We start from the raw sequence: 56,346 nt of genomic DNA, 5'->3' as shown, positions 1-56,346 counted from the left end.
GCAGGTGCTCCAGCGTGGCGATGTTCTCTTCCGTGAGCCCGCTGCGCAGCATCTGCTCGTGTGCGCGGGCGGCGACGGCGAGGCGGCGGAACAGCTCCTCGCCGCGCTCGGTCAGCGTGACCTGGTGCATGCGCCGGTTCGCCGGGTCGCGCTTGCGGGTGATCAGGCCGTCGGCCTCCATCGCGTTGAGATGGTGCGTGAGCGTCGCCCCGCGGATGCCCACCGCCGCGGCCAGTTCGCGCTGGCTGCCCAGGGACTGGGTACGCATCGAGATCATGATCAACCAGGTCGGCAGGGAACCGCCCTCCGCCACCAGCGCCTCGTCGAAGGTGCGGCTGACGGTCTTGGCCGTGTAGGAGAGCCGGAGGCCGACTGGGGGGCCGGGAGTGGGGGGCATGACAGAATTCTAGCATTGTTAGACATCGAATCGTTTGAAGTCTATCGATTGACGCGCTAACGTTGTCCTTGTCAGCACGGCCCTCGCGGCACGGCTGCACCCGACGATTGAGGGGGATCACGCATGGGCCGCACGGTGCAGGAGCTGAGCCAGGAGTGGGCCGCCGCCGAGCAGCGTGGCGACGCCGGCGCCGTGGCCGCCCTGCTGACGGACGACTTCACCGCCGTCGGACCGGCCGGGTTCGTGCTGACCAGGGAGCAGTGGCTCGCACGCTTCGAGTCGGGCGACCTCAAGTTCGAGAAGCTGTCCTGGGAGGACGTGCAGTTCCGGATTCACGGCGACACGGCCGTGGGCATCGGCATCCAGGACCAGCAGGGCACCTTCCAGGACCGCCGGGTGGACGGCCGCTTCCGCGGCACGCAGATCTACCACCGCCAGGACGGCGTCTGGAAGATCCTCGGCATGCAGCTCAGCCCCGTCCGGGGCCCCGGCTGATCGCACCACCGGGCGTACCGCCCAGATGAGCCACCGCCCCGGCCGTCTCCTCCCCCCGTGGGAGACGGCCGGGGCGGTCATCTGCGACCGGCCCCGGCGCGCCCCCGCGGGCGGCGGACCGCCGCGCACCTGCTTCCGCGCGCCAGCTTCTGCTTCCGCGCGCCTACTTCGTCTCCAGGTCCCGGCGCCGGAACCCTGCCAGGCCCAGCGCCACCAGCCCGGCCGCGAGCGCGGTGAGGACGAGCGCCGGGGTCCACTCCATGCTCTCCGCGGGCAGCTTGGCCACATGGCCGAACGGGGACAGGTTGTCCAGCCAGTCCGGGAAGTCCAGGATCTGCCCGAGGTAGCCGACCACGAAGCCGTACACCGGCACGAGCCAGGCGGCCACCGTGAGCCGGGGCACCCAGCCGAACAGCGTGATCGTGACCCCCGCCGTCACCCACAGCGCGGGGGCGTACGCGAGCGGCGCGAGGAGCAGGTCGAGGAAGAGGCCGCCGTCCCCGGTGGCCGCCGCCCCCGCGGCGCCGAAGCCGAGACCGGTCAGGGCCAGCACGGCCACCCCGCCCGTCATGGCGACGACGAGGTGTCCGCCGACCCAGCGGACCCGGGACAGGCCGGTCGCCAGCAGCGGCTCGGCGCGGCCCGCCGTCTCCTCCGACTGCGGGCGCAGCGTCGCCATCACCACGTACACCGCCGCCACGACCGCGATCACGATCATCACCGTCGAGGCGAACGACTCGGTGATGCTCGCGCCGCCGACCTTCTCCAGCGCCTCCCGCAGCTCGTCGATCTCCTCGGCCATCTCCTCCGCGTCGCCCAGGATCGAGCCGTACATGATCCCGAGCAGCAGCAGTCCGGCGGCAAACCCGGCCAGCGTGCCCCGGTGCAGCCGCAGCGCGAAGCCGACCGGGCGGGTCAGGGCGTCCGAGGCGACGGGGCTGCCCAGCCGGGTGGCGCGCAGGCTGCCGCCGACGTCGCGCAGGGTGCTGAGCCGGTACGCGGCGCCGGTGGCCAGGGCGGCCAGCGCGAGCGCGGGCAGCAGCGGCCACCAGCGGTCGTCCACGTACGGGTAGGTGCGCTGGACCCAGCCGATCGGGGAGAACCAGGAGAGCACGCCGCTGCCGACGTCGCCCGCGGCGCGCAGCGCGTAGGCGGCGCCGATCACCGCGAGCGCCAGGCCGGTGGCACCGCGCGGGTACTGGCTGATCTGCACCGTGATCGCGGCGACGGCGGCGAAGACCAGCCCGACGGCGACGTGCACGGCCCCGTACAGCAGCGAGCCGCCCCAGCCGACGCCCTCGGTGCCCTGCCCGCCCAGGCCGACGGCGAGCAGCAGGCCCAGTGCGAGGTTGGCGAGTACGGCGGTGGCGAGCGCGGCGGTCAGGTGCGCGTGCCGCCCGACGACGGTGGCGCGGACCAGCTCGGCACGGCCGGTCTCCTCCTCGGTACGGGTGTGCCGGGCGACGATCAGCACGCTCATCAGCCCGACCATGACGGCGACGAAGCCGAGCATCTGATGGCTCATCATCGAGCCGTAGTTGTAGTCGTCCAGATAGTGCCGCGGGCCCGTCATGGCCAGTCCGGCCGGGCTGTCGAGGGTCGAGGCGGCGGAGTCGCGGTCCGCCGCCTCCGGGTACTGGGACACGGAGCTGGAGAGCGTGCCGAGGGTGCTCAGGAAGAGCGCGCCGATCCAGACCGGGATGCGGACGCGGTCGCGGCGGAGGTTGAAGCGCAGCAGGGTCGCGGTCCCCGCGAGGGGGCGGCTGCCGGTGCGGGACGGGGCGGCGGGCTCGGTGGGCCTGGCGGCCCTGGTGGCGGCGGTCATCGCGGCGCGTCCGGTGTGGTCGGCGCTGCCGCCGGCGCCGGGCCGTCCGTCGCGTCCGCCCCGTGCCCGCCCAGTACGTCGCCGTAGTGGCGCAGCATCAGCTCCTCCAGCGTGGGCGGATGGCTGAGCAGGCTGCGTACGCCGCCCTCCAGGAGCTTGCGCACGGCGCCGTCCAGGTGCGCGCCGTCGACGGCGAAGCGGATGCGCCCGTCCTCCCGCCGTACGTCGTGCACGCCCGGGAGCGCCTCCAGTCCGACGACGGGCCGCTCGGTCTCCGCCTCGATCGCCGTACGGGTCAGGTGCCGCATCTCGCTCAGCGTGCCGGACTGGACGACCTTGCCGAGCCGCACGATGCTCACCCGGTCGCAGAGCTTCTCCACCTGGGCCAGGATGTGACTGGAGAGCAGCACGGTCTTCCCCGCCTCCCTGGCCTGGAGGATGACGTCCTGGAAGATCACCTCCATCAGCGGGTCGAGGCCCGCGGTGGGCTCGTCGAGCAGCAGCAGCTCCGCGTCCGAGGCGAGGGCGGCGACGATGGCCACCTTCTGCCGGTTGCCCTTGGAGTAGGTGCGGCCCTTCTTGGTGGGGTCGAGGTCGAAGCGCTCGATCAGCTCGTCGCGGCGCTTCCGCTCCAGGCCCCCACGCAGCCGTGAGAGCAGGTCGATGGCTTCGCCGCCGGTGAGGTTGGGCCAGAGTTCGACGTCGCCGGGCACGTAGGCGAGACGGCGGTGCAGTTCGACCGCGTCGTGCCAGGGGTCGCCGTCGAGGACCCTCGCCTGCCCCGAGTCGGCGCGCAGCAGACCGAGCAGGACACGGATGGTGGTGGACTTCCCGGCGCCGTTCGGCCCGAGGAACCCGTGCACCTCTCCCTTCTCGACGTGCAGGTCGAGGCCGTCGAGCGCGCGGGTCCTGCCGAAGGACTTGACGAGTCCGGCTATGGAGATCGCTGTGGTTGCCGTGGTCATGATTTCGAAACTACGCTAACTTCAGGAGTTTGTGAACTTAAGGAAACGTTAGGATTGGCAGGACGGTTTCAGCTGGGGAGATGCACGACAGTGGCCGACGAGCGGCAGGGACAGCACGCAGACAGCACGGGGAGCGAGCCGGCCGAGGCCGCCCCGCACCTCCCGCACGCCCCGGCGGGCAGCGCGGAGTACGCCCGGCGCGTCTCACCCTTCGTCGAACGCCTCGCCGCCGACCTCACCGAGGCGGGCATGCAGCGCATGGCCTCCCGCGTCTTCGCCTGCCTGCTCGCCTCCCGGCAGGGCGCGCTCAGCTCCGCCGAACTGGCCGAGCGGCTTCGGTGCAGCCCGGCCGCCATCTCCGGCGCCGTGCGCTACCTGGCGAACGTCCACTTGATCAGCCGGGAGCGCGAGCCGGGCTCCCGGCGCGAGCGGTACCGCCTGCACGAGGACATCTGGTACGAGACGTTCACCGTCCGGGACCAGCTGCTCAGCCACTGGACGGCCACCCTCCGGGCGGGCGCCGAGACGCTCGGCCTGGACACGCCGGAGGGCCGCCGGGTCCGCGAGACCGGCGAGTTCTTCGAGTTCCTCCAGACCGAGATGAACGGAATGCTGGAGCGTTGGCGCCAGCGCCGTGCGGAGCTGGGCGTCCAGAACGCCCAGCCGGCGCCGAACGCCTGAGCGCACCCGGCCCGCCCGGCCGGTCCGGGGCTCAGGCCAGCGTGGTGACGCAGAACGGATGCCCGGCCGGGTCCAGCAGGACCCGCCACCGCTCCGGGTCCGGCTGGGGTGAGGCCACGACGGCGCCCAGGGCCAGCAGCCTGGCCTGGGCCGCGTCCAGATCGTCGACGCCCAGTTCGAGATGGGCCTGCTTCTCCTGCTCCGTGCCGGGCCACCCGGGACGGCGGTAGCCGGGCAGCCGGTTGAAGCCCAGCCCGGCCGCGCCCTCCTGGCCGAGCAGGACGAAGTCCTCAGCGGCGTAGACGACGGGCAGGCCCAGGGCCTCCCCGTAGAAGCGGGCAAGCTCGGCCGGGTCCGGGCAGTCGAAGGTGACGGCCGCGTAGCGGATCGTCGGCAGAGCTGCGGGGGTGGATGCGGGTGTCGCTGCGGTTCCGGTGTTCATGCCGAGGACGCTATGACGGGACCAGGACAGTTCCGGTCCTGGTCGCCGTCCCGACGTTCTGCGGGAGAATGCGCAAGGTGATCAGCACCTCCGCCCGCCTGCTGCGCCTGGTCTCCCTGCTGTCCGCGCGCCCGTCCTGGACCTGCGGCGAGCTGGCCGGGCGGATGGAGGTCACCGAGCGCACCGTCCGGCGGGACATCGCCCGGCTGCGGGAGCTGGGCTACGGCGTGGAGTCCGACCCCGGACCGTGGGGCGGCTACCGCCTCGGCGGCGGCAGCCGGGTGCCGCCGCTGGTCCTGGACGACGAGGAGGCGCTCGCGGTGGCCGTCGCGCTGCGCGAAGCCGCGCTCAGCGGTGTCCTCGGCAGCGACCAGGCGGCGGTCTCGGCCCTGCTGAAGCTGCGGCAGGTCCTGCCGCCCCGGATCGCGCACCGGCTCGGCGAGATGGACGCCGCGTTCGTCCACACCCCCCGGCCCGAGGACCGGCAGATCACCTCCGGCATGCTGCTGGAACTGGCCACCGTCTGCCGTCGTGGCGAGCGCGCCCGGCTGTCCTACCGCGACCGGCACGGCAGCGACACCGACCGGGACGTGGACCCGTACCGCCTCGTGCACACGGGGCGCCGCTGGTACTTCGTCGCCCGGGACGCCGAGCGCGACGAGTGGCGCACCTTCCGCGCCGACCGGGTGGTGCGGGTGCACTCCACCGGGCGGCCGGTGGCACTCGCCGACCCGCCCGACCCGGCCCTCCTGGTCTCCCGCTCCATCGCCCGGGGCCCGTACGCGCTGTACGCGACCGCCCGCCTCCCGCTGCCGATGGACCAGGCGCTGCGGCTGGTCCCCCCGACCGTGGGCAGCCACCGCCCGGACGGCCCCGGCGCCACCGTCGTCGAGGTCGGCGGCCCCGACGCGGACGGCCTCGCCCGCTACCTGCTCAGCCTGGGCACGCCCCTGCGGGTCCTCGCGCCCGAGGCCGTACGCGAGGCGCTGCTGCGGCGCACCCGCGCGCTGTCCGAGGCCAACGGAGCCCACGTGGGCGGCGGGGCGGACGAAGGCTGAGCCCTCCTGCCCCGCCGCTCGCCGACCGCCGACCCCTGCACCGCCGCGCGGGGCCGCGTCAGCGCTGACCCGGCAGGGTCAGGCTCCAGGCCGACTCCAACGCCGTCCAGGTGCGGGCGCGCACCGGCCCGCCCACCACCGCGTCCGCGCGGTAGCGGAAGTCCGGCCCGGAGACGGTGACCGTACGGGCCCGCGCCCGCACCGGCGTGCTCGACGAGCGCTGCCGTACGACGACCTCCGCGAAGCCGCCGGCGCCCGGGGCGAGGGACACCTGCGTGACGGGCCGGTCCAGGTCGGCCAGGAGCGCGCCGTCCGCCTCCACCCGCAGGCGCTGCGGCCCGCCGCCCGCCGGACCGCCCCGGCCGCCGCCGGGTACGGCCAGCGCGGCGAGCAGCGGCAGCGGACGGGTCAGGGGGCCCGTCAGCGTCCGCACCAGCGAGCGGCAGCCGCGCAGGGGCGGTGCCCACCGGGAGGGGGTGGCACCGGGGCCGCCGGGGCCGCCGCCCCGCTCCCCGCCGTCCGGGCCGTGCGGACCGTACGGGCCGGGGACGTCCGGCCCGCCGCGCCCGGCCTCGGCTCCGTACCCGGGACCGCCGCGCGGCTCGCCCGCCCGGCCCGCCTCGCCGTCCGCCCCCTCCCGCCCGTCTGCCCACTCCCCACGCTCCTCCCGGTCGCGCTCCTCCCCCGCCGCCCAGGCCCCGCCCGCGCCGCCGCCGTCCGCGCCGCCGTCCGGCCCGTCCACCCCGGCGACGCCCGGCCGCCCGCGCTCCGGCCCGCCCTTCCGCCCGTACCCGCGCGCGCCGCGCCCCCCGCGACCGCCGCGCGCCCCGTCGTCACCCTGTGCACCGGCCGGGACCCGCAGGGCGCCCAGCACCACCCCGCCGCTGTCGTCCACCAGCAGGTCCATCGGGCAGTCCGTGCCGCTGAGCACCGCGCGCGAGGCGTCCACCGCCGTGGGCGGGACACCCAGCGCGCAGGCCAGCGCGATCGCCCCCGGCGGCCCCACGGGCACCACCGCCAGCGTGCATCCGGCCAGCTCCCGCTCCCGGTGCAGCAACTGGACCGTACGCAGCAGCGCCCGGTCGTCCCCCACCACCACGAGGCGTCTGCTGCCCCGGCGGGCGAGGACGCGGGCCGCGTCGGCACTCTCGTCGAGCAGGCAGACCTTCGTGCCCGGGGCTCCCGCGCACAGCACGTCACGCGCGATTCTCACGGACTCCCCGTCCGTCCGACGGGCAACGGGGTCGATGACCACGAGCAGGTCTGGAGCCGACACCTTGTTCCTCTCTCAGGACTGCGAATCTCCCCGGTTCCACCAGGGTCCCGTTACCCCAGACGCATCGCGGCAGAGGGTCTCCTGTTCGCACCCCGGCAAACAGTTCCGGTAATCTCTCGGTGCAAGAGCCCCTGTCGCTGTTGCGCCAGGGGCTTCAACTATCTGGGGCACCGGTTTCACGGATCTCGCGATGGCACAAGCGCCACGCACGTGGGACATGCCCCGCCCGGAAGGGGTGTACGCCTGTGCCCGCACTTGTGCTGCTCGGTGCTCAGTGGGGTGACGAGGGCAAGGGAAAGGCCACCGACCTGCTCGGCGGCTCGGTGGACTATGTGGTGCGCTACCAGGGCGGCAACAACGCCGGTCACACGGTCGTCGTCGGCGACCAGACGTACGCGCTGCATCTGCTCCCCTCCGGGATTCTCTCGCCGGGGTGCGTGCCGGTCATCGGCAACGGCGTCGTCGTCGACCCGTCGGTCCTGCTCTCCGAGCTGAGCGGACTGAACGCGCGCGGCATCGACACCTCCAAACTCCTGATCAGCGGGAACGCGCACCTGATCACGCCGTACCACGAGACCCTCGACAAGGTGACGGAACGCTTCCTCGGGAAGCGGAAGATCGGCACCACCGGGCGCGGCATCGGCCCGACGTACGCCGACAAGATCAACCGTGTCGGCATCCGGGTCCAGGACCTCTTCGACGAGTCGATCCTGCTCCAGAAGGTCGAGGCGGCGCTCGACTTCAAGAACCAGGTGCTGGCCAAGCTCTACAACCGCCGCGCGATCGCCCCGGAGGCGGTCGTCGAGGAACTCCTCGGGTACGCGGACCAGTTGCGCGGCTATGTCGCCGACACCACCTTGCTCCTGAACAACGCCGTCGACGACGGCAAGGTCGTCCTCTTCGAGGGTGGTCAGGGCACCCTGCTGGACGTGGACCACGGGACGTACCCGTTCGTCACCTCCTCCAACCCCACCGCGGGTGGGGCGTGTACCGGATCGGGCGTCGGGCCGACGAAGATCACGCGCGTGATCGGCATCCTCAAGGCGTACACCACCCGCGTCGGCGCGGGCCCCTTCCCGACCGAGCTGCTCGACGCGGACGGCGAGGCGCTGCGCCGCATCGGCGGCGAGCGCGGCGTCACCACCGGGCGCGACCGGCGCTGCGGCTGGTTCGACGCGGTGATCGCGCGGTACGCCACGCGCGTCAACGGGCTGACCGACTTCTTCCTCACCAAGCTGGACGTCCTCACCGGCTGGGAGCGCATCCCGGTCTGCGTGGCGTACGAGGTCGACGGCAGGCGCGTCGAGGAACTCCCCTACAGCCAGACCGACTTCCACCACGCGAAGCCGGTCTACGAGTACCTGCCGGGCTGGACCGAGGACATCACGAAGGCGAAGACCTTCGAGGACCTGCCGAAGAACGCGCAGGGGTACGTGAAGGCGCTGGAGGAGATGTCGGGCGCGCCGATCTCCGCGATCGGCGTCGGCCCGGGCCGCACGGAGACGATCCAGATCCGCTCCTTCCTCTAGCCCCGCGTCGGCCCACGCGGACCCCGCCCGGCCCGGCCACCGGGCGGGGCGGGGCGGGGCCGCGCACCCGCCGACACCGTCCCGGAAGGTGGCCGACGTGACGGCTCCGGACGACCGCACCCGGCGCGCCTTCGAGGAACTCGTCGTTCCCGAAGGCATGCGGGCGCAGCTGATCAGAGGCGAGATCCTGCTCACCCCCGGCTCTGACCGGGTTCACCACTTCATCGTCGAGTCCGTGATGGACCAGATCCCCCGTGACCAGTGGCATCGCATGCAGACACAGGACCTCGCGATCCCCGCGGAGTCGAGCGAACCGCAGCCGGACCTCGTCGTCTTCGAACGGGGTGCGGTGCAGGGGTCCGGGCGGCTGATCCCCGCTGCGGCGGTGACCCTGGTGGTCGAGGTGGTCTCCAGGACCAGCGTCGACCGCGGCTACAAGACGAAGCGCCAGGTGTACGCCTCGGGTGGCGTCCCCGCGTATCTGATCATCGACCCCCTGCGAGGCCAGTGCGTGCTACTCACCGAGCCCTCCGCGAGCAGCCGGGACTACCGGAACGAACGCACCAGCGCGTTCGGTGAGCCGGTCCCGGTGACCGAACTGGGCGTCACCCTGGAGACCGGCGAGTTCCAGACCCTGACCCCGTGAGCGCGCCCGCCGACCGGGACGCACGGACCTCGCCGTAGAGACGGCCCACGTCGGTACGGCGCTCCGCCGTCTCACGCTTGACGTCTCCCCACCGAACCGCGTTCATGCCCGCTCCCGTGCATCGAGGACCGACGGAGTTCAGCGGGTGATTCCTGGGAGACGCTGGGTATACTTTCAGGAGACACAGCAAGAGACGAAGCCAGAGCCCTCCGAAGGGCTGCCGGGAGTTCGGCCGGAACCAGGGAACTGGATCCCTCCACCCTTGAGGTGGTTGTGGCCCCCGGGAGTCCCTCAGAGGGCTTTCAGCTGTCATAAGCGCTGCCAGTCCGGCCACCAGGCACGATCCGTCACGAAGGACGGATCACCGATCACCTTCACGCCGTAGCCGAGCAAGGCTCCTGCCCTGGACCGCCGAAGCTGATGACGCACAAGGAGCAGGTTGCGGGCGCACTCGGTGTCAGACGGTTTGCCGCTCAGCGCCGCGTTGAGGAGACCGGCATGTATGTCGGCCAGTTGGATGCCGTCACGGTGAGTGCTCTGCCACGTCGGCGGCCATTTGATCAATGCCCATGGCACGTCGTATGTGGTGCCGTTGCCGTTCCGCACCCAGTCCAAGTGGCTTTCCGATGCCGAGTGATCCATGTGCTTGACGGCGCCGAGGCGCACGATCGCCAGCCGGCGCCCGCCCGGCCAGGCCCGAGCGGCGAGGGCGACACGCTCCAGCAGAAGGCGAACGGTGTAGTTGTAGAACACTTCCTTGCTCTGACGCATGCCTGAGTCCTCGCGCACTGTGTCCTTGTGGGCGAGGACGTGGATCACCGTGACGTCCTGCATCCGGGCCAGCGTCCGGGCGGCCCAGGTCCGTCGCTCAGGCCGCTTGGCCTTGAAGTGGTCCACCCAGTGAATGGGTTTGAGCGCATCCTGCGGGCTGCCGCTGTGAACGAGTGCCCGCAGACCTCCTGCCGCAACCTTGACCGCCCACTCCTCCTCTTGCGGAACCAGAAGGGCACTCATGGCGAAGAAGGGTGACTGCGCACGGGACTTGTCGCTGAATCCGCGATCCCCGGTCTCATCAACATAGACATGCAGCTTGGGCAGCGCTCCGACGCGAGCAGCCGTCTCGGGCCGTATCACGCCTACCGCCGGGCCGAGTTGAGTCGACCAGACGGCCGGGGAGGGCAGTTCTTCGCCACAGCGGGCCGACTCCTCTGGTTCTGCCCGCGCGGAAGGCGCGGTTGTCCTGCTCCGCTGCCGACCAGATTTGTCCGGGCACTTTGGGTGCTAAGACGGTACACCCAGTGCGATCACCGTATGGACTCCTCGCGGCCTGGCTCGCGGGTACCTTGGGCGCGGAACGGCCGGGGGACGGTGCCTCTGGCGGGTTACGGGACGGCGACCGTGCCCTGTGCTGCGGCGCACAGGGTCTCGACGCCCTGCTCGTCCACGGCCAGCAGGTCGCAGCGGCACACCACACGGGAGCGGCCCGCCCGCACCACCCGCGCGCGGGCGCGCAGCAGCACGCCCCACGCGGGGCGCAGGTAGTCGATGGTGAACCCGGCCGTCAGCAGCTGGGTGCCGGCCACCGTGCCGGCCGCGAAAGTCAGCGTGTTGTCCGCCGCGTAGGCGAGTACGCCGCCGTGCAGGTGGCCGTTCTGCTGGCGCAGGTCGTCGCGGATGTCCAGCTCCAGCGTCGCCTCGCCGTCGCCGAAGGCGACCAGCCGGGCGCCGAGCAGACCGCTGAAGGGCTGCGCCGCCAGCACCTGCCGCGCCAGCGCCAGATCCGGAACGTTCCGCACACCACACCTCGCTCCTCGCGCCGCGACGTGGCATTCACGATAGGCGCCCACGCCTCAGGACCATGACCGAGCCCTCCAAGGCCGCCACCATGGGGAAGGGAAACCGGTCCAGCTCAAGGCAGAGGGCCACGTCGTCAGGGTGGACTCCTTGGCGCACCCCCTGCGCCAGTTCGGCGGCGGCGCGCGACTCGGCAGCGCGGCGGAGGTACCCGGCGGCATCCGTCTCGGCCCCGGTGGCTCTCCGCGCGATGTACTGGGCGCACGCCAGGTCTTCGTCAGCCTGTCCGTCCTCGCCGGTGACCACGAACGTCACACTTTCGCTCGCGCGTGCCCGCAGGAACCCGGCCGTCGCCTCAGCCACGGCGAAGCTGGCGCACAGCACGAGCGACGCCTCCCTGACCGCGAGGGCGCCGACCGTCCCCGCCGTGGTCTTCTGCACGACGGTCCGTCCGCCGAGGTCGGCGGACCGCAGCAGGCCCGGCGAGTTGACCAGGTCGAACCCGGGCGCGGGCGGCCCGTCCTTGAGCGCCAGCCGGTCCGGGTGACGGGCCTTGAGCGCCAGCGCGTCGTCCAGCGACTCGGCGAGAACGATCTTCTCCGCCCCCCGGCCGAAGGCCCAGGCAGCCACGGTGAAGGCACGCATGACGTCGACGACGACCGCCACGGAGGGGGCCTCGTCCAGCTCAGGGATGCCGACGAAACGGGTGTCCATACCGACCATGATGGCCCACCGCCGAGGGCAGCTACGGAGCGCGCAAGTCCGTGCACACCGCGTTCGCTCCGGCGAAGGGAACCAGGATGGCACTGCACGAGTCGGGCCAAGACCCGGACAGCCGTGAGGGCGAGTCCCCGACGGTGTACGACGACGACCAGTCCGGGAACTGCGTACTCCAGGGTTGGATGCTCACCGACCCGGGCCGCCTCGCTCCGCTGGAGATCCCTTCTGGCTCTTCGGCGAGAAACTCGTCGTGTTTCACCGATTCGACCGCGCGGGCCCCCGCTGGCACGCCTTCGCGTGGACGGGGCAGGAGCGGCCCCCGGGCGCCGTGTGCCTCCAGGCGCAACGCCGTTGTCCCTCCAGGCGCATCTGGGCGCCGCATGGGGTGCGTGGGAGCGCGGGGCGGATGCGTACGTCGGGTACTACACGGCGGCGGCGCGTCATCTCCTCCGCGCGCTGCCGGTCTGTCCGCGCGCCGGGGAGTGGAGCCCTGGCGCGCCGGGCGCGCGGTGTGGCGGGGGTGACCCGCCCCTGCCGTCGCCGGGCGGGTGCGCGGTACATTGCCGGGCAGCGCGAGCGGGGGCAGCGGCAGGAGGTGACCCCATGACGTGCGAGAGGTGCGGCGGGCGGATGACCAGGACGCAGGACGGCTGGTACATCTGCTACCCATGCGGCACCAGCAAGCCGGCGCCGTGATCGCCTGCCCCCGGTGCGGGTCCGGACTCAACCCGCAGCCGTCCTCGTGGCACACCTGCTCCGCGCACGAGTGCGCGTACCAGATGCCCGAGGACGCGTGCCTGCTCTACGGCGAGATGCTGCGCCAGTTCGAGCACGACCCGGCCGCCTTCTTCGTCCGGGTACGCCAACTCCGGGACGAGCTGCGTGGGTTGGAGCCGGTCTGGCAGCGCGCCCGCTGAGGGCCGCCGAAGCGCGCGGTGTCTGGACCGGGCCCGCACGCCGCCGGACCCGCTCCCGAGGTCCTACGGCTTGCGTGCCACCGCGCCGTACGCGGCGACGTCCGGGGCGAGTTCGGGATCGCTCTCGGGGTGCCAGTACGTGACGCGGACGAGGCCGGGCTCGACGAGTTCGAGGCCCTCGTAGAAGGCGAGGAGCTGCTCGGGGGTGCGCAGGACGTAGGGGACGGCGCCGGAGTCGTTGTAGTCCTCCTGGGCCGCGCTGTTGACCGGGTTCTCGTCCACGCCGTCGCTGTGCGAAAGGTAGCTCCCCGGCGGGAGTCCGGCCATCAGTCTCCGGACGGTGTCGCGCGCCTGCGCGCCGTCGGCGACGTGGCCCAGCACGCCGTTGAGGATGAGGGCGACCGGCTGGGAGAGGTCGAGCGTCCGGCCGGCGCCGTCGAGGATGGCCTGGGGGTCATGGAGGTCGGCGCTGATGTAGTGGGTCGCGCCGTCGGGGTGGCTGGTCAGCAGGGCGTTGGCGTGTACGAGGACCAGCGGGTCGTTGTCCACGTAGACGACGTGGGAGGTGGGAGCGACGCGCTGGGCCACCTCGTGGGTGTTGTCGGCGGTGGGCAGCCCGGTGCCGACGTCGAGGAACTGGCGGATGCCGGCCTCGCCCGCCAGGTGGCGGATGGTGCGCGCGAGGAAGTGCCGGGTGGTGCGGGCGAGGTCCTCGATGCCGGGGAAGGCCGCCGTGTAGGCGTCACCCGCCGCGCGGTCCGCCTCGAAGTTGTCCTTGCCGCCCAGCCAGTAGTTCCAGATCCGGGCCGAGTGCGGGACGGAGGCGTCGATGCTGCCGGGCAGTCCGTCGGTGTGCGCGTCGGTCACGGTCGCTCCAGTCCTCAGGGCTCAGGGCTCGCCGACGGCCGTGCGCGGGCCCGTACGCGGAGCCCGCACGCGCGGGCGCGCGACGGGGGCGCACGCGGGTCGGTTGTGCCCACACCGTAACCGGCCGTGCTCGCCGGGCACCAGCCTTGACGCGCTCACTCCGCCACGGGAGCGCCCGGCTCTCAGAGGCTGCCGGGAGGGCCGGGAGGACCAGGCGTGCCGGGAGCCCCGATCGTCAGGTTCGAGAAGTCGCGGCCCTGCACGAACGATCCCCACGCCTCGCCGTTCATCGTGTTGTGCACGGCCCCGCGCCCGTCCGCCCCGTCCGCCGCCGCGGGCGGCGCCAGTTCGTCCAGCAGGGCGCGCAGCTCGGCCACCGCGCCGGGGTCGGCCGCCAGCACGCGGCGCAGCCTGGTCCGCCACTCGGCCTCGGCGTCCGCGAGGACCGGCTGGTCGCCGGAGGCCACGGCGTCGGCCAGCTCGGCCCGTACGACCTCCAGGTCGGCTTCGGCGGCGGTGCCCGCGTCGGCGTCGCCGCGGGAGAGGAAGCCGACGACGCGCGCCCGCGCGCTCGCCCAGGCGTCCGTGACCATCAGGCCGACCAGCGTCGCCGCCGCTGTCGACGTCAGTGCTGCCAGTTCCGGCTCCACCTTCGCCCTCCCCACTCCAGCCCGCTCCGGTGCTCAATGGTAGGCAAATCAGCACCACTTGGGCAGTACGCCTGGCCCGCACCCCGGTGGCTGCGGAGAGTCACGGACCCGCGCGGGCGCGGCCCGCGTGCGCGGGGCCCGCATCGGGGCGATCATCGGGGAATGGACATCACCGTGCGGCTCGCGCAGGAGCCGGAGGCGGACGAGCTGCTGGGGCGCGATCCGCTGGCGACGATGATCGGCATGCTGCTGGACCAGCAGGTGCCGATGGAGTGGGCGTTCACGGGGCCGTACACGATCGCGCGGCGCATGGGCCGGGACACCCTGGACGCGCGGGAGATCGCCGCGTACGCGCCGGAGGAGTTCGCCGCACTGCTCTCCGCGAAGCCCGCCGTGCACCGCTATCCGGGGTCGATGGCCAAGCGGGTGCAGCAGCTGTGCCAGTACCTGGTGGAGCACTACGCCGGGGACCCGCGCGCGGTGTGGCAGGACGCGGCCGACGGCGCCGACCTGGTGCGGCGGCTGCACGAGCTGCCCGGGTTCGGCGCGCAGAAGGCGCGGATCTTCACGGCGCTGCTGGGCAAGCAGTTCGGCGTACGGCCCGAGGGCTGGCGGGAGGCGGCCGGGCCGTACGGGGAGGCGGACGCGCACCGTTCGGTCGCCGACATCACCGGGCCGGAGTCGCTGGAGCGGGTGCGCGCCCACAAGCGCGAGGCCAAGCAGGCGGCGAAGACGGCGGCGGCGAAGACGGGCGGGAAGACGGGCGGGAAGACGGGCGGCAAGGCGAGCGGCAAGCGCTGACGGCCGTACGGGCGCCGGGCCACGGCGGGAGGCCCACGGGCACGACGCGGCGGCCCCGCGCCCCTGGCCTCCGGCCCGCACATCCGCGACCCGCCACCCGCGACCCGCCACCGCCCCCGCTGATCCATCGGGGCGGGCGGGACAGCACTCAGGCGGTGCCGGGCACCTGGATGATCTGGAGGTAGTTGCCGACCGGGTCCACCACGGTGGAGAAGATCCAGCCTTCGCCCACCTCCTCGACCGGCCGCGCCCAGGTCACCCCGAGGGTGTTCAGATGCTCCTCGGCCGCCCGGATGTCGCGCACGGTGAGGTTGACCAGATGCCTGCCGGGCTCGGCGGACTGGTCCGCGACGTCATCACGGCGGTCGAAGCCGATGATCGCCCCCGGCCCGATGACCAGCAGGTGCTCCTCCCAGCGGGCACCCAGCGGCTCCAGCGCGGCGCGGTACCACGCGATGAGCCGCTCGGGGTCCGTGCTGCCGAGGATGACGCCGAATCCGGTGATGTTGCTCGGGGCTGCCATGGGGTGTGCCTCCTCGTTGCGTGTCCGTGCGCCAGATACGCGCCTGCACGTCTTGACCGCCGGCGGCGAAGGAAATCATCGGTCCCGCATCGCCGGGACCCCGCACAGCCCGCACATCACCCCCCGGAGGGGCCGGGCCAGGATGGCGGTATGAGGAATCCTCGAAGAAGAGCCGAGATATTCGCCTCGCCGGAAGACGACGCCAGGTTCAGCCGTCCGGCCAACGGGGACGAGCGCGGGCTGCTCGTCGACTTCCTGAGCGACCAGCGCGCGACGCTGCGGCTCAAGTGCTCAGGTCTGGAGGCGGAGTTGTCGCAGCGCTCCGTGGCCCCCTCCACGCTCTCGCTGCTCGGCCTGCTGCGCCATCTCGCCGACGTGGAACGCCGCTGGTTCCGGCGGGTGCTGGGCGGGCTGGACGCGCCACTGCTCTTCTCCTCGGCCACGGACCCCGACGGCGACTTCACCGGGGCGGTGCCGGACCCGGCCGTCGTCGCCGAGGCCTGGGAGGCATGGCACGCGGAGGTGGCGTTCGCGGAACGGTTCGTGACCGAGGCGCCGAACCTGGACGTCGAGGGGGTCGACGCGTGGCGGGGGACCGTGTCGCTGCGTTGGGTGCTGGTCCACATGGTCGAGGAGTACGGGCGGCACAACGGCCACGCCGACCTGCTCCGCGAGCGGATCGACGGCGCGCGGGGCCTGTGACGTCGGGGCCTGCCACGTCGCGGAGCCGGTGCCGCGCCGCGCCGTGCCGTGCCGTGCCGCGCCGTGCCGTGCCCGGCCGACCGTCGGCGGGTCGGCCGGGCACGCGGGGACGTCGGCCGCTACGGCCGCTGCCCCGCCTCGTCCACGATCGCGCGCTCCAGGATCGCGCTGCTGCCGATCGGGTCCCCCTTCTTCACCCCGCCCTCCCAGTCCTGGAGCGAGACGACGCGCTCGCCCCGGTACTCCTTGGTCTTCTTGTCGAAGATCAGCTCCGTGCGTTCGCCGTGGCTCTCCAGCACGACGGCGACGCCGTGCCGGCCCGCCGCGTCCACGACGTCCCGGTCCACCTCGACGCCGGGAATCCGGCCCGCGGCGCGGAAGAGCGCGGCGCCGACCTCGGGCGGCAGCAGCGACTCGGCCGCCAGGTCACCCACGAGGGTGAAGGTGGCCTGGTCCTCGCTCTGTCCGCCCTGGCTCTCCCGGTGCAGCCACTCGAGCATCTTCCCGGGGTCGGTCGGCAGTGCCTGGAGGCGCCGGTAGGTGGCGGAGGGGTCCTCGCCCGAATCCTCGGCCTCCAGCTTCGTCCTGCCGTTCGCGTTGTCCTCGATCAGCAGGCCGTCGCGGGTGCCGTCCACCGAAAGCCACACCTCGCGCAGGTGGATGGGCTCCAGCTTGGTCTTCCCGCCGTTCACGCCCTGGATGTACCCGGTCTTGCTCCTGACGTAGACGAATTGGTCGTCCTCGATGCCGTCCGGCAGGCTCTGGTGCTCGCTGGCGAGCGCCGCGTCCTCCAGCAGCTCGACCGCCGCCGCGGACGCGGACGGTGTCGTCTCGTCGCCCGTCAGCTGGACCACGGTGAGCGCGACGGCCAGCACGGTGGCCATGCCCCCCGCGGTCAGCAGGGGCCGCCGCCACACCGGGCGGTGCGCCGCGGGCGCCGCCGACGGCGCCTCCCCGCGCACCTCGGCAAGCAGGTGCTCGCGGAGCAACTGGTGTCGTCCGGACGGCAGTTCCTTCTCCGGCATCTCCAGCAGTTCGGGCGCCTTCAGCAGCTCCGGCACCTCGGCGGTTTCGAAGGGCTGCGAACGTTCCGGTCTCGTGGTCATCGGGTTCCTTCCTCGAGCGTCCTGGCCGAGAGCGCTCGGCCACCCTTCATCTGTCCGCCGCCGCCCGGCCGTTCCAGCGCCGCCGACAGCTGCTTGCGGGCCCGCGACAGCCGGGAGCGCACCGTGCCGACGGGGATGCCGAGGGCGTTGGCCGCCCCCGCGTAGTCGAGCCCCGCCCAGGCGCAGAGCGACAGCACCTCGCGCTCCTTGCGTCCCAACGTGCTCAGCACCTGCCGTACGACGGCGAGTTCCGCCGCGTCGTCGAGGCGCGCCGCGACGTCGTCGGCGAAGTCGCGTTCCACCCGCGCGGGCGGCAGGCGGGCGACGGCGTCCGCGTGTCTTCGGGTGGCCCGGCGGGTGTTGCGTGCGACGTTCGTGGCCACGCCGAGCAGCCACGGCCGTACGGAGCCGCCTTCGGGTTCGACACGGGTGCGCAGCCGCCACGCCTCCAGGAAGGTCAGCGACACGATGTCCTCGGCCGCCGACCAGTCGCCGGTCAGCCGGAAGGCGTGGTTGTAGACGGAGCGCGCGTACGTGTCGAAGAGCGTCCCGAAGGCATCCGGGTCACCGGCTCGCAACCGGCTTCTCAGTTCTGCCTGATTCGTCTTCACGCCCTCTTGTCTGTCCGTGGGTGCCGGGGTGGTTCACGGGGCGGGGGTTCGGCCGCTTCGTGTACGTCTACGGCCACATCCTGGCCGTAGACGTACACGAAGTGCGAGCCGAGCCGACGAACAGCCCGACGGCCTCTCAGCCGCGCATCGAGGCGTTCGGGTCCTGGCCGCGCTGGGCCTGGTCGGCGCGGGCGACGGTGACCCGCGCCAGCCGCTCCGTCTCCGAGTCGGGGCCGCTCCCGGTGCCGGTGCCCGCGACCCGCACCACCACGGTGCCGCTGCGGGCGACCACGGCGGCGCGGTCCCCCAGGCGCCAGCCGCCGCACTCGTCGCCGAAACCCGCCACCTTCGTACGCGTCGCGGAGCCGGGGCCGGTGGGGGGCCGCCGCAGTTCCTTGCGGTAGACGTCGGCGGCGGCGGCCTCGGACGTGGCGGCGTACACGACGAGTTCGGCGTTGCGCCAGCCCGCCTGGGCGCTGCCGAGCAGCCGCGCGCAGTCGTCACCGGTGCCGCAGCGCCCGGCCTGGATCTGCTCCGTCACGGTCCAGTCCGAGGGCACGCTGCCCCGGTCGGGCACGACGGCGCGGATCACGGCCGGGTCGTGCAGCGGCTCCGCCGCCTGCTCCTCCCCGCTCGCGCGGAAGACCAGCACGGTCGCCACGGCGACGGCCAGCACGGCGGCGACGGCCGCCGTCCGGCTGGTGCGCAGGCGTGCGGAGCAGGGCGGACGTGCCGCCGCCAGGGCCTCGTCCACCGCCTCCTGAAGCCTCCGGCGGAACTCGCGGTCCGCCAGGACCACGTCGAGCAGCACGCCGTCGAGCAGTGGGCGGGCCAGTAACCTGCCTTCAGGCAGCGGGACTTCGGGTAACGGGCTGTCGTGGAGGGGGCGGGGGGCGGACACCTGGAGGGGCGGCAGTTCGGCCGCCTCGCCTGGTTCGGCCAGTTCGGCCAGTTCGACCAGTGCCCGACTGCCCTGCGGTGACCGCTCCAGGCGACGGGCGACCACCTCGCGCAGGCGGGCTTCCGCGTCCGCGGGCCCGCCGGCGCGCGCGGACGAGACCAGCAGCCGGACGGCGACGGCGGCCAACTCGGTCGGTTCCATGCGTCCCCCCATGCTTGACCAACGTTGGGGGAAGCATCGCCAAGCCGGGACATCCTCACTCGTCAACGGGCTGGCAGGTACTGGACGGACCGGCCCCCGCGCCCGCTCGCGCGGGGCCGGGGTCCGGTCACCGGTGTCCGAGTACGTTGACCACCTTGCCGTTGGGATCGCGGACGAAGAAGCGGCGCACGCCCCACTCCTCGTCCCGCAAGGAGTGCACGATCTCCGCGCCGCTCGCACGCACCGCCGCGTAGACCGCGTCCACGTCCTCCACCTCGACGCTCATGTCCGGTACGACCGGGGCGCTCTGGTCGCGGCTCATGAAGGTGACCTGCGCGGTGGGGTTGGCGGGCGAGGCGAGCGTCACGACCCAGCCGAGGTTCATGACCTCCTCGAAGCCGAGGAGGCCGTAGAAGTCCCGGCTCTCCTCCAGGGCCTCGGTACGGATGTCGGGCATCACCCGGCGGATGGTCATGGTGGGCTCCTTCGATCGGCGCGGGCGGCGCGGACGGCGCGGGCGTTGCCGACCGGCACAGCCGTCGCGCCCGTCACACCCGCCGCCTCCGCCACGGTGTCAGGGAGTCTCCCGCACCGCCACCGGATGGCCGCGTACGAGGCTGGCCGTCTCGCCCGTGCCCGTCTGCGCCAGGGCCGCGCGGATGCGCCGCTCCTGCGGCGCCTCGGCGTGCCCGGCCAGGTCGCCGGGCGGCACCCAGGCGTACGCGCTCACCTGCTCGCGCCGTACGGTCACCGCGGTGCCGACGGGGTACGTCCCGCCGTCGTAGACGAAGTTGTACGCCTCGACCGCGCCGTCCTCCGCGTCCGCCGGGACGTAGTCCAGCGCGAGGAGGCGTACGGCGTCGACGGACAGCCCGGTCTCCTCCAGCACCTCGCGCGCGCAGGCCACGTGGGGCATCTCGTCGGGCCGCGCGCGTCCGCCCGGCAGGTTCCATCCCTGGCGGTGGCGGGGCTGCACCACCAGCACGGCGCCGCTCTCGTCCCGGATCACGGCCAGCGCGCCGATCCTCCTGCGGGGCGGGCGGGCAGATTCCGTACCGTCGTTCATGGCTCTCCTTGTCCTGGGCATCCACTGTGTACCCACGCTCTCGGAAGCATGCTGTACGGGACGGCGCCGGGCGAGCGGTACGGGAGGAGACGCGGCTTCTCGTTCAGGTGAGGGAACGCGCGGAGGGTGACGGACGTGCCCGCCCACCGGGGTCGGAACCGGCGCGCGGGCGTGCACGGGGCGGACGTCAGCCGGTGGTGCGCTTGCGGCTCAGCCTGCTGTACAGCTCCTGGGCCTCCCGGTGTTCGGGGCCCCAGCCCACGCTGCGCTCCAGGACGGCCAGCGCCTCCGTACGGCTGCCCTGCCGCTGGAGGGTCAGCGCGTGCTGGTAGAGGCGTTCGGCCAGAAGTCCGCGCAACTGGACGTTGGTCGGGTCGTGCCGGTAGGCGCACTCCAGCCAGCGTTCGGCGTCCGCGAGGCGCTCCGCAGGCGCGTCCGGTCCCTGCTCGGCCATGGCCGCGTCGGAGTGGACCTCGATCATGCCCTCGAAGACGTCCGTACGGCCGGGGTGTTCGGCCCAGGCGACGTGCGACTCGCGGACGGCGTGCTCGTACTGGCCCTTGGCCAGCAGGGTGCGGGCCAGGGCCAGCGGGGAGCGCTCGCCGACGGGCGGGGGCGCGGGGGCAGGCTCCGGGGCCGGGGCCGGGGTGCGGGCGATCTCGTCCAGCAGTGCGCGCACCTCCGTCAGGGTGCGGCTCAGCAGCGCCGAGGCGTCCTCCAGCCTTCCCTGGGCGATCAGTTGGCGCGCCTGGGCCGCCACCGTCGGCGGCTGCGGGTCCGAGGGGAGGGCCGGGTCCGGGGCTGGGGAAAGGTCCGGCGGTGCCGTGTCGCTGACCACGGCCGCGATCAGCCGGGGCAGCGCCTCCCCCGCCCCGTGCGTCCCGCCGGGCGTACGGCCCGCGCCGGCCGGATCCGGCTCGGACTCCGCCGGGCCCGGCCGGTCGTCCTGTACCGCCAGCGGCGAGCGGCTGAGGAACTCGGCGTGCAGCGCCGCCCCTTCGGCGATCAGCTCCGGGGCCGCCCGCACGCACGCGGCGCCCAGCCCCGCGGCCGAGTCGCGGACCCCGGCCAGCGCAGTGCTGCCCCCGGTGAGCAGCACCGCGTCCAGATCCGGCACCGCCAGCCCGCACTGCTCCAGCAGCGCGGAGAGCCGTTCCCCCACCCAGTCCAGCTGGGGCCGCAGCAGCCCGTGGAAGCGCTCGCGGGCGATCTCACCGCCGCGCCGCCCCCGCGCGTCCAGCGCCAGCAGCGAGGGCGGCCCGTGCCCCGCGGACTCGCCGCCGAGTTCCTCCTTGACCTGCTGGGCGCGGGCGCGCAGCGCCTGCCACTCGGCCTCGTCCCAGCGGGTTACCCCGGCCTCCGCCAGCGCCGGGCGCAGCACGTGCAGCAGGGCGCCGATGAGCTGCTGCTCCAGCGTGCCACCGCCCGGCGCCGACCCGCCCTCGTAACCCAGCGCCCGGTAGTGGCCCTTGGCGCCGCGTACGATGCCGAGTTCGAACCCGTCGCAGCCCATCCCGTACATCAGGAAGGTGCCGCTGCCCACACCCCGGGTATGCCCGACGACGGCCGCGACCGAGTCGCTCACCAGCCGCGTACGGGTCAGCCCCGCCTCCGTCGCGGCGTCCTTGAGGGCGGCGCGGCGGGCGGAGTCGTAGCGGGCCGGGACGCTGATGACCGCCTGGCCGACGGCCTCCCCCGTGTCCGCCTCCACCTGCTCGCGCAGCGCGCGCAGCGCCCGCGCCACCAGCTGCCCCGCGGGCACCTGCCGGCCGCCGGAGCGCACCGGGCGCTCGTCGCCCAGCCTGCTCTTGAGGCTGGTGAAGTCGGGCGGGATCGACCCGTCCCGCGGGTGCTCGCACAGCGGCCACGGCCAGAGCGCCGCGGGCAGCCTGCTGAAGCGCGGCGGGCCGCCCGGCGGGGCGTACGCGGCGCGCAGGCCGGTGCTGCCGAGATCGACACCGAGGCTGACCAGCGGCACGGGTGCTCCTTCGTCGTGCGTCGTGCGTCTCTTCGACGTGCGTCATCTGCGGGGTGCGTCATGCGCGGGGTGCGTCATGCGCGGGGCGCGTCACTCGTCCAGCAGCCGGAGCAGCCCGCCGTGCGCCACCTCGTCGGGGACCTCGGCCACGTCGCGCGCCTGGAAGGCGCGGGCGACCAGCAGCTTGAGCACCCGCGCCTGCTCGTCGGCCAAGTCGCGCTGCCCGCTCTGGTAGGACCGCCGTACGTCGCTGGCGGCCTCGTTGATCTGCCGGGCCACCTCCGGCGGCGCCCCGTCCGCGGCGCGCTCGGCCAGGATGAGCTGGGAGGCGATGCCGGAGCCGAACAGGTCGGCGCTGAGCACGTTGGTCATGCGGCGGCACTCCTCGTCGTCCGAGAAGTTCAGTGCCTGCTGGGCCTGTTCGAGGTTGCGGCGGATGCGCATGGCCTGGGCCGGTTCGATGTACGGCTCGTGGGTGGACAGGAAGCGCCGCGTCTCGGACTCCGCCCGCACCAACTCATCGCGCCACGCCGCGCTTTCGACGGCCTCCGTCTCGGGGGGCGGGGTGCGGTGGGTGTTGGTGCGCAGGGGCGTCTCCTTGACCATGTCGGTGCCCGGCACCCCGATGCGCACCAGCACGATGCGGTCGGCGTCGTAGTTGAAGGTCACGTCCACACGGCTGTTGACGTCGATCTCCTTCGGCAGCTCGTACTCCACCACGCCCTGCTCGAAGTTGTGGCTGGCCACCTCCTTGTCGCCCTCGTAGACGGGGACCCGGATGAACCGGCCGTCGGTCGCCTGGAAGGTGCGGCGCATCGGCTCGGGCAGCGGATAGGGCGTGCCGCGCGGGATGATCGGGACGAAGGTGTCCTGCTGCGAGCCGCGTACGGCGGCGATGCCCAGCGCCATGCCGGTCACCTCGTAGATGGTGGGGGAGTCGAGCGGGCGCGCCTGGTCCAGCGACTGGCCGCAGTTCTCGCAGACGGTCGCGTCCTCCTCGTTGGAGCGGTCGCACTCCGCGGCGGGGCAGGCGACGCCGTTCATGGTGCCCGCCAGGATTCCGGCACCCAGGGCCACGCACTCCATCGGGTTGATGTTGCGGCGGACCTTGGCCTGGCCGAAGCGCGACTCGACGGTCTCGTACACCTTCGGCGTCAGGGTGGAGCCGCCGACCAGCAGGACATCGGAGATGTCCTCGTTGGTGAGGTTCTGCTTGCTGAGGGCGTCCTGCACCAGCGCCATCGTCCGGTCGACGAAGGGGGCGATCATGGCGTCGTACTCGACACGGGTGAGGGTCATCTCCACGTCGACCAGCACCCCGCCGTCAGGGGCGCGGAAGGCGGCCGGGATGACGATGTCCGCCTCGTCCAGCTGGCTGAGCTGACGCTTGGCCTGCTCGGCATGGTACTTGGCCAGCAGCAGGAACTTGCGGTCCTCGGAGGGGTCCACGCCGCAGCGCTCCTTGACCCAGGCGATGATGCGCTCGACGATCACGCCGTCGAAGTCGTCGCCGCCGAGCCAGCTGTCGCCGGTGTAGTCGAGCACCTGGAAGTGGCCGTGCCCCTCGGCGTCCTTGGCGACCTGGAGGATGGAGATGTCGAACGTGCCGCCGCCCAGGTCGTAGACGAGGACGCGGCGGCGGTCGCGCTGGTCGATCTCCAGGCCGAAGGCGAGGGCGGCGGCCGTCGGCTCGTCGATGATCTTCTTGACGACCAGGTTGGCCTTGGTGCCCGCCTCCCGGGTGGCGGCACGCTGCGCGTCGCGGAAGTAGGCGGGGACGGTGATGACGGCGTGCGTGACCTCGCCGCCGAGCGAACGGCCCGCGTCCCGCTTGAGCTTGCCGAGGATCATGCTGGAGACGTCGGCGGGGGTGTGCGGGCGTCCTCCCATCATGACGTGGGCGCGCGGGTCGTCGTCGGGGCCCGCGACGACCTCGTAGTTGAGCCTGCCGCGCGCCTGGGCCACGGCGGGGTCGGCGAAGTCCCGGCCCATCAGGCGCTTGACCGAGAAGACGGTGTCGGCGGGCTGGAGCCGTGCGAAGTTCACGGCGGGGATGCCGACGAGCAGCGACTCGTCGCCGTCGCGGCGGCGCACCGCGACCACAGAGGGGGTCAGCGACTCACCCTCGCCGTTGGCCAGCACGGCGGCGGCGGAGCGGGCCTGGTCGTAGCGGGTGACGACGCAGTTGGTGGTGCCGAGGTCGATGCCGATGGCTTTCATGGTCGCTGTGTCTCCCTGGGGCCCTGGGGCGGTTCGGTGGGGTGTGCGGGTGGGATGCGGGTGCGGTCAGTCGTGCGGGTCGGGTGCGTGCGGGTCGGGTCTGGGAGAGGCGGCGGGTGCCGCGTCGGCGGCGGGTACGGCGACCGCCACGCGGGCGGCGCGCAGGACGCGTTCGCGCAGCCGGTAGCCGCGCTGGAGCACCTCCACGACCTCGTCCCGCGCCTCCGGCACCGCCGACTCCCGCACCTCCACGACCTGGTGCGTGGCGGGCTCGGCGCGCTCGCCGACCAGCCCGATCGGCTCCAGGCCGCCCGCGCGTACGGCCTCCTCCAGCTGCCGGGTGATCAGCCGCACGCTCTCCCGGTACGCCGCCGGGTCGTCCACGGGACCGGTCGACAGCAGCCGCTCCAGGGCGTCCAGCGCGGCGATCAGGCCGCCCAGCAGACCGTCCAGCTCGGCCCGGTGTGCGGCCTGCTGCTCGTCCAGTGCCATGGCGAACTCGAAGCGCAGCCGGTCCTGGGCCGCTGCCGCGCCTGCGCCTGCGCCTGCGCCTGCGCCTGCGCCTGATGGTCGGGGAACACTCATCGTTGGCCCTCAGAGGTCGAAGCGGATCAGTTCGTCCAGCAGTCCCGGCGGTACGAGGTCGCCGGGGCCGTCGGTGTCCAGCGGGCCGGTCTCCAGCGGGCCGGTCTCCAGCGGGCCGGTCTCCCCCGGCGCGGCCGGCAGTGGTGGCGGGCGCAGCTCGACGCCGTCCAACTCGTCCACGAGCACATGCAGTTCCTCGTCGCCGAGGGTGAGCAGCTGCGCGAGTCCCGGCGGCTCGCCGGGGCTGCGCAGCGCCTCGTCCAGTCCGCGCCGCGCCTCGGCGGCCTCCGCCCGCAGGTCCACGTCCCACAGCGAGAGGTCGACCAGCAACCGCTTCTGGAGCATGCGGAGTTCGTTCCAGGCGGTCTGCGTCTCCGGTGTCATCAGGCGCTGGACCATCAGCTCGAAGGAGACGTCCTGCATCTCGGCATGGGTGGTCTCCGGGGTCACCCCCACCCGCGCCAGCACGTCGTAGGGGAACGGGCCCCGCCAGACGCTCTCCGGGTCCTTGAACACGCGTCCTCACTCCCCTCCGCCGCCGCGCGGCCCGCGCGGATCGGCGCTCTCGTGCGGCTCGGACGGTTCGGACGCTTCGCGCAGCTCGCGCAGCCGCAGTCCGACGGTGTCCAGCAGGATGGTCAGCGGCACGCCCGCCGGGTGCACGCGGGAGGCCCGTACGAGGCAGTGCAGCGCGCCCGTCGTGTCGCCGCGCTGCCGCTTCCGCGCGGCCTCCGGGATCAGCTCGCGGCAGCGGTCGGCCGGGTCCCCGTCCGCCCGCCGCACCTCCTCGGCGACGCCCTCGATGTGCCGGCGCAGCTGCTCGGTGGTCATGCCCGCCAGCAGCAGGGAGTCCAGCGCGTCCAGCGCGTGGGACACCGTCTTGCGGTAACGGGCGTGCGCCGGGGCCCTGGTGAGCCCCTCGTGCATGAGCGTGAGCGCCTCGTTCAGCACGGTCATCTGGTAGAGCCGGGTGGCCATCAGCGGGCGCGGGTCGAGCCCGAAGATCAGCACCCGCGCCAGGTTGTCGCGGGCGTAGGCGGACTCCGGGTTCAACTCCAGCGCCCGCCGCAGGTCGCGCTCCGCCCGCGCCATGTCGGGCGGGATGTCGTACTCGGCGCAGCCGTAGCCGCGCCACACGCCCCTGGTGGCCAGGAGTTCGGAGAGCTTGGCGGCGAGGCTGCCCCGGCCGGGCGGGCCCAGCAGCGGGATGGTCCGCTCGACCACCACCACCGCCTCGTCCAGCGCGCCGCCGAGCCGGGCGCCGCCCTCGTCCGCGAGCGCGTCCGCGCGGCCCATCACCATCCGCGCCACCGCCTGCTTGGTGCGTACGGCCATCGCCGCGCGGGCCGCGACCCGGATCGCCTCGCCCCACTGCGCGCAGGCCCGGTCCAGCCCGCCGCTGCCGCCGGTCAACGCGGCGCGGGCGAGCGCCAGATGGGACCGTACGGCCAGGTCCACGGTGTCCTGGAGGAGCCTGGCGTGCCGGTGCGGGATACCGGCGTAGGCCGGGTTCGTCCGCAGGAACCACTGGCAGTGCGGGCAGTCGGCGGTGTGCCCGGGGCGGGCCCGGTCCGGGACGGGGCAGTCCTCGGGCAGGTCGTTCAGCGCGTGGCCGTCGGCGCGGGTGGGCAGGGCGCGCAGCGCCTGCTCGAAGCGGTGGTGCACGAAGAGGGTGAAGGGGACGGACAGTTCGGAGAACGAGCAGCGCAGCGCGCGCACGGTGTGCTCGCCGGGGCCGTCGAATGCGCCCGGGGGCGGCACGGCCGGGTGGGCGGTGGCGGGGGCGGCGTTCTCCAGGCGCGCCGTCGTCCCGGCCAGCACGTGCTGGAGCCCCAGCAGCGCGACGTACGCCGGGCCGGCCGCCAGGGAGACCGGGCGTTCGCCGCCGCCCCCGTCCGCTCCGGGCGGCAGCGTGAGGCCGCCAGCCTCCTTCAGCTCGCGGGCACCGTCCAACTCCGTCTCCAGGCTGTTGACCAGCGCCTGGTGGATGCGCACATGCTCCGCTCGGCCCTGTGCCGCGTGCGTCTCGGCCCCGGCGGTCAGCCGGTCGAAGAGGTTCCGGCCCAGCTCCCAGCGGAGCTGGGCGACGGCCTCCGGGGCCACCGTCTCGGCGTAGCAGGCCGCACGGGCACGGCGCCAGCGGGTCCAGTGGCCGTCGTCGGTGAGCAGCGTCGCCCAGTACGCGATGGCCCGCTCCCAGGCCCTCTCGGCGTGCTCCCAGGCGCCGGACTCCGCCAGTTCCTGCGCCTCCCAGTAGCGGGCGACGGCCAGCGACTGCACGGTGTCCATGTCGGCGGGCGCGTCCCGCAGCCGCTCCTCCCACCTGCGGACCGCCTCCTCGCGCCCGCGCGCCAGCAGCACCAGCAGCGGTGCGTCGCGGGGCAGTCGGGCGCACAGCTCGTCCAGCAGCGCCGAACCGGTGCCCTGGTCCGCGGTGTCGCCCGCGTCGTCGGGAAGGCCGCTGCCGGGGTCTTGGGGGGTCAGCTCGGCCAGGGCCTCGCGGAGGGCCTCCGCGTCGTCCAACTGGTAGAGGAGTGCGTCCAGTTGCAGCCGTCGGGCGGGCAGCCGCAGCTGGTCGAGGGCCAGTTGCTCAAAGCGGCCCATCCCGCCGTTCTCCATCAGCACGAACGCGGCGTTCTTCACCGTGTCGGCGGGCGAACCGGGCGCGATCCCGGCCTCGCGCAGCGCCGAGTACGGGAACGAAGGATCGCGCAGCGCCAGCGGATCGGGCACCAGGACCGCCGTGGCCAGCCCGTCCGCCCAGGGCAGCAGTTCCCGCAGCCCGCGCAGCCGCTCGCGCCTCGGCCCGGCCGCCTCGTGGGTGCCCTCGGCCTCGGCGTACGCGGCCATGGCGGCGCTCCACTCCGCGCGTGCCTCCAGCGCCCGGCCCCGGGCGTACGCGCCGCGCGCCTCGGCGTCCCGGCGACCGCGGCAGCGCGCGTACGCGCGGACCGCGCCGTCCCAGTCGGCGGCCTCCTCGGCGAGCCGGGCGCGCGCGTACGCGGCCAGCGCGGGCGCCGAGCCCAGCCCGTCGGCGGCATCCGGTCCGGCCGTACCGGCCTGTCCGGCCTGTCCCACCGGACCGGCCGCGTCCGCCGCCTCCGCCGTCCCGGTCAGCTCGGCGAGCCGCTCGGCCTCGGCCAGCACCGCCGCCCAGTCCCCCGCCGCCTCGGCGCACCGGGCGCGCGCGTACGCCGCCCGGCACGGCACGTCGGCCGCACCGGGGGCCAGCTTCTCGTACGCCTCCGCGGCCCGGCGCCAGCCCGCCCGGCTCTTGGCGCCCTCCTCCGGGGGGACCAGCTCGGCCGCCGCCTCGATCAGCCGGGCGCGGGCGTAGGCGCGGCGCGGGATGACGTCGGCGTGCGTGTCGGGCAGCTGCTGGTAGGAGTCCAGCGCGCCCTGCCAGTCCGCGAGCTGCTCGCGGTGGCGCCCCTGTGCGTAGCGGTGCAGGCCGAGCAGCTCCTTGTCGGCCCCGGCGACCGGGCCGTACTGCTCCATGGCCCCCGCCCAGTCGCCGGACTCCTCGGCCCAGCGGCCCGAGCAGTGCCTGCGCAGCACCCCGACCGCGCCGCCCCTGGCCTCGTCCGGCAGCGCGGTGAGCAGGCCCAGCACCGAGCCCCAGTCGCCGCGGCCCGCCGCGAGCCGGGCGCGGGCGAACAGGCGCCGGCTGCCGACCTCGCCCTCGTCGTAGCTGTCCGGGAGCCTGCCGAACCCGTCGATCACGCCCTGCCAGTCGCCGGACGCGTCCGCGCCCCGGCCGGTGACGTAGAGCAACCGGTCGGCGGCGTCCGGGAGTTGCCTGGGCAGGCCGCCGAAGTACGTGCCCGCGCGGTCCCACTGGCCGCGCTCCTCGCAGCACCGGCCCTGCGCGTACGCGAGCCGGTGGCGCGCGTCGCCGGGTACCCGCGCGGCGCCCTCGGGGGCGGGGGTGAGGAGACGCTCGAAGGTGGCGGCGGCGGTGGCCCAGTCCCGGGCCGCCTCAGCCGCGCGGGCGGCGGCGTACAGGTGCTCCGGGGACGGGCCGCCGGGGACGGGGAGGGCGGCGTGCAGGGCGGCGGCGCGGGACCAGTCCCCGGCGTCGGCCGCGGCGGCGGCCTGGCGGCGCACCTGGTCGCGGACCTCCTGGTGCCAGGGGCCGGGGTCCCAGCCGCGGGCGGCGAGGCGGTCCAGCTCGGTGAGCGCGGACGGCCAGTCCCCGGCGGCGGCGGCGAGGCGGGCGTACGCGTGGCGCAGCCGCGCGGCGGCGTCGGCCACGCCGGAGGCAGGCGCGGCGGAGGCAGGCGCGGCGGAGACGGGCACGGCGGAGGCAGGCGCGGCGGAGGCAGGCGCGGCGGAGACGGGCACGGCGGAGACGGGCTGCGCGGCGGGGTCGCCGTCCGGCGCGGGGCCCGGGTCGCCGACGCAGGCGGCGAACGACTCGGCGGCCTCCTCCCACCGCCCCGCCGCCTCGGCCACCCGCCCGCGCGCGTACGCCGCCCAGCCGGGCAGGTCACCGGGCAGGCCGTCGTACGCGCCCCCGGCCGGACCGTCGTACGCGCCGTCGCCCGGGCCGTCGCCCGAGTCACCGTCGCCCGGCGCGTCGGGGACCGGCGCACCCGCGACTGCCGCCCCGAGGCACTCGGTGAACAGCCCCAGCGCGCCCGCCCAGTCGCCCCGCTCCCCGGCCGCCCGCGCCCCCGCGTACGCGGCCCGCGCGGGCGCGTCCCGCAGCTCGCCGCAGGAGGCGTACGCCCGCGCCGCGCCCGGCCAGTCCGCCGCGTGCTCGGCGCACCGCGCCTGCGCATAGCCGCCGAGCCGCTCCGCGTCGCGGTAGCCGCCGGGGCGGGCGGAGCGGAGCGCGGCGTAGCTCGCGGCGGCCCCGGTCCACTCCCCAGCCGCCGCCTGGTCGGCCGCCGCCGCGTAGGTGCGGGCGAGGGCCGCCTCGGCGCGGGCGGCGGCACGGCGGGCGCGGACGTCGCGGAAGCCGCCGGGGCGGAGCGCGAGGATGTCGTCGTAGTGGCGCAGCGCCGTCTCCCAGTCGCCCGCCGACGCCGCCGACTCGGCGGCCCCCGCCGACGCGGCCAGCTCCGCCAACTGCCGTACCTCGGTGCGCAGGCACTCGCGCAGCCCGGCGGGCAGTTCGTCCCGCAGCGCCTCCCACCGGGCCGCCGCGTGCTCCGGTTCGGCCTCCTCCGCCAGGGTCGCGCACAGGCGCTCGACGTCCGGCCAGCACCGTTCGGCCTTGGCCTCGTCGCGCAGCCAGCCGCGCTCGGCGGCGTACTGGGTGGTGCGGTTGTCGGTGAGTTCGAGCACCCGGTCCCACTCGTTGGCGGCGCGCAGGTGCCGTGCGGCGGCCATCAGGTCGTCCGGCCGTACGTAGCCGGTGCGCCGCTCGTACGCGCGCAGCGCGGCGGAACCGGCCTGGAGCGGATCGTCGCCCTCCTCGGGCTCGTTGACCTCGCGGGCCTTGAACAGCCAGCCGTGCCGGTACTCCTCGTGCAGGAAGAGCACCGGGGTGCACCACTCGATCGCGGTGTGGCCCTCGATGTGCGCGATCTCGCGGCGGGCGGTGGTCACCGCCTCGTCCAGGGTGAGGTTGGAGGCGACGCCCTGGAGCAGCACCGGGCTGAACCGCGTCGAGGCCAGCTCGCTGACCCGCCCCTGCATGGCCACCACGGCGGGCACGCCCCGGCCGACGAGCGCCTGTGCGAGGCCGGAGAACGGCTCGTGCCCGCTGCTGTCCGCGCCGCCGCACAGGTTCATCACGACGAGCCGCAACTGCCGTGCGCGCAGCAGGATGCCGCTGAGCAGGCTGCCGGGGATGCGGTCGCAGGTGCCGCCCTCGGCCTCCAGGTAGACGATGCCCTCGCCGCGCTCCGCGTCGTAGGTGCCGTGGGCGATGAGCAGCAGGATGGTGGGCTCTTCGGGGCAGTCGGCGAGGGCCTCCTCCAGGTCCCGGCGGGTGGTCCGCTCCAGGACGGTCATCTCGTAGGTGAGGCTGGGCAGTTCGCGGCGGAGCGCCGCGACCTCCTCCTCCTGCCGGACCGGCGGGAGGCCGCAGTCGGTGGGCGAGGCGCTCGCCACCAGCAGCCGGATGCGCTCCGGTTCGGCGGCGGGCTCGGGCAGCCGGGCGCCGAAGGTGTCGCCGCCGCGCAGGGTGCGGACGAGCGAGAGGTGGTGGTCCAGCGCCAGCGACTGGTGCGGCTCGTCGGCGGGGGCGGTCAGCGTCTCGACCGGCAGCCCCACCAGGGGACGCGGCAGGCTGAAGCTCAGCCGCAGACCGTACGGGCTGCGCTGCCGCCCGCCGCGCCGCTGCTTCTGCGCCCGCTTCTGCGCCTGCCGCAGGCAGGCGCGCAGGGGCGGGGTGAACAGCAGGTCGTAGACCTGTCGTCCCAGGGCGCGCAGCCGGGTGGCGGCGGGGGTGTCACCGCTGGGGGCCTCGCCCAGCTCGATGCGGATGAGGCGGTCGAGTTCGGCGCGGAGACCGGCGACGTCGCTGCCGGCGGGGGGCTCGGCGCGGCCGTGGCGGTCCGTGGCGGCCGTACGCCCCGGTGCGCCCGCACGATCCGAGCCGCCCGAGCCGCCCGAGCCCTCGCCGAGTTGGATGACATCCGCCGCCGAGGCGGGCCCGTTCGCCGCCACGAGATAGCGGCCGGTGCCGATCTCCCTTACCCGGATGCGCAGTTCCTCGTACTCCTGCATGCCCGCTCACCTCCCCGTCGCGGCGTCAGCGGAAGTGGTGCAGGTCGGCCAGTACCTCATTGAGCAGCCTCTCCACTTCCTGGTCGCCCGGATGGTTCTCCAGCGCCGTGGCCAGCCGGTTGGACGCCTCGTGCAGCAGGGCGACGCAGTCGTTCCGCCGCCCGTCGCGCAGCCGGTACGAGGCGAGCATCCGCAGCACGATGGCGAGGTTCAGGTGCGCCCGCACCAGGTACGGGTTCAGCTCGGCGGCCCGGCGCAGATCGGCCGCGGGCTGGTCCAGCGCCTGCGGATCGCTGTTCGCCGCGATGATGCCCCGGTCGGCCAGCAGGCTCGCCAGCCGGCCCCGTACGCGGTCCCGGTCGCCCTCCTCGACCACGTCGTGCACGACCTCCAGCACCGCCACCGCCCCGGCCGTGTCCGCCGCGCGGTGCAGCGACTCGGCCCGGCCGAGTGCCATCTCCACCACCACGCCCTGCGCGTCCTCCAGCACGCCCAGCTCCCGGCCGCGCGCGAGCGCCTCGCGCCAGCAGGAGGCGGCCTCGGGCAGGTCCGGTTCGCTCTCGGTCAGGGCGTTGAGGCCGAGCGCGAAGAGGGTGTCCATGGCCAGCGCCACCGCGTCGTCGGAGAGCTTGCGGTGCTTGTCGGGACGGCCCGCGTAGGCCGGGTTGACCGCGTCGAAGCGGCGGCAGTCCTCCGCGCACAGGAACGGGCGGGCGCGCACCTTCCACACCGCCGCCTTCGGGGTGTCCGGCCGGGCGCGGCCCCGGGACCGTACGGCGCGGCAGCGCGGGCAGCGCAGGTCGGCCAGCGACTCCAGCGCGTCCCGGGGCTGCCCGGCACGCAACTGGGCGTGCGGGACGCCGAGTTGGGAGAACCACACGCGGAGCCGGTCGGCGACGCTGCGCTCCGCGGTCTGCCGCGCCCCGCCCTGCGGACCGGCGCGGCGGACGTGGCCGCCGCCGGGGCCCGGGCCGCGGCCGAAGCCGGGGGCCGCGCCGCGGTCCAGCCCGGCCACGAACGCGCCGAAGTGCTCCTGAAGTCCCCGCTCCGCGATGCTCAGCGGCCCGCAGACCAGCGGCCCGCGCGGCCGGGACGCACCCTCGCCCGTACCCTCCCCGTCCGGCAGCGGCAGGCCGCCCGCCTCCGCCAGGACCTGCGCGCCCTCCGTCTCCCGCTGCCACAACAGCCGGGGGTGCACGCCCGGCGCGCCGCTGGGCAGCCGCGCCTCCAGCAGGTCGCGGAAGCCGGTGCGCAGCGGCTCGGTGAGCGCGGCGGGGACCTGCTCCTTGTAGCGCTGCCAGGCCCGCTGCCGGAAGCGGCGCCAGAACGCCTCGTCGTGCAGCACCACCGCCCACAGCGCGACGCACTGCTCCCAACTCGCCTCGGTCACGGGCCGGTCGGCGTCCGTGCGGCCGCCGAGCGTGTGGAGCAGGAGCAGCGCGAGGGCGTGCGCCCGGGTGCCGTCCGGCGGCTCGCGCCCCGCGGCGTCGGTGAGCAGCCGCAGGGCCGCAGCGCGTTCGCCGCCGCCGGTCAGTACGGCGGCCTGGAGCACGTCCGCACCGGCGGGCTCGGGCGCCAGGCGCCTTCCCTGCGCCAGTAGTTGGGCGGCGGAGGTCCACAGCTTGTGGACACCGGGCGCGCCCGGCTCCGCATCGAGGGCCTGTGCCGTACGGATCAGCGCGCCCCGCCGCAGCTGCAGCCCCGCCTCGCGCACGGCGCGCGCGGGGTGCCGCTCCGGACCGGAAGTCCTGGTATCCCGCAGCGACTTGAGGGCGGGTCCGTAGCGTCCCTCCCGGCAGTGGTCGGCGACCCTCCACAGGCCTGTGGAAGGCTGCCCGGCCCGGTAGCGGCACTCCGCGAGCAGCGCCGCCGCCACGCCCTCCGGCGGGGGCGGCGCCACCTCGGCGAGCGCCTCGGCAGCCGCATCCCAGCGCCCGGCCCGTACGCGCAGGGCGGCCAGCGCCCACGCCGCAGCGTCCCCGGCGAGCGCGCCGGTCTCCTCCCCGCTCCCGTCGGCGGCGGCCCGGCCGGCCGCCAGCAGTTCGCCCAGCTCCTCTGCCGCCGCGTCCTCCTCCCCCGACGCCGCCCGGCACACGGCCAGCGCGTGGCGGCTGCGCGGGTCCCCGGGGCGCACCCGCAGCGCCCGCGCCCACAGCGCGACGGCCTCCTCCCGCGCCCCGTCCGCGTACGCGAGGGAGGCCAGGCAGCGCAGCACCCGTACGTCGTGCGGGCGGTGCCAGCAGGCGTCCGCCAGCTCGCGCCGTGCCGCCGCCCGGCCCGCCCCGTCCGGCTGGGTGGCGGCGTGCCAGGCGGCGTAGAGGCGCAGTTCGACCAGGGTGTCCTCGAGCGCGCCCTCGGCTCCTTCCGGCGCGGCGTACGGCGCGGCGTACGCCGCGGCCCGCGCCAGCTGCCCGGCCGCCGCCGCGTACTCCTTGCGGCGCACCAGCGGCGCCACCCCGGCGTACGCGGCACGGCCGAGCAGGTCCGCGCAGCGCGCGCTGTCCGGGTGGCGGCGGTGCAGTTCCGTCCAGGAGCGGAGGGCCTCGGCGTGCCGCCCGAGCCCGTACGCGACGACCCCGTGCCGCAGCAGCAGGCTGTCGCCGTCGTTGCCGTGCGCCCTGGCCTGCTCGTACGCGGTGAGCGCGGCAGCCGCGTCACCCTGCCGCTCCAGTGCGTACCCGAGCATGCCCAACGCCACCTCCGCCCGCGGCGATCCGGGGCCCAGCAGCGCGCGTACGGCCTCCTCGGCCCGCCGCCACTCACCGGCCCGCAGGTGCAGCACGGCCAGCAGCCAGCGGTCCGCCTCCTTGGGCGGCTCCCGCCGTGCGGCGGCCCGCAGATCCGCCAGCGCCGGTCCGGTACGCCCCAGCCGGGCCCGTACGTAGGCACGTTGCCGCAGGCTGCGCACGGCGGCCGGGTCGCGCTCCAGCGCGGCCGTGAACCAGCCCTCGGCCGCCTCGTCGTCGCCGAGCCGGGCCGCCGCGCAGGCCGACCAGTGCCACCCGCGCCAGTCCTGCGGCAGCGCCTCGCGCACGGCCCGGAAGTGCTCGGGCGCGCCCGCCGGGTCGGCGGCGGCCAGCCGCGCGCGGCCGAGGCCGAGGTGGGCGGCGGCCAGCAGTTCGGCGCGGGCGGCGGTGTCCTCGGGCCGGGCGCCGCCGTCGTCCGGCGGCGCGGGTGCCGCACCTCCGGGGCGCTGCCCGGTGTCGGCCCGCTGGTGCTCCTCCGTGCTCCGGCCGTCGCCGTGTTCGGGTTCGGGTTCGGGTTCGCCGCCGTGGCCCGGCTCGCCGTCGCCGCAGCGCGCGAGCGCCTCGCGGAAACTCCGCTCCGCCGCCGCCGGATCGCCCCGCGCGAGCTGCGCGTCGCCTTCGGTGAGGGCCTGGCGCGTATGACGCAGCGACCCGCTTCGCAACATCCCTCCCGCCCTCCCCGTCGTCCCGTCCGCGGCCGGTGACCGCGTCCGTTCAGTCGCCGCCCTCGGTGACGGCCGCCTCGTCCAGTTCGGACCGCCAGCGCCCGCCCGCCCGGTCGTAGTGCAGCGGGCCGAACCGGTAGGCGGACAGGTCGAGTTCGAGCAGCTGCTCGTAGGCCCGACCGGGCAGATCGGCCTCCAGCACGACGCGCAGTTCGGTGTGCGTGTCCTGGAGCACCAGCACGCCGGGGTGCTCCGGCTCCGCCCCCGCGCCGGGCACCCAGGGCAGCCGGGCGACCAGGTGCCGCAGGGCCCGGTAGGCCGCACCGCCCGCCTCCGTACCGACTCCGGCGAGGAACGCGTGCAGCGGAAGCGCGGCCAGCACGAGCCAGCCCAGCTCCTCCGGGCCGCGGTGGGCGTGCACCGGGCGGAGGCGCGGCGGGTAGCCGCACTCCTCGAAGAGCGCGCCGAACGCGGCGCCCTGTTCCGGGGTGATCTCCTGGCGCAGCAGCAGTTCCGCGCCCGGCGCCGCCGCTGGTGGTCCGGTCATCGGGCCTCCCTCTCTGGTCCGTTCAAGTGTGCTGTTTCCCGCACATGTTGACGAGACGGCGGGTACCGCGACAGGCCGTACGGCAGGTGGCGGACCGGCGTTCGCGACGTTACGCCGTCGGCGGCCCCGTCCGCCCGGTTCCGCCCGGTCCCGCCCCGACAGTGACGCACGCCCGGCGCACTCGATGTGCTGCACCGTCCCCGAGTGCGCCCCCGCTGCTCCACGCGCCCCCGAGTGCCCCCACACCCCAACTCAGCTCCCCGCGCGCTTCGTCGCCGGTACCCACTCCACCCCGTAGCCGTACGCGCGGTCGATCTGCTCCTGGTCGCTGAGCATCGGGGAGGGTGTGAACCAGCGCAGTTCACGGCGGAGCGAGACCTGCCTGCCCTCGAACACGGCCTCCGCGACGGCACAGGCGGTCGCGGCACGCGGCGCGCCCTCCAGCGCGTACCGCGCGCCGACGGCGGGGGCGGCGGCAGCGGGGGAGCCGGGGCCGGAGCCCGGACCGGTCACCGCCACCGTCGCGCCGAGTCCGCCCAGGCCGGGCGCCGCGTCCGGCGCGAAGACGTAGCAGAGCAGGCGGCGGAAGGCGGTACCGAACGCCAGGTTCACCCGCAGCGATTCCCCCACGGAGGCCTCACCTCGACCGTCCTCCCGTTCGAGCGCGAGATAGGGCCACGAGGTCAGCGAGCCGAAGGTGCCGCCCAGCGCCTGCACCGCCGTCACGCTCCCGTCGGCGTACTCGGCCAGGCACCCCAGGCCGGGCGCGGTGCCCCGGCCGGGCGGGCGGTGCAGGACGATGCGCAGCTGGGCGCCCGCCGCCGCACCCGCCACCACCGGCGCGGCGCGGGGCGTGCCGCCGGTGCCGGTGCCGGCCAGCGGAATCCGCCCTCGTGAACGGTCGTTCGGTGTCACCCTCGCCCCCCCTGCTGCCGGCCCTGCCGCACTCCGCACCCCGCACCCCGCCGGACGGGCCGGCCGCGCGGGCCGGAACACCGGCAAGAGGTTCTTCCGGGCGCAGACCCGTCCTCCCGGGGGACCGAATTGTATGTTGACCCGGTGAGTGGTGGGCTACGATCGGTCACCCTCACCGAGCGGTACCGCTCGGTGCCGCATCGGGGGGCCGTATGCACGTCCGCCTCAAGAGGGCGTGCTCCGAGGCAGTTTCCTCCCGGATGCTTCCATTGGGGGTGGCATGCCCGTCGGGACCCTGCCTGCACGCGAGCAGGTCGGAGAGGATATCGCCGAGATCGCCCGCGAATCGGGGCTCAGATCCCGGCAGGACGAGCTGGAGCTGCTCTCGGTGGCGCTCAAGGCGCGCGACACCAAGGCCCTCGCCCCCTGGGCCGAGCTGGACCTCGTACAGGCCTACGCCCGGCCCGAGAGCGTCCGCGACGCGACGCGCACCCCGGCCGAGACGCCGTACTGGCGCTGGCTGGAGGCCGGTCTCGGCGCGCTGGTCTTCGTGCCGCTGCTCTTCACCTGGCTCGGGCTGACCCGGGCCTCCGGGGCGTACGAGTCGCTCCTCGAGTCGGACCCGAGGCAGTCGAACCGCCCGTTCCTCCAGCTGTGGCAGACCGGCTTCGAGGGCCACCTCTCGGGCCTGTACACCTTCGGGCACGTGGCGGGCTTCGCCACCGCCGCGATCGTGCTGCTGCTCGGCTGCGCCTTCGCGCACGGGGCCCGGCGGGCCGCGGTCGAACGCGCCGAGGAGGATGCCCGGCGCAAGGGCGACGACCTGCTCGCCCGGCTCGTCCCGCTCCTCGTACGGGCGCAGTTGCACCTGAACGAGGCACGGCACGCCTCCCCCGACCGGTTCACCGGCGAGCTGGGCAAGGCGGCGGGGCTGCTGACCGGGCTCGCGGAGCAGGCCGTCACGGTGCAGGAGACGCTGACGAAAGCCACCCAGCAGACCAGCGAGACGATGGTGGTGGCCGCGCAGCGGCTGGAGGCCGCCGACGCGGCCGTCAAACCGCTGACGGAGGCCGCCGCCCGGATCGAGCTGGCCGTCCGCAGCCAGGGCGGCTCGCTCACCACCGCGCTGGACGACATCCGCCTGGTCAACAGCGAGATCAGCGAGCACCTCGACCAGGGGACGACCAGGATCGAGGACGCGCTGAGCACGGTGAACAGCTCGCAGCGCTCGTTCACCACCAGCACCGAGGTGGCCTCCGACCTCAGCGGACGGACGCTGTCCCGGCTCAACGAGGTGACCGAGAGCAGCAACCAGGTCGTGGCCGCCGCGCAGGACACGTTCCGGCAGCTGGCCGAGCAGACGGAGGCGCTGCGTACGGCGGCCGAGCGGTTCACCGAGTTGGAGGACGCGGTACGCGGGCGGCTCGCGGAGGAGCGGCGCACGTACGGGTACTACGGCGGTGGCGGCGCCTCAGCGGGCGCCCCGGCCGGCGGCCAGACCCACGAAGGCGGGAACGGCTACGAGGACACCGGCTCCCGCCGTCGGGGCCCCTGGTGGCCGCGCCGCAGCCCCGTGCGCCCGCCCGGCCCGCCGCCGGCCGGGTCGCCCACGGCCGGGCCCGGACGTCCCGGCGGCAGCGGGAACCCCCGGTGAAGCGGCGCGGGTTCAGCCCGCTGCACTTGGCGGGCTGGCTCTTCGCCGACATGCTCCTGGTCCTCGCGCTCGTCGCCATGGGCGACCAGGGCGACCCGGGCAAGCCACCCGACCCCGGACCGAAGCCCAGCGACTCCGCCACCCCCACGCCCACCCCCACCCCGACCGGGCCGCTGTCGGTGGAACGCAAGCCGGTGAAGGTGCCGGTGGACGCAGACTCCGCGGACCGGAAGCGGATCATCTCCCAACTGCGCAAGGCCACCGAGAAGTACGAGGGCCGCAAGGCCGCCATCGTCCTCACCTTCGGCCGCACCCCGCAGGCGCGGGCGGGCATCGCCTACGCGCACCGGGTCAACTCGCTGCTGGACGACGCCCGTCCGGAGATGTTCGAGGGCACCACCACCCGGGACTTCATGGAGCTGGGCGGCTCGGTGGGCCACGCGGACCTGGAGATCTACTTCTTCACCCGATGACGACACGACCCCGCACCCCGCACGCATCCCGCATCCCGCATCCCGCATCCCGCACCACCGAAATCCCCCCTCTGGAGGAGAACTTCCGTGCAGATCCTGCCCTTCTACATGGTGTGCGACGAATCCGGCTCCATGGGCGGCCCGCCGATCGACGCCATCAACTCCGCGCTGCCCGAGCTGCATCAGGAGATCAGCACCAACCCGACCGTCGCCGACAAGACGCGCTTCGCGCTGATCGGCTTCTCGGACGACGCCAAGGTCCTCCAGCCGCTGGTGGACCTGAGCGAGCTGGACGAGCTGCCCGCGCTCACGGCGGGCGGCGTCACCGCGTACGGCACGGCGTTCCGCACCCTCCAGCAGAGCATCGAGCAGGACGTCGCGACCCTCAAGGGCCAGCAGCACGAGGTCTACCGGCCGGTCGTCTTCTTCCTCTCCGACGGGGTGCCCACCGACTCCGGCTGGGAGAAGGCCCTCGAAGACCTGACCTCCTCCCGCTACGGTCCGAAGATCATCGCCTTCGGCATCGGCGACGCGGACACCGGCACCATCTCCCAGGTCGCCAACTTCCGCGCCTTCATGCAGCAGGACTCCTCGGTCTCCCCGGCCGCCGCGCTGCGGGAGTTCGCGGCCAGCCTCACCCGTTCCATCGTGCGTTCCGCGGGCAGCATCCCCGCCGACGGCGGAGCGGGATTCGCGCTGGCCGTGGACGACACCGTGCCGGGGTTCAGCACCGTCAACCTCGACAAGCTCTGACCGCCAGGGGGTCCCGCATGCATCAGGACACGAACGCGCAGGGCAACCCGTACGACGGCGCCTCGTACGACGAAGGCCCGTACGACCAAGGCCCGTACGACGGCGGCCCGCTCACCCCGCGCCCGGAGGCACCCGACCCGGCCGAGCCGCGCGGCGTGCCCCCGCACATCGGCAACAGGCCGCCCAGCTACCCGCCCACGCCCTCGGGCTCCCCCTCGATCACGGACGGCGACTGGTACAGCGCCATCATCGCCGACACCGAGCTGGACGGCGGCACCTACGGCCCGCTGACGGTGCGCGGCGCGTCCGTACGCGGCGACGCGCACCGCCACCTGCACGAGTGCCGCCAGGACGCGCTGGGCGTGATCCAACTCGGCAGCGGTGACGCGGAGTTGCTGTTCCTGGTGGTCGCGGACGGCGTCGGCAGCGAGCGCCTCTCGCACCGCGGCTCGCGCGGCATGATCCGCATCACCGCCCGTAAGCTGGACGACCTCGCCGAACGGCTGGCCGCGGCGCTGCGCGCGGGGGACGCCGCCGCGTTCGAGGCCCTGGCCGACTCGGCGGTACGGGAGGCCGTCGCGCACCTGCTGCGGGAGGTCGCCGCCCGCAAGGTCCCGCACACCCAGTACTCGACGACGCTGCGCGCGCTGCTGGTCCCGCTGGACCCGGCCGTACGCACCCGCGGCTTCCTCGCCGTCGGCGACGGCGGCCTCTACCGGCTCCGCGGCGGGCGGTGGCACGACCTGGACGCCGCCGAGCGGCAGGAGAACGGGGACGGCGGGGGCGTCATCGTCACCCGCACCCACGCGCTCCCGGTGTCGTACGACCGGGTGGCCACCCGGCTGCTCGGCCCCGCCCAGCCCGGCGACGTCCTCGTCCTGTGCACGGACGGCTTCTCCGGCCCGTTCGAGGGCAACCCGGAACTGCGCGAACTCCTGGGCGAGCACTGGGGTCCCGAGGCCCCCGTGCCGCAGCCCGCCGACTTCCTGTGGCAGGCGCAGACTCGGGTGAAGTCGTACGACGACGACCGCACCGTGGTCTGCCTGTGGGAAGGCGCCGACCCCCGGTGAGTGCCCAGGACGGCGCCGACGTCCCGCTGGCCGCCCTGGCCACCGGGCAGAAGATCGGCGACGGGGGCCAGGGCGAGGTGCTGACCATCGCCGGGCAGGACGGGCTGCTGTACAAGAGCTACCGGGCCCCGGACCGGGTCAACGGCCGTGCGCTGGAGGCCCTCGTCTCCGTACGCCGCCGCCTGCCGCCGGACCGGCGCGCGCGGCTGGACGAGCAGGCCGCGTGGCCGCTGTGCCGGGTCGTGGACGACGGCCACCGCGGCCGGACGGCGGGCTTCCTGATGCACCGGGCGCCGTCGTCGATGACCTGGCGCACGCGGCAGGACGCCAGCAAGCTGACGGAGCTTCAGTTCCTGCTGCGCGAACCGCGTCCCGCCTGGCAGGACATCGCCCAGCCCGCGGCCGGGCAGCGGCGGGCGCTGGCCCTGGCGCTGGTGGAGCTGATCGACCGGCTGCACACCTGGCAGCTCGTGCTGGGCGACGTCTCGCAGGCCAACGTGCTGTGGACGGTACGTCCGCAGCCGGCCGTCTACCTGCTGGACTGCGACGGCTTCCGCACCACCGGCAGCGATCCCGTACTGGCGCAGGCGGAGACCGTGGACTGGCAGGACCCCCGGGCCGGGCCCGCGACGGCCACCGTGGACAGCGACCGCTACAAGGCGGCCCTCGCGGTCGCCCGCGTGCTGGCCCGGGACGCGTACGCGGCGCCCGGGAAGCCGTTCACCCCGGTGCCGGGCGAGCTGGACGACCGGCAGGAGCACGCCGTACGCAGGCTGCTGACCGAGGCGGACGGCGCGTACGGCTCCCGGCCCACCCTCGCCGAGTGGAGCAGGGCGCTCTCCCCGCGCGGCACGATCAAGCTGCCCCCGGCCACCCCGCCGCGACCGCGCCCGGCACCCAACCGCGCGGTCCTGGACGGCACCCGCGACCGCGGCTCCATCCCGCTCCGCCCACCGGGTGGTGCGTAGGCTGCCCGCATGAGCGTGGGCAGGAGCGGAGGCGGCGGCGAACCGGGCGGGCTGCGGGAACGCAAGAAACGGCTGATGTACCGGACGGTCTCCGACACCGCGATCGCGCTCTTCCTGGCGAAGGGGTTCGACCAGGTACCGGTCGCCGAGGTGGCGGCTGCCGCCGGGATCTCCAAGCCCACGCTCTTCCGCTACTTCCCGGCGAAGGAGGACCTGGCACTGCACCGGTTCGCCGACCACGAGGAGGAGGCGGCCGAGGTCGTACGGGCGGGCCGGGCGGCCGGGCGGCCACCGCTGGAGGCGCTGCACCGGCACTTCCTGGACGCGCTGGCCCGGCACGACCCGGTGACCGGGCTCAACGACGAGCCGGAGGTGCTGGAGTACCACGGGCTGCTCTACGGGACACCGAGCCTGGTCGCCCGGCTGCAGGCGTATCTGCACCGCTCGGAGGAGGCGCTGGCCCGCGCCCTGGCGGAGGCGGCGCCGGATGCGGCCGTCGCGGCCGATCCGCTGCCCGACGGCGGACTCGCGGCGCGGCTGGCGGCCGGGCAGATCACCGCGGTGCAGCGCACCCTCGCGGAGCGGAACTGGTCCCGCATCCACGCCGGGGCGACGGCCGACGCGACGCTCGCGCGAGCCACCGCGGACGCGGATCTCGGGTACCGGCAGCTGTCCCGCGGGCTCGGGCGGTACAGCTGAGGAGAGTCGATTTCGTTACCTGGTCACATTTTTAACTCGGTAACGTTTTTTGCTACGGTTGCCACCGTGAACCCACTCGACCGCGAACTCAGCAGCGAGCGCGCCCACCACCAGCGCTGCCGTACCGCCAGAGCCGCCATGTCCGAGGGCGCGGAGGCGCGGGTCGTCAGCGGCCAGGACGTCGCGGCCTCCGGCGCCGACGCCGAGACCCTCGGCTACCAGCTGCGCACCCGCGCCAAGCAGCTGCGGGAGGAGGACGAGCGCCCGCTCTTCTTCGGCCGCCTCGACTACGGCGGCGGGCCGGACGCCGGTGACCACCGCGGCCAGCGGTACTACCTCGGCCGCAGCCGCATCACCGAGGAGGCCGCCGCCCCGCCCCTCGTCATCGACTGGCGCGCGCCGGTCGCCCGGGCGTTCTACCAGGCCGGCGCGCAGGCGCCGCAGGGCGTCGCGGTACGCCGCCGGTTCGGCTGGGCGCCGTGGAGCGACGGCGCCCCGGAGGACCTGACGGGGCTGGAGGACGAGCACCTGATGAGCGGGGACGGCGCCGCGTACGACAGCGACAGCAACAGGGACGGCAGCAACGGGCAGTACGGCAGCGAGGGCGGCATCCTCCGCCGGGAGATCGAGCGCCCCCGCGTCGGCCCCATGCGCGACATCGCCGCGACCCTCCAGCCCGAGCAGGACGACCTGGTCCGCGCCGGTCTGGACACCTCGCTCTGTGTCCAGGGCGCGCCGGGCACCGGAAAGACCGCGGTCGGCCTGCACCGCGCCGCGTACCTCCTCTACACCCACCCCCAGCGCGCCCAGCGTGCCGGTCTGCTGATCCTCGGCCCCAACCCGGCCTTCCTCGCCTACATCGCCGATGTGCTGCCCTCGCTCGGCGAGAGCGGGGTGCGGCAGTCCACGGTGGACGAGGAGATCGCCCGCCACCCGGTGCGCGCGGCGGACGGGGCGGCGGCAGCGGCGCTCAAGCACGACGTCCGGATGGCGCGGGTGCTGCGCCGCGCGCTGTACGGGCGGGTGGGGCGGGTGTCCGGCCCGCTGGAGGTGTCCGACGGCTCGTACCGCTGGCGCGTGGCCGCCGGGGAACTGGCCGAAATCGTCGCCGAGGTCCGCGCCGAGGAGCCGCCGTACGCGGTGGGCCGCGAACGCGTACGGGCACGGGTGGCGCGGCTGCTGCACCGGCAGGCGGAGCGGCGGGCCGGGCCGCGGGGCGGCGAGTGGCTGCGCCGGATGGGCCGGGCGCGTCCGGTGTCCGCGTTCGTCGACGAGGTGTGGCCCAGGACCGCGCCCGAGGAGGTGCTCACCGCGCTGCTCGGCGGCGGGGGCACGGGGGCGGGGGCGGGGCCGGGGGCGGGCCCCGGCACGGATGCGCTCGCCCGGGCGGCGGACGGCATCCTCGGCCCCGCCGAGCAGCGGGTGCTGCGCTGGGCGAAGCCCCCGCGCTCGTGGCGCACGGCGCGCTGGTCGTCCGCCGATCTGGTGCTGCTGGATGAACTGGCCGGACTGGTCGAACGTCCGGCGGGCTACGGACACGTGGTCGTCGACGAGGCGCAGGACCTGTCGCCCATGCAGTGCCGCGCCATCGCGCGGCGGGCCGGGTTCGGCTCGCTGACGGTCCTGGGTGACCTCGCCCAGGGCACCACCCCCTGGGCCGCCCGGGACTGGCCCGGCCACCTGCGCCACCTGGGCGTACCGGAGGCTCCGGTGATCCCGCTGAGCACCGGCTTCCGGGTCCCGGCGGAGATCCTCGCGCTGGCCAACCGGCTGCTGGACGCGTTCCCGGCGCAGGTCCCGGAGGCGCGCTCGCTGCGGAGCGGCGGCGAACTGTCCGTGCGCCGTGTCCCCGACCTGGGCGACGCCACCGTGGCGGCCGTACGGCAGGCGCTCACCCGCGAGGGGTCGATCGGCGTCATCGCGCACGGCCCGGAGACGGACGGGCTGCGCGCGGCGCTCGACGCCGCGGGCTTCTCCACCGCCGGTCCGGCGGAGGCAGGCGGCTCCGCGCAGGTCACCGTCCTCGCGGCGGCCGACGCCAAGGGGCTGGAGTACGACCATGTGGTGCTGGTGGAGCCCGCCGCGATCGCCGAGGCCGAACCGCGGGGCCACAACCGGCTGTTCGTGGTCCTGACCCGCGCGGTCTCCCGCCTCGACGTGCTGCACCACCGCCCTCTCCCGGCAGCGCTGGCGAGCTGACGCACCGGACCGTCACGGCGCGGTGGACCGTCACGGCGCGGTGGACCGTCACGGCGCGGTGAGCGGCTCGGCGCGGTAGGCGCGGTGCAGCAGTTCCAGGAAACGGGGGGCCTCGGGCAGCCGCGTGGCGCCGATCCGGTGCACGGGCACGCCCGGGGTCCAGGAGTTCATGACCACGGCCCCGGCCAGCTCCGGCAGGTCGGCGGGGGTGACCTCCCGGTCGCGCTGCGGGACGCCGAGGCGGTTCAGCCGGCGGCGGACGATGCCCATCGTCGTCCCGCCCAGCACCTCGGCCACCGGCCACACCACGGCGGTGCCGTCCCAGAAGGCCAGGTTCCAGATCGTCGCCTCGCTGAAGCGCCCGCGGCGGTCGAGGAACGCGGCGTCGTCGAAGCCGTCCTCGGCGGCCTGGCGGAGCAGGTACGTCTTGGCAGGCTCCCCGACGTGCTTGACGGCCGGGAGGAAGCGTTCGTGCTCCACCGCCGCCAGAGCCAGCGGTCCCGCCGGGCCGGTCGCAGCCGGGCCGGTGCGAACCAGCAGCCGGGGCTCCGCGTCGGGCCCGGCCACGGTGAACTCGCCCGCGGTCGAGTAGACGGTGGCCGTCAGCGACAGGTCGGCCGGGCCGCCCGCCAGCGCCTGCCGCAGGTGGGACCGCACCCGGTCCTCGGGCAGCGCCCGGCCGTACAGCCGCACCGAGGCGGAGCGCAGGCGCTCCAGGTGCAGGTCGAGGCCCCGGACCCGGCCGTCGCGCACCTGCATGGCGGTGAAGTGGGCGTAGCCCGCGAACGCGAGCGGCGCCAGCTCCCCGGCGCTCGCGGGGCGGCCGTTCACGGCGGCGGGGGCGGTGCCGGCGGGGGCGGTGGCAGCAGCGGTGGCGGTGCTCATCTGAGGTCTCCCGGATCGTGGTCGTGCCCGGCCGCCCGCATCCCGGTGGCGGCGGCCTGGGAACGAGCCTGGCCCAGCGCGCCGGGGTCAGCCAGAGCCCTCCGCTGCGGACGCCTGGCGTTCCTACCACTGCCAGGGTCAGGCTCGACCCGTACGTCTGTGCGGAGGACCAGCGACAATGGACGGCATGGACGGCATGAGCGAGCAGCACGGCACGGACGACCAGCACGGGACCGACGCGGCGGCCCCCGGCCGCGAGCAGCCGTTCGACCCGCGCGCCGAGATCGGCGACTTCCTGCGCAGCCGCCGCGCCCGGCTGACCCCGCAGGACGTCGGCCTGCCGGACTCCGGGCGGGCCCGGCGCGTGCCCGGCCTGCGCCGTGAGGAGCTGGCCCAGCTCGCCGCCGTCTCCGTCGCCTACCTCACCCGGCTCGAACAGGGCCGGGGCCAGAACGTCTCGGCCGAGGTGCTCGAAGCCCTCGCGGACGCCCTGCGGCTGACCGAGGCCGAGTACGAGCACCTCACCGACCTGGCCAGGTGCCAGTACAGCAGGCGGCCCACGCCGCCGCGGCAGGAGCGGGTGCGCCCGGCCCTGCGGGGGCTGATGTCCTCCATGGAGGGCATGCCCGCCTACGTGACCGGGCGGCGTACGGGGCTGCTCGCCTGGAACCCGATGGCCGCGGCCCTCTTCGGCGACTGGGACCAACTGCCCGCCCGGGAACGCAACCTGGCCCGGCTGGTCTTCCTGCGGCCCGACTACCGGCGGCTGTTCGTGGACTGGGAGGCGAAGGCGGCCGACCTCGTCGCCGCGCTGCGCCTGGACGCCGGCTGCCACTCCGGCGACCCGCTGCTCACCTCACTGGTCGGCGAACTCTCCGTACGCAGCGATGACTTCCGGCGCCTGTGGGCCCGGCACGACGTCGCGGAACGGAACCACGGCGCGCAGCACCTGCACCACCCGCTGGTAGGCGAACTGGCCCTCTCCTTCGAGGCGTTGCGGCTGCCCGACGACTCCGAGCAGGTCCTGACCGTCTTCCACGCCCAGCCCGGCTCCAGCGCGTCCGAGAGCCTGCGCCTGCTGGCCAGCTGGAGCGCGGACGCCCGTACGCCGGACGCCCCCGCGGCGGAAGCCCCCACGACGGAAGCCTCCGCGCAGCGGCGTTCCGGCTGAGACGGCCGCCGGAGGACGCGCGTGCTCCCGTCGGCGGTGCCCGTCGCCCGGGAGGGATGTCAGTGGCACCTGGGATGCTCGGCCACTCATGTCACTCGTGTCACCGAGGCAGGGAGCCTTCCGATGCCGATCCGTATCGCGAGCCGCCGTCGGGCGAGGGCGTCGCTGACCGCCGCGTTCCCCGGGGCGGAGATCATCGATGTGACCTCCAAGGCCCCCGAACCGTGGGTGCGGCTGAGCCCGTTCTACCCGCACGGCGGCATTCCGGTCCCCTACTGCGACGGCGTGACCAGTCAGTCCGTGGAGGGGATCTGGCAGGCACTCAAGGTCTTCCAGGACTGCGATGTCGACCCCGCCAAGCTCGACATCACCACGATGAAGGGGCTCAAGCGGACGGTGCGCCGCTACGGCCCCGTCCAAGGCCACCGCACCGGTCTGCATGGCGACGGGCTGCTGTCCTACGAGACGGCGCGGCACCGGATCTATCTGCCTGCCTACCGGTGGATGCTCGAACACCGCGTCGGCGATCTGATCGAGCGCCTCCGCGAGAAGAAGGAGCTCGTCCTCCTCGACTACACCACCAACGGCGACGTCTCCGATCCCACCAGCCCGCTCTCCCACGCCGCGCTCATCCGACTGCACCTGGAAGGCCGCTGGCCCCGGGAAGCCGCCCCCTCCCGTCCTGCGGAGCGGACGCGATGACGCGCCGGTAGTCGTCCTGGTCGCGCGGGACGTGGGGCTCCGCCAGGGCGCGGACCGCGACCGGATCGCCGGTGGGCGCGATCACGGCGCCCATGACCGGCTCCCAGGCGAGCCGTTCGGCGTAGAAGTCGATCCCGTACAGCGCGACGATCTTCGGCTCCCCGCCGACTTCCCTCGTCCAGTAGCGGCGCTCGTACGCGAGGGAGTTGGTCTCTTCGCCGCCGCCGACGTCGGCGGCGAAGCAGGCACCCCACCCGGGCACGTCGTACTCCGCGGCCAGGTACAGCGGGCGGCGTACCGGCGTCTGGGCGCGCTCCGCGATGGCCGCCAGTCTCGCGGCCGGCATCCGCCGAGGGCGCAGGAAGGGGGACGACATGCCGGCGCCGGGCGAGGAGTGCATGAAGCTCTCGGTACGCGCGATCCGCGCCTCGAGCTGGTCGTCCGGCTCCGTGAGGTTGGCGACGTCCTGTTCGTACACCGCGGTGAGGAACTCCTGGAAGAAGGTGACGGCCTCATCGATGTTCACGTCGGGTCTCGCTCTCTCCTGGGTGGACCGCTCCGCGGGTCAGCAGCCCTGGGGTACAGGAGCCAGCCTGCCCCGCCTGCCTCGTCGGTGTCCTCGGGCGACCTCGCCGGCGCCCGCATCGGCGGCTGAGGATACCTGGCCGCAACCGCGGCCCGTGGTGCGGGCGTCTGTGCCGGAAGCAGCGCAACCGGGGGGCACAGTGGACGAGTTCATGTACGAGGAGACATCGCGCAATCCGTTCGCCAGGCTGGTGCGGCTGAGCGGGCACGAGCTGCACATCGGCCGGAAGTCCACACCGCTGGAAGAACTGAACCTGCCCGCCATGGCGGAGGCGTACCAGCGCGGGAAGTGGCTCGGCGGAGGCGGCACCGAGCGGCCCGTCAGCGCCTTCGGGGGCGTACGCGACTGCGTGCCCGTCATCCGGGTGACGGGGTCGTCCAAGCCGGTGTGGCCGCGCCGGTCCGTGGAGTTCGCCGACACGCTAGGGCGGTTCGCCGTGCAGCGCAGCGGCGGGCCGGAGCAGGTGCGGGCGCTGGCCGCGCAGGCCGCCGCCGAGGGCGTGCCGCTGTGGATCGCCCGACGGTTCGCGCCCGGCCCGACCGGCACGATCAGCGTCGCGGTGGACCGGCGTACGCCACGGGTGGACGTCTGGGCGGAGGGCGGCGTACCGGTGGTGCGGCTGCGCGCCCCGTACGGCGTCTCCCCCGACCGGAACAATCCGACGCGCGACCTGCGGCTGACCATCGGCGAGGACGTCGCCGAGCTGGCCATCACCACCTCCCGGTCCGTGGCCCGCAACTACGTGGCCGTCGAACTGCCCGGCGGGCGGCGCTGGGAGCTGCTGCCGCACAGCGCCCGCGCCTCCCGGCTCGTGCGCGCGGGCATGCCGGTCGCGCTGCTCGGGAGGCCCGACGCGCCCGTCGGCCGCGACGTGCCGATGCTGCCGCTCGCGGACGTCGACTACCGGGGCGGCGACGCGCTGGACGCGGTGCTCGCGCACGCGCTCGCGGTCTCGTTCGGGCTGGGCGACAGCACCGGCGTGGTCCGGTTCGGCAGCAGGCACCAGCTCACCGGGATCGACGACCCCGCGGTGTTCGCGCAGCGCTGGTACAGCGGTCTCGCGCCGGGCTCGGAGGACTCCGGGCCCGGCGCCAGCGCCGACGGCTGGGGTGCCGGTGACGGCGGCTTCGGTGACGGCGGCTTCGGCGGCGACGGGAGTGGCGGCGGAGGCGGCAGCGAAAGCGGTGGCGGGGGAGGCGGTGGCGGTGACGGCGGGGGTGGCGGCGGAGGCGGGGGCGGCGGCTGAGGGCTGCCCGATGAGTTTCGGTGCGAGCCGCCGTCTGTCAGTGGTGGCTGGTGTAGTTCATCGCACCACCTGCTGAGCACCAGCGGAAACGCACCTCTCTAGGAGATTCCCGATGCGCACCCTGATCACCACCGCTTTCGTCTCACTCGACGGCGTCGTGGAGGCCCCGGGCGGCGAGCCCGGTTACCGCAACTCCGGCTGGACGTTCAAGGAGGTCGACTTCCTCCCGGAGGCGTACGCACTCAAGGGCCGGGAGCAGGAGGAGGCCACCGCGCTGATGATGGGCCGGGTCAGCTACGAGTCGTTCAGCCCGGTCTGGCCGGACATGGAGGAGTTCACGGGCTACCGGGCCATGCCCAAGTACGTCGTCTCGACCACCCTCACCGAGGACGACCTCGTGTCGAACTGGAACGAGCAGACGATCCTGCGCTCCCTCGACGACGTCGCCGCGCTCAAGGAGACCGAGGGCGGCCCGATCATCGTCCACGGCAGCGCCGCCCTCAACCGCAGCCTCTCCGACGCCGGCCTCATCGACCGCTACCACCTGCTGGTCTTCCCGCTGCTGCTCGGCGCGGGCAAGCGGCTCTTCAGCACGACGGACAAGGACACCCAGAAGCTGAAGCTCGTCCAGCACGAGGCGTACGACAACGGCATGCAGCTGAACATCTTCGATGTCGTCCGCTGACCCGGCGAGCCCCAGGGCTCAGGTGTGGGCCCCCGCCGCGCCCGTGGGGCCGCCCGCTCCGCTGTCGGCCGGCTCGGCGCCGTCCGCCCCGTCGCGGGGGGCGGGCAGAGCGGCGCCGCCCTCGTCCGGCGTGGCCGGCGTCCGGTACGCCTTCGCCAGGCTGACCGGCTCGTCCGGCTTCGAGAAGCGCCGCACCAGCGGCTCGGTCCAGCGCGCGGTCAGCGGCCCGAGGATGACGAGGATCAGCACGTACGCGGTGGCCAGCGGCCCGATGCGGGGCTCGGTCCCGACGGCCAGCCCCGCGATGACGATGGAGAACTCGCCGCGCGCGACGAGCGTGCCGCCCGCCCGCCAGCGCCCCTTGCGGCCGATGCCCGCGCGCCGCGCCGCGTACCAGCCGGTGGCGACCTTGGTGCACACCGAGACGATCGCCAGGAGCAGCGCGGGCACCAGGACGTGCGGGATCTTCTCGGGGTCGGTGCTCAGGCCGAAGAAGACGAAGAAGACGGCGGCGAACAGGTCGCGCAGCGGCGTCATGAGCTGGTACGCGCCCTCGGCCACCTCGCCGGAGAGCGCGATGCCGACGAGGAAGGCGCCGACCGCCGCCGAGACCTGGAGGTCCTGCGCGATCCCGGCGACCAGCAGGGTCAGGCCGAGTACGACGAGCAGCAGCATCTCCGGGTTGTCGGAGGAGACGGCCTTGCTGATCAGCCGTCCGTGCCGGAGCGCGACGTAGAGCACCGCGCCGACGGTGCCGAGCGAGATCAGTACGGTCAGGCTGCCGCCCGCCAGGCTCACCCCGGCCAGCAGCGCGGTGAGGACGGGGAGGTAGACGGCCATCGCCAGGTCCTCGAGGACGAGGATGCCCAGCACCACGGGCGTCTCGCGGTTGCCCAGCCGCCCCAGGTCGCCGAGCACCTTCGCGATCACCCCGGAGGACGAGATCCAGGTGACCCCCGCCAGTGCCACCGCCGCCACCGGACCCCAGCCGAGCAGGAACGCCGCCACCGCGCCGGGGGTCGCGTTCAGCACGAAGTCCACGGCACCCGAGGGGTACTGGGTCTTGAGGGTGGTGACCAGTTCGGAGGCGCTGTACTCCAGGCCGAGCAGGAGCAGCAGCAGGATGACGCCGATCTCGGCGCCGGTGGCGACGAACTCCTCACTGGCGCCCATCGGCATCAGCCCGCCGTGGCCGAAGGCGAGCCCCGCCAGCAGATACAGCGGGATCGGGGAGAACCCGATCCGCACGGCGAATCTGCCGAGGATGCCCAGGCCAAGGATGATGGCTCCGAGTTCGATGAGCATGGCGGTGGTGTCGTGCACGGGCTTCTATCCTCCGGCGATCAGTTCGGCGACGGCGTCCACGCCCTCCCGGGTGCCGACGACGACGAGCACGTCACCGGAGGCGAACCGGAAGTCGGGGGTGGGTGAGGGCTCGGCGGATGTACGGCGCAGGACGGCGACGATGGAGGCGCCCGTACGGGAGCGGACCTGGGTGTCGCCCAGGGTGCGCCCGCTGTACGGAGACCGGGAGGTGACCGGGATGTGCTCGGTGACCAGGTCGATCTCCAGGTGCTGGGGCAGGTGCGCGACCGGGTCGGGGGTGAGCAGGGCTGCCAGCGCGGTCGCCTCGTGGGGGGCGAGCGGGGCGGCGTCCTTGCAGTTGTCGTCGTCCTCCGGGTCATGGAAGGCGAGGATGCGGCGGCCGTCCTGGTGCGCGACGACGGACAGGTGGTGGCCCGCATCCGTGGTGAGGTCGTAGCGTGCGCCGACCCCGGGCAGGGCGGTTTTGCGCGAGTGCGCGGTGTGCTCCATGCGAGCGCTCCAAAGAAACGATTCCGTTGAGTTCGCGGCGGCCCGGTCCCCGCCGGGGCAGGACCCGGAGGAGAGTATGCGGCCACGAGTGCGCATGGGCACAGGGGCAGGAGTGCTGCGGTGCGGTCGATTCCCCCTCCGTCAACCGGCACAGTACGGAGCGGCCACGCTGGGTACACGTGAAGCCCTCGCTTGACCAGTACATTACCTTGTACCAGAGCTGGCGATTCAGTGCAGATGCCCGAATTCCGGTGCATAATCCCGGACAATTTTTTCTCCGCGCGCCTCGACGCAGGTGCCTCGGCGCCGCCCCGTCACGCACCGCCGTCACGCGGCGAAGCGGTGTCCGACGACTCCGGGTCGCCGTGCTCGCCGAACCAGCGGGCGAGTTTGCCGCGCCTGCTCACCGCGCGCAGCTGCCGTTCGGCGGCCTCCCGCGTGTCCGGCGAGGTGACCAGCAGCAGTTCGTCGCCCGTACGGAGCACGGTGTCGTGCTCGGGCACCAGGCTGGTGCCGCCCCGCACGATGAGGGTGATGACGGTGGGCGGCGGCAGCCGCAGCTCGAAGACGGCGACCCCGTGCAGCCGGGAGCCGGACGGGACGGAGGCGGTGAGCAGTTCGGCGTCCAGCACGTCGAGCGGCGCCGACTCGACCTGGACCTCGCGCAGACCGCCCGCCCGGGTCAGCCGCAGCAGCCGGGCGGCGGCGGGCAGCACCGGGCCCTGGACCAGCGTGAAGAGGACGACCAGCACGAACACGATGTTCAGCAGGTCCTCGCTCCCGGACACCCCGGCCACCACGGGGAAGGTGGCGAGCACGATCGGGACCGCGCCGCGCAGCCCGGCCCAGGAGACGAACGCCCGCTCCCGCCACGGCGTACGGAACGGCGTCAGGCACAACACCACCGACACCGGCCGGGCGACCAGCAGCAGCACCAGCCCGACGGCGACGGCGGGCCCCACGGCGGACGGCAGCTCGCTGGGCGTCACCAGCAGCCCGAGCATCACGAACAGCCCGATCTGCGCGAGCCACCCGGCGCCCTCCGCGAACGAGCGGGTCGCGGCGCGGTGCGGCAGCGCGGAGTTGCCCAGCACCAGCCCGGACAGGTACGCGGCGATGATGCCGCTGGCGCCGATCGCCCCGGCGGCGGCGAACGCGACCATGCCGAAGCCGACCGTCGCCAGCGGGTAGAGGCCGGTGGCGGGCAGCGCGATGTGCCGCAGCGCCAGCGCCCCCAGCCAGCCGATGGCCAGGCCGAACGCGGCACCGACGACGAGCTGGTAGAGCACGTTCCCGAAGATCGACACCGGGTCGGGCAGATCGGCGGCGGCGGTGCTGAAGACCAGCACGAGGATGACGGTGGGCGCGTCGTTGAAGCCCGACTCCGCCTCCAGCAGCCCGGTGACCCGCTTGGGCAGCGGCAGCGCGCGCAGCACCGCGAAGGTCGCGGCGGCGTCCGTGGAGGAGACGATCGCGCCCAGCAGCAGCGCGAGCCGCCACTCCATGCCGAGCAGCAGGTGCGCGCCCGCCGCGGTGATCACGACCGAGAGGGCCACCCCGAACGTGGCCAGCACCCCGGCGGGCAGCAGCAGCCGGCGTACGTCCCGCCACTGGGTGGTCAGACCGCCGTCGACCAGGATCACCGCGAGCGCGGCGGCGCCCAGGTTCTGGGCGAGCTGCGCGTCGTCGAAGTCGAGGCCCAGCACGTCCTCGCCGAGCACCACGCCGACCGCCAGGAAGAGCAGCAGGCTGGGCAGCCCGATCCGGCTCGCCGTACGGGCGGCGGCGATGCTGGCGAGAAGGGCGGTACCACCGATGAGCAGCGCGACATAGAGCTGCTGCAAGGTCATCGGGGCGACTCCGGTGCAGGTGGCGGGCGGGCGGAGCGTACGGGCGGGGGCGGACGGAGGGGACCGCGGGGCGGCTGTGCCCAGTCTCGCCGCTGAGACCGCGGGCCGCCCGCCGGGGCCGGACCGCGACGCGTCACCCCCGGCGGCCCCACGCCGCCCGAGCGCCCGGTGGTTCAGTGGCGCGAGCGTCGCCCTCTGTCCGTCCCGCGGCCCGAGCCCCGGCCCGAGCCGTCGCCCGTACGGTGGCCCTCGGCCGGTCCGCGCGGTCCTTCGTCCGCCTCCCCGTCCGGTCCGGCCCCCTCGTACGACCGGTCGAAGAGGTGGCCGCTGACGCCCGCCACCACGAGTCCGACGGCGATCACCAGGCCCTGGCCCAGCGCGATCCCCATGCCCAGCGCCGCCAGCGCGGCGGCCATCAGCGCCCAGGCGGAAGCTCGTCGGTGGACCGGCCGCCGCTGGACCGGCCGCCGCAGCGGCTCCCGCTGCTCCGCCAGGCTCCGCCCGCCGGTCTCCAGGGCCCGCGCCAGACGGGGGTCGTCGCGCCGGAGTCCGGCCGCCAGTTCGGCGAGCCGCTCCTCGTCGGAGTAGGCCATCGCTCGTCCCTCCCAGCACACAGGTACCGGACCAGGCCCGTCGCGGGACTGGTCACCCCCAGGGTGTCGGGCGGCGGGGGCGGCGGCCATCCGTGCCGGCACCCATTGCGGCGGGTGCGCACCCTGTACGCGCTGTACGCGCCCCGGGGCGGCCCCTCACCCGCGTCACTCCGACGCAGCACCCCCGCTCGCGCCCGGCCGCCCGTCCGCCTTGGCTGAGGGGAGCGAGCAGGACCTGAGCGAGCCCCAGGACCGTCCCGTAAGGAGTGCACCGGCCATGACCACAGCGGGCGGCCTCGCGCTGGCCATCATCGGCGCCATCCTCAAGTACGCCGTCACCTGGGAGCCCACCTGGGTCGACCTCGGCGCTCTGGGCACGATCCTGATCTGGGGCGGCCTGCTGGGCGTCCTCCTGGGCCTCCTCCGCTCCTGGGCGCGCGCCCGCGCGGAGCGGCGGCTCGCCGACACCGCGCACACCTCCGCGCGCTACGCGCAAGAGCCCCCCGGGTACGAGCAGCCCGGTGACGAGCCCGCCCGGCACGACGCCCGCGACCACCCCTGGTGAGCACGCCGGGCGGAGGCCGTGCAGCAGCCTGCCGGGACGGGCTCTCAGTCCTCGTGGGTGTAGAAGACGTAGAAGGCGGCGGCGCCCAGACAGCCGCCGAGCACCAGGCCCAGCACCACGGCGGTCAGGATGCTGCCGCCGCTGAGGCTGTAGAGGTAGCCGGTGCCCGCGCCGAACGCGCCGCCGTAGGTCATCGCCCGCACCTCCCGCACCAGGGACCACTGCACCCGGGCGAGGGCGAAGCAGACCGCCATCGCGAGCACCCCGGCCACCAGGCCGATCACCGTCGCGGTCGTGGTGAAGTCCTGGTCGCGGGCCAGGAACCAGGCGTACATGCCGAACGCGACGCCGATGAGGACCGGCAGCGCCCAGGCGGCCGTCCCGTGCCGGTGACCCCGCGCGGCGCCCCCGGGGTACGCGGTGTACGCGGTGGCGCCGGTGCCTGTGGTGTGCGCGGTGTGTGCGTGCATGGCGGGCTCCTCTCACTCGTCCCCCGCGAACGCCCCCGCGCTCCGTGCCGCTCCGCCCCTACCAGGGCACACCCCCGTACGCCCGTCGGCAACTCGATCACGCCCGGCCCGCGCCCCCCGGACGGCCCGCGCGGATGGCCCGTACGAGCCGTTCCCAGCCGCCCCCCAGGCCGCTACCGTCCTGTCACCGCGTCCGCGATCCGGGCGCGCCACCCCCACGCCGACAGTGCCGTTCCTGCCGTACCTCGGGAAGGACCCTGATTGTGCACCTGACGAACCGCACCAGACGCCGGGCGGTGGCGGCGCTCGCCGCGACCGCGCTGGCCACCCCGCTCCTGCTGGCCGGCGGCGCGAGCAGCGCGACGGCCGCACCGGACCGCCACGGCGACCGGAGCCCGGCTGAGAAGGGGGACAGGCTCGCCCGCGAGCTGGTCGCCCGCACGGGCGCCAAGGGGGCGATGAAGCACCTGCGCGCCTTCCAGGCCATCGCCGACCGCAGCGAGGGCAACCGCGCCGCCGGCGCCCGGGGGCACACACTCTCGGCACGCTACGTGGGCACCCTGCTCAAGCAGGCCGGGTACAAGGTGACGTACGAGGACTTCGAGTTCACGTACGTGGAACCGCTCGCCGAGAAGCTCAAGGTGCTGGGCGCGAACGCCCGCGACGTACCCGTGAACCTGATGACGTACACCAAGAGCACCCCCGAGGGCGGCGCCGAGGCGCCCCTCGCCGTGGTGCCCAAGGACGAGGGCACCGGCTGCGAGGCCGCGGACTTCGCGGGCGGCGGCTACACGGGCAAGATCGCCCTGATCGAGCGCGGCGGCTGCACCTTCGCCGTCAAGCAGGCCAACGCGGCGGACGCCGGTGCGGTCGGCGCGCTCATCTACAACAACACCGACGGCGCGCTCAACGGCACCCTCGGCGACCCGACCGCCGGACGCGTACCGACCGGCGGCATCAGCCAGGCGGACGGCACGGCGCTGGCCGCCGAGGCGGCCCGGGGAGAGGTCCGCGTCAACCTGGAGATCCGGGAGTTCCAGGAGCAGCGCAGGACGCCCAACGTCATCGCCGAGACACGCGGCGGCGACCCGGACAACGTGGTGATGCTCGGCGCGCACCTGGACTCCGTGGCGGACGGTCCGGGCATCAACGACAACGCCTCCGGTTCGGCCGGACTGCTGGAGGCCGCACTCCAGCTGGCCCGCGCCGACGGCCGCGGCGGCCACGGCAAGGGCGGCCACGGCAGGGGCAGCCACGACAACAAGGTGCGGTTCGCGTTCTGGACGGCGGAGGAGTTGGGGCTCGTCGGCTCCGAGCACTACGTCGCCGACCTCTCCCCGGCGGAGCGCGAGGACATCGCCCTCTACCTCAACTTCGACATGATCGCGTCGCCGAACCACGGTCTGTTCGTCTACGACGGCGACGACTCCGACGGCGTCGGCGCGGGTCCC

52 protein-coding genes and 1 pseudogene (2 of these 53 running past the window's edge) are annotated in these 56,346 nt (G+C 74.4%); 21 read left to right on the top strand and 32 right to left on the bottom strand.

Annotated elements, in window-relative coordinates:
- Positions 1-397 carry the 5' portion of a MarR family winged helix-turn-helix transcriptional regulator gene (locus H299_RS34430; RefSeq protein ID WP_078512771.1) on the bottom strand. It extends 215 nt beyond the left edge of the window, so only the first 397 of its 612 coding nucleotides appear in the window; the start codon lies at positions 395-397; the stop codon falls past the left edge of the window.
- Positions 398-520: 123 nt separating this feature from the next.
- On the opposite strand from H299_RS34430, the gene H299_RS0115605 reads away from it, so the two are divergent.
- Positions 521-892 carry a nuclear transport factor 2 family protein gene (locus tag H299_RS0115605; RefSeq protein ID WP_027749159.1) on the top strand — a complete coding sequence of 124 codons (372 nt, stop codon included), beginning with the start codon at positions 521-523 and terminating at the stop codon, positions 890-892.
- A 163-nt stretch (positions 893-1,055) separates the two neighbouring features.
- Here the strand turns inward: H299_RS0115605 and H299_RS0115600 are convergent, their stop codons facing one another.
- Complete coding sequence (locus tag H299_RS0115600; protein WP_027749158.1) at positions 1,056-2,717, bottom strand: ABC transporter permease; 1,662 nt, start codon at positions 2,715-2,717, stop codon at positions 1,056-1,058.
- On the bottom strand, positions 2,714-3,682 hold the full coding sequence (locus tag H299_RS0115595) for an ABC transporter ATP-binding protein (protein WP_037759196.1): 969 nt from the start codon (positions 3,680-3,682) through the stop codon (positions 2,714-2,716). The genes H299_RS0115600 and H299_RS0115595 overlap by 4 nt, the downstream gene beginning before the upstream one ends.
- Positions 3,683-3,772: 90 nt before the next feature.
- Here H299_RS0115595 and H299_RS34425 point away from each other — a divergent pair, with 90 nt between their 5' ends.
- The gene (locus H299_RS34425) at positions 3,773-4,363 is read left to right on the top strand and encodes a GbsR/MarR family transcriptional regulator (RefSeq protein ID WP_486587290.1); all 591 of its coding nucleotides are present in this window, start codon (positions 3,773-3,775) and stop codon (positions 4,361-4,363) included.
- Positions 4,364-4,394: 31 nt separating this feature from the next.
- Here the strand turns inward: H299_RS34425 and H299_RS0115585 are convergent, their stop codons facing one another.
- Entirely contained in the window at positions 4,395-4,805 is a 411-nt protein-coding gene (locus tag H299_RS0115585; RefSeq protein WP_051262515.1) for a VOC family protein, read from the bottom strand.
- Positions 4,806-4,882: 77 nt separating this feature from the next.
- Between H299_RS0115585 and H299_RS0115580 the strand changes: the two genes are divergently transcribed.
- Positions 4,883-5,863 (top strand): helix-turn-helix transcriptional regulator, encoded by a 981-nt coding sequence (locus tag H299_RS0115580; protein ID WP_027749155.1) that lies wholly within the window; start codon positions 4,883-4,885, stop codon positions 5,861-5,863.
- 58 nt (positions 5,864-5,921) lie between these two features.
- On the opposite strand, the gene H299_RS0115575 is transcribed toward H299_RS0115580, so the two are convergent.
- The gene (locus H299_RS0115575; RefSeq protein WP_486587289.1) at positions 5,922-7,076 is read right to left on the bottom strand and encodes a hypothetical protein; all 1,155 of its coding nucleotides are present in this window, start codon (positions 7,074-7,076) and stop codon (positions 5,922-5,924) included.
- A 308-nt stretch (positions 7,077-7,384) separates the two neighbouring features.
- Between H299_RS0115575 and H299_RS0115570 the strand changes: the two genes are divergently transcribed.
- Both H299_RS0115570 and H299_RS0115565 read left to right on the top strand, forming a co-directional pair.
- Positions 7,385-8,668, top strand: a complete 1,284-nt coding sequence (locus H299_RS0115570; RefSeq protein WP_027749153.1) for an adenylosuccinate synthase — start codon at positions 7,385-7,387, stop codon at positions 8,666-8,668.
- Between the two features lie 97 nt (positions 8,669-8,765).
- A complete protein-coding gene (locus tag H299_RS0115565) occupies positions 8,766-9,314 on the top strand; it encodes a Uma2 family endonuclease (RefSeq protein ID WP_027749152.1) in 549 nt (182 codons plus the stop codon).
- A 309-nt stretch (positions 9,315-9,623) separates the two neighbouring features.
- Here H299_RS0115565 and H299_RS37595 read toward each other — a convergent pair whose 3' ends face one another.
- The 3 genes from H299_RS37595 to H299_RS0115550 all read right to left on the bottom strand — a co-directional run bounded on the left by H299_RS37595 (position 9,624) and on the right by H299_RS0115550 (position 11,822).
- Positions 9,624-10,448 (bottom strand): DUF3800 domain-containing protein, encoded by an 825-nt coding sequence (locus tag H299_RS37595; RefSeq protein ID WP_051262514.1) that lies wholly within the window; start codon positions 10,446-10,448, stop codon positions 9,624-9,626.
- Between the two features lie 248 nt (positions 10,449-10,696).
- A complete protein-coding gene (locus tag H299_RS0115555; RefSeq protein ID WP_027749151.1) occupies positions 10,697-11,110 on the bottom strand; it encodes a PaaI family thioesterase in 414 nt (137 codons plus the stop codon).
- Between the two features lie 34 nt (positions 11,111-11,144).
- Positions 11,145-11,822, bottom strand: coding sequence for a 2-phosphosulfolactate phosphatase (locus tag H299_RS0115550; protein WP_486587288.1), 678 nt, complete (start codon positions 11,820-11,822; stop codon positions 11,145-11,147).
- A gap of 674 nt (positions 11,823-12,496) precedes the next feature.
- Here H299_RS0115550 and H299_RS0115545 point away from each other — a divergent pair.
- A complete protein-coding gene (locus H299_RS0115545) occupies positions 12,497-12,745 on the top strand; it encodes a hypothetical protein (protein ID WP_027749149.1) in 249 nt (82 codons plus the stop codon).
- Positions 12,746-12,808: 63 nt separating this feature from the next.
- Here H299_RS0115545 and H299_RS0115540 read toward each other — a convergent pair whose 3' ends face one another.
- Positions 12,809-13,612, bottom strand: a complete 804-nt coding sequence (locus tag H299_RS0115540; protein WP_037759192.1) for an SAM-dependent methyltransferase — start codon at positions 13,610-13,612, stop codon at positions 12,809-12,811.
- Between the two features lie 182 nt (positions 13,613-13,794).
- Positions 13,795-14,262 (bottom strand): hypothetical protein, encoded by a 468-nt coding sequence (locus H299_RS0115535; RefSeq protein ID WP_037759190.1) that lies wholly within the window; start codon positions 14,260-14,262, stop codon positions 13,795-13,797.
- Between the two features lie 162 nt (positions 14,263-14,424).
- Here H299_RS0115535 and H299_RS34415 point away from each other — a divergent pair, with 162 nt between their 5' ends.
- Positions 14,425-15,063, top strand: coding sequence for an HhH-GPD-type base excision DNA repair protein (locus H299_RS34415; RefSeq protein ID WP_037759188.1), 639 nt, complete (start codon positions 14,425-14,427; stop codon positions 15,061-15,063).
- Positions 15,064-15,211: 148 nt separating this feature from the next.
- On the opposite strand, the gene H299_RS0115525 is transcribed toward H299_RS34415, so the two are convergent.
- The gene (locus H299_RS0115525; protein WP_027749146.1) at positions 15,212-15,586 is read right to left on the bottom strand and encodes a VOC family protein; all 375 of its coding nucleotides are present in this window, start codon (positions 15,584-15,586) and stop codon (positions 15,212-15,214) included.
- 150 nt (positions 15,587-15,736) lie between these two features.
- Here H299_RS0115525 and H299_RS0115520 point away from each other — a divergent pair, with 150 nt between their 5' ends.
- Positions 15,737-16,288 carry a DinB family protein gene (locus H299_RS0115520; RefSeq protein ID WP_027749145.1) on the top strand — a complete coding sequence of 184 codons (552 nt, stop codon included), beginning with the start codon at positions 15,737-15,739 and terminating at the stop codon, positions 16,286-16,288.
- A gap of 119 nt (positions 16,289-16,407) precedes the next feature.
- On the opposite strand, the gene H299_RS0115515 is transcribed toward H299_RS0115520, so the two are convergent.
- The 14 genes and pseudogenes from H299_RS0115515 to H299_RS34405 form a co-directional block, all read right to left on the bottom strand.
- Complete coding sequence (locus tag H299_RS0115515; protein WP_051262513.1) at positions 16,408-17,394, bottom strand: CU044_5270 family protein; 987 nt, start codon at positions 17,392-17,394, stop codon at positions 16,408-16,410.
- Complete coding sequence (locus tag H299_RS0115510) at positions 17,391-18,005, bottom strand: RNA polymerase sigma factor (RefSeq protein ID WP_486587287.1); 615 nt, start codon at positions 18,003-18,005, stop codon at positions 17,391-17,393. The genes H299_RS0115515 and H299_RS0115510 overlap by 4 nt, the downstream gene beginning before the upstream one ends.
- A 136-nt stretch (positions 18,006-18,141) precedes the next feature.
- Entirely contained in the window at positions 18,142-19,107 is a 966-nt protein-coding gene (locus tag H299_RS39640) for a hypothetical protein (protein WP_027749142.1), read from the bottom strand.
- A 127-nt stretch (positions 19,108-19,234) separates the two neighbouring features.
- The gene (locus tag H299_RS0115500) at positions 19,235-19,582 is read right to left on the bottom strand and encodes a VOC family protein (RefSeq protein ID WP_027749141.1); all 348 of its coding nucleotides are present in this window, start codon (positions 19,580-19,582) and stop codon (positions 19,235-19,237) included.
- 99 nt (positions 19,583-19,681) lie between these two features.
- The gene (locus H299_RS0115495) at positions 19,682-20,173 is read right to left on the bottom strand and encodes an NUDIX hydrolase (RefSeq protein ID WP_027749140.1); all 492 of its coding nucleotides are present in this window, start codon (positions 20,171-20,173) and stop codon (positions 19,682-19,684) included.
- 187 nt (positions 20,174-20,360) lie between these two features.
- Complete coding sequence (locus H299_RS0115490; RefSeq protein WP_027749139.1) at positions 20,361-22,151, bottom strand: Hsp70 family protein; 1,791 nt, start codon at positions 22,149-22,151, stop codon at positions 20,361-20,363.
- 90 nt (positions 22,152-22,241) lie between these two features.
- Positions 22,242-24,371 (bottom strand): Hsp70 family protein, encoded by a 2,130-nt coding sequence (locus tag H299_RS0115485; protein WP_027749138.1) that lies wholly within the window; start codon positions 24,369-24,371, stop codon positions 22,242-22,244.
- A gap of 66 nt (positions 24,372-24,437) precedes the next feature.
- On the bottom strand, positions 24,438-24,863 hold the full coding sequence (locus tag H299_RS34410) for a nucleotide exchange factor GrpE (protein WP_051262512.1): 426 nt from the start codon (positions 24,861-24,863) through the stop codon (positions 24,438-24,440).
- A 102-nt stretch (positions 24,864-24,965) separates the two neighbouring features.
- Positions 24,966-25,472 (bottom strand): hypothetical protein, encoded by a 507-nt coding sequence (locus H299_RS0115475; RefSeq protein ID WP_027749137.1) that lies wholly within the window; start codon positions 25,470-25,472, stop codon positions 24,966-24,968.
- A 3,463-nt stretch (positions 25,473-28,935) separates the two neighbouring features.
- On the bottom strand, positions 28,936-29,391 hold the full coding sequence (locus tag H299_RS40475) for a pentapeptide repeat-containing protein (protein ID WP_486587299.1): 456 nt from the start codon (positions 29,389-29,391) through the stop codon (positions 28,936-28,938).
- 1,097 nt (positions 29,392-30,488) lie between these two features.
- A pseudogene (locus tag H299_RS40470) lies at positions 30,489-31,637 on the bottom strand (CHAT domain-containing protein); the annotation flags it as partial.
- A 25-nt stretch (positions 31,638-31,662) separates the two neighbouring features.
- Positions 31,663-35,049, bottom strand: coding sequence for a hypothetical protein (locus H299_RS0115465; protein ID WP_027749135.1), 3,387 nt, complete (start codon positions 35,047-35,049; stop codon positions 31,663-31,665).
- Between the two features lie 49 nt (positions 35,050-35,098).
- Entirely contained in the window at positions 35,099-35,596 is a 498-nt protein-coding gene (locus tag H299_RS0115460; protein WP_027749134.1) for a hypothetical protein, read from the bottom strand.
- 252 nt (positions 35,597-35,848) lie between these two features.
- Positions 35,849-36,511 (bottom strand): hypothetical protein, encoded by a 663-nt coding sequence (locus H299_RS34405; RefSeq protein WP_051262511.1) that lies wholly within the window; start codon positions 36,509-36,511, stop codon positions 35,849-35,851.
- 280 nt (positions 36,512-36,791) lie between these two features.
- Here H299_RS34405 and H299_RS34400 point away from each other — a divergent pair, with 280 nt between their 5' ends.
- The 7 genes from H299_RS34400 (at position 36,792) to H299_RS0115420 (ending at position 44,327) form a co-directional block, all read left to right on the top strand.
- On the top strand, positions 36,792-38,165 hold the full coding sequence (locus H299_RS34400; protein WP_051262510.1) for a hypothetical protein: 1,374 nt from the start codon (positions 36,792-36,794) through the stop codon (positions 38,163-38,165).
- Positions 38,162-38,638, top strand: coding sequence for a hypothetical protein (locus H299_RS0115445; RefSeq protein ID WP_027749133.1), 477 nt, complete (start codon positions 38,162-38,164; stop codon positions 38,636-38,638). Before H299_RS34400 ends, H299_RS0115445 begins: the two co-directional genes overlap by 4 nt.
- 87 nt (positions 38,639-38,725) lie before the next feature.
- A complete protein-coding gene (locus H299_RS0115440) occupies positions 38,726-39,391 on the top strand; it encodes a VWA domain-containing protein (RefSeq protein WP_027749132.1) in 666 nt (221 codons plus the stop codon).
- Between the two features lie 17 nt (positions 39,392-39,408).
- Positions 39,409-40,461 carry a protein phosphatase 2C domain-containing protein gene (locus H299_RS34395; RefSeq protein ID WP_051262509.1) on the top strand — a complete coding sequence of 351 codons (1,053 nt, stop codon included), beginning with the start codon at positions 39,409-39,411 and terminating at the stop codon, positions 40,459-40,461.
- The gene (locus tag H299_RS0115430; RefSeq protein WP_027749131.1) at positions 40,458-41,429 is read left to right on the top strand and encodes a hypothetical protein; all 972 of its coding nucleotides are present in this window, start codon (positions 40,458-40,460) and stop codon (positions 41,427-41,429) included. Before H299_RS34395 ends, H299_RS0115430 begins: the two co-directional genes overlap by 4 nt.
- Before the next feature lie 9 nt (positions 41,430-41,438).
- Positions 41,439-42,128, top strand: a complete 690-nt coding sequence (locus H299_RS0115425; RefSeq protein WP_037759185.1) for a TetR/AcrR family transcriptional regulator — start codon at positions 41,439-41,441, stop codon at positions 42,126-42,128.
- A 138-nt stretch (positions 42,129-42,266) separates the two neighbouring features.
- The gene (locus H299_RS0115420) at positions 42,267-44,327 is read left to right on the top strand and encodes a HelD family protein (protein WP_486587298.1); all 2,061 of its coding nucleotides are present in this window, start codon (positions 42,267-42,269) and stop codon (positions 44,325-44,327) included.
- Between the two features lie 48 nt (positions 44,328-44,375).
- On the opposite strand, the gene H299_RS0115415 is transcribed toward H299_RS0115420, so the two are convergent.
- Positions 44,376-45,212 carry an aminotransferase class IV family protein gene (locus H299_RS0115415; protein WP_051262507.1) on the bottom strand — a complete coding sequence of 279 codons (837 nt, stop codon included), beginning with the start codon at positions 45,210-45,212 and terminating at the stop codon, positions 44,376-44,378.
- Positions 45,213-45,408: 196 nt separating this feature from the next.
- On the opposite strand from H299_RS0115415, the gene H299_RS34390 reads away from it, so the two are divergent.
- The gene (locus H299_RS34390) at positions 45,409-46,383 is read left to right on the top strand and encodes an MmyB family transcriptional regulator (RefSeq protein ID WP_051262530.1); all 975 of its coding nucleotides are present in this window, start codon (positions 45,409-45,411) and stop codon (positions 46,381-46,383) included.
- Positions 46,384-46,506: 123 nt separating this feature from the next.
- Positions 46,507-47,085, top strand: a complete 579-nt coding sequence (locus H299_RS0115405) for a DUF6939 family protein (RefSeq protein WP_027749127.1) — start codon at positions 46,507-46,509, stop codon at positions 47,083-47,085.
- Here H299_RS0115405 and H299_RS0115400 read toward each other — a convergent pair.
- The gene (locus H299_RS0115400; RefSeq protein WP_027749126.1) at positions 47,012-47,611 is read right to left on the bottom strand and encodes a hypothetical protein; all 600 of its coding nucleotides are present in this window, start codon (positions 47,609-47,611) and stop codon (positions 47,012-47,014) included. The two genes, H299_RS0115405 and H299_RS0115400, sit on opposite strands and share 74 nt — an antisense overlap.
- Before the next feature lie 211 nt (positions 47,612-47,822).
- Between H299_RS0115400 and H299_RS39955 the strand changes: the two genes are divergently transcribed.
- Together H299_RS39955 and H299_RS0115390 are read left to right on the top strand one after the other, a co-directional pair.
- Entirely contained in the window at positions 47,823-48,917 is a 1,095-nt protein-coding gene (locus H299_RS39955) for a hypothetical protein (RefSeq protein WP_486587286.1), read from the top strand.
- A gap of 112 nt (positions 48,918-49,029) precedes the next feature.
- Positions 49,030-49,602, top strand: a complete 573-nt coding sequence (locus H299_RS0115390) for a dihydrofolate reductase family protein (RefSeq protein ID WP_027749124.1) — start codon at positions 49,030-49,032, stop codon at positions 49,600-49,602.
- Positions 49,603-49,620: 18 nt separating this feature from the next.
- Here the strand turns inward: H299_RS0115390 and H299_RS34385 are convergent, their stop codons facing one another.
- The 4 genes from H299_RS34385 to H299_RS34380 form a co-directional block, all read right to left on the bottom strand.
- Positions 49,621-50,925 carry a cation:proton antiporter gene (locus H299_RS34385; protein WP_051262506.1) on the bottom strand — a complete coding sequence of 435 codons (1,305 nt, stop codon included), beginning with the start codon at positions 50,923-50,925 and terminating at the stop codon, positions 49,621-49,623.
- Positions 50,926-50,931: 6 nt separating this feature from the next.
- The gene (locus H299_RS0115380) at positions 50,932-51,417 is read right to left on the bottom strand and encodes a cation:proton antiporter regulatory subunit (RefSeq protein WP_027749123.1); all 486 of its coding nucleotides are present in this window, start codon (positions 51,415-51,417) and stop codon (positions 50,932-50,934) included.
- A gap of 314 nt (positions 51,418-51,731) precedes the next feature.
- The gene (locus H299_RS0115375) at positions 51,732-53,267 is read right to left on the bottom strand and encodes a potassium/proton antiporter (RefSeq protein ID WP_027749122.1); all 1,536 of its coding nucleotides are present in this window, start codon (positions 53,265-53,267) and stop codon (positions 51,732-51,734) included.
- 173 nt (positions 53,268-53,440) lie between these two features.
- Positions 53,441-53,860 carry a DUF3040 domain-containing protein gene (locus tag H299_RS34380; RefSeq protein WP_051262505.1) on the bottom strand — a complete coding sequence of 140 codons (420 nt, stop codon included), beginning with the start codon at positions 53,858-53,860 and terminating at the stop codon, positions 53,441-53,443.
- 277 nt (positions 53,861-54,137) lie between these two features.
- Here H299_RS34380 and H299_RS34375 point away from each other — a divergent pair, with 277 nt between their 5' ends.
- Entirely contained in the window at positions 54,138-54,425 is a 288-nt protein-coding gene (locus H299_RS34375) for a hypothetical protein (RefSeq protein WP_106965801.1), read from the top strand.
- A 44-nt stretch (positions 54,426-54,469) separates the two neighbouring features.
- Here H299_RS34375 and H299_RS34370 read toward each other — a convergent pair whose 3' ends face one another.
- A complete protein-coding gene (locus H299_RS34370; RefSeq protein WP_051262504.1) occupies positions 54,470-54,895 on the bottom strand; it encodes a hypothetical protein in 426 nt (141 codons plus the stop codon).
- A 263-nt stretch (positions 54,896-55,158) separates the two neighbouring features.
- Between H299_RS34370 and H299_RS0115355 the strand changes: the two genes are divergently transcribed.
- Positions 55,159-56,346, top strand: the 5' portion of a protein-coding gene (locus H299_RS0115355) for a M28 family metallopeptidase (protein ID WP_486587285.1). 414 nt of this gene lie beyond the right edge of the window; only the first 1,188 of its 1,602 coding nucleotides appear in the window; its start codon is at positions 55,159-55,161; its stop codon lies beyond the right edge, outside the window.

Source organism: Streptomyces sp. CNH287 (assembly GCF_000424825.1).
The sequence above is the reverse complement of the archived record's forward strand: the minus strand, read 5'-3'. Positions and strand labels throughout refer to the sequence as shown.

Excerpts from the sequence above, each read along its gene's own strand:
- H299_RS0115605 (WP_027749159.1), top strand. The coding sequence starts at position 521 with ATGGGCCGCACGGTGCAGGAGCTGAGCCAGGAGTGGGCCGCCGCCGAG.
- H299_RS0115600 (WP_027749158.1), bottom strand. The coding sequence starts at position 2,717 with ATGACCGCCGCCACCAGGGCCGCCAGGCCCACCGAGCCCGCCGCCCCG.
- H299_RS0115595 (WP_037759196.1), bottom strand. The coding sequence starts at position 3,682 with ATGACCACGGCAACCACAGCGATCTCCATAGCCGGACTCGTCAAGTCC.
- H299_RS0115585 (WP_051262515.1), bottom strand. The coding sequence starts at position 4,805 with ATGAACACCGGAACCGCAGCGACACCCGCATCCACCCCCGCAGCTCTG.
- H299_RS0115550 (WP_486587288.1), bottom strand. The coding sequence starts at position 11,822 with ATGGACACCCGTTTCGTCGGCATCCCTGAGCTGGACGAGGCCCCCTCC.
- H299_RS0115545 (WP_027749149.1), top strand. The coding sequence starts at position 12,497 with ATGCGGCACCAGCAAGCCGGCGCCGTGATCGCCTGCCCCCGGTGCGGG.
- H299_RS34415 (WP_037759188.1), top strand. The coding sequence starts at position 14,425 with ATGGACATCACCGTGCGGCTCGCGCAGGAGCCGGAGGCGGACGAGCTG.
- H299_RS0115525 (WP_027749146.1), bottom strand. The coding sequence starts at position 15,586 with ATGGCAGCCCCGAGCAACATCACCGGATTCGGCGTCATCCTCGGCAGC.
- H299_RS0115520 (WP_027749145.1), top strand. The coding sequence starts at position 15,737 with ATGAGGAATCCTCGAAGAAGAGCCGAGATATTCGCCTCGCCGGAAGAC.
- H299_RS0115515 (WP_051262513.1), bottom strand. The coding sequence starts at position 17,394 with ATGACCACGAGACCGGAACGTTCGCAGCCCTTCGAAACCGCCGAGGTG.
- H299_RS39640 (WP_027749142.1), bottom strand. The coding sequence starts at position 19,107 with ATGGAACCGACCGAGTTGGCCGCCGTCGCCGTCCGGCTGCTGGTCTCG.
- H299_RS0115500 (WP_027749141.1), bottom strand. The coding sequence starts at position 19,582 with ATGACCATCCGCCGGGTGATGCCCGACATCCGTACCGAGGCCCTGGAG.
- H299_RS0115495 (WP_027749140.1), bottom strand. The coding sequence starts at position 20,173 with ATGAACGACGGTACGGAATCTGCCCGCCCGCCCCGCAGGAGGATCGGC.
- H299_RS0115485 (WP_027749138.1), bottom strand. The coding sequence starts at position 24,371 with ATGAAAGCCATCGGCATCGACCTCGGCACCACCAACTGCGTCGTCACC.
- H299_RS34410 (WP_051262512.1), bottom strand. The coding sequence starts at position 24,863 with ATGGCACTGGACGAGCAGCAGGCCGCACACCGGGCCGAGCTGGACGGT.
- H299_RS0115465 (WP_027749135.1), bottom strand. The coding sequence starts at position 35,049 with ATGTTGCGAAGCGGGTCGCTGCGTCATACGCGCCAGGCCCTCACCGAA.
- H299_RS0115460 (WP_027749134.1), bottom strand. The coding sequence starts at position 35,596 with ATGACCGGACCACCAGCGGCGGCGCCGGGCGCGGAACTGCTGCTGCGC.
- H299_RS34400 (WP_051262510.1), top strand. The coding sequence starts at position 36,792 with ATGCCCGTCGGGACCCTGCCTGCACGCGAGCAGGTCGGAGAGGATATC.
- H299_RS34395 (WP_051262509.1), top strand. The coding sequence starts at position 39,409 with ATGCATCAGGACACGAACGCGCAGGGCAACCCGTACGACGGCGCCTCG.
- H299_RS0115425 (WP_037759185.1), top strand. The coding sequence starts at position 41,439 with ATGAGCGTGGGCAGGAGCGGAGGCGGCGGCGAACCGGGCGGGCTGCGG.
- H299_RS0115420 (WP_486587298.1), top strand. The coding sequence starts at position 42,267 with ATGTCCGAGGGCGCGGAGGCGCGGGTCGTCAGCGGCCAGGACGTCGCG.
- H299_RS0115415 (WP_051262507.1), bottom strand. The coding sequence starts at position 45,212 with ATGAGCACCGCCACCGCTGCTGCCACCGCCCCCGCCGGCACCGCCCCC.
- H299_RS34390 (WP_051262530.1), top strand. The coding sequence starts at position 45,409 with ATGAGCGAGCAGCACGGCACGGACGACCAGCACGGGACCGACGCGGCG.
- H299_RS0115405 (WP_027749127.1), top strand. The coding sequence starts at position 46,507 with ATGCCGATCCGTATCGCGAGCCGCCGTCGGGCGAGGGCGTCGCTGACC.
- H299_RS39955 (WP_486587286.1), top strand. The coding sequence starts at position 47,823 with ATGTACGAGGAGACATCGCGCAATCCGTTCGCCAGGCTGGTGCGGCTG.
- H299_RS0115390 (WP_027749124.1), top strand. The coding sequence starts at position 49,030 with ATGCGCACCCTGATCACCACCGCTTTCGTCTCACTCGACGGCGTCGTG.
- H299_RS0115380 (WP_027749123.1), bottom strand. The coding sequence starts at position 51,417 with ATGGAGCACACCGCGCACTCGCGCAAAACCGCCCTGCCCGGGGTCGGC.
- H299_RS0115375 (WP_027749122.1), bottom strand. The coding sequence starts at position 53,267 with ATGACCTTGCAGCAGCTCTATGTCGCGCTGCTCATCGGTGGTACCGCC.
- H299_RS34380 (WP_051262505.1), bottom strand. The coding sequence starts at position 53,860 with ATGGCCTACTCCGACGAGGAGCGGCTCGCCGAACTGGCGGCCGGACTC.
- H299_RS34375 (WP_106965801.1), top strand. The coding sequence starts at position 54,138 with ATGACCACAGCGGGCGGCCTCGCGCTGGCCATCATCGGCGCCATCCTC.
- H299_RS34370 (WP_051262504.1), bottom strand. The coding sequence starts at position 54,895 with ATGCACGCACACACCGCGCACACCACAGGCACCGGCGCCACCGCGTAC.